This is a genomic window from Enterococcus sp. XAF26B05_ASV22 (assembly GCF_056727285.1).
Genome location: NZ_CM161538.1, coordinates 2,133,370 through 2,191,040, shown reverse-complemented (window position 1 = coordinate 2,191,040; position 57,671 = coordinate 2,133,370). Strand labels below are relative to the sequence as shown.

General features: G+C 36.3%; 47 protein-coding genes, 6 pseudogenes and 1 other annotated feature (2 of these 54 only partly in view). Of the genes and pseudogenes, 37 read left to right on the top strand and 16 right to left on the bottom strand.

Translation table 11 applies throughout. The features are described 5' to 3' along the window. The 5 genes and pseudogenes from mgtA to lpdA all read left to right on the top strand — a co-directional run. A pseudogene (gene mgtA, locus AC1PU0_RS10845) lies at positions 1-1,151 on the top strand (magnesium-translocating P-type ATPase) (its annotated part extends 1,474 nt beyond the left edge of the window); the annotation flags it as partial. A 570-nt stretch (positions 1,152-1,721) separates the two neighbouring features. Next, positions 1,722-2,837: a pyruvate dehydrogenase (acetyl-transferring) E1 component subunit alpha gene (gene pdhA, locus AC1PU0_RS10840; protein WP_010764467.1), complete on the top strand. Its 1,116-nt coding sequence runs from the start codon at positions 1,722-1,724 to the stop codon at positions 2,835-2,837. Positions 2,838-2,839: 2 nt separating this feature from the next. Further along, positions 2,840-3,817 carry an alpha-ketoacid dehydrogenase subunit beta gene (locus AC1PU0_RS10835; RefSeq protein WP_025869282.1) on the top strand — a complete coding sequence of 326 codons (978 nt, stop codon included), beginning with the start codon at positions 2,840-2,842 and terminating at the stop codon, positions 3,815-3,817. Between the two features lie 137 nt (positions 3,818-3,954). Further along, positions 3,955-5,595, top strand: a complete 1,641-nt coding sequence (locus AC1PU0_RS10830; RefSeq protein ID WP_206848175.1) for a dihydrolipoyllysine-residue acetyltransferase — start codon at positions 3,955-3,957, stop codon at positions 5,593-5,595. Between the two features lie 7 nt (positions 5,596-5,602). Then, on the top strand, positions 5,603-7,009 hold the full coding sequence (lpdA, locus tag AC1PU0_RS10825; protein ID WP_010760823.1) for a dihydrolipoyl dehydrogenase: 1,407 nt from the start codon (positions 5,603-5,605) through the stop codon (positions 7,007-7,009). A 58-nt stretch (positions 7,010-7,067) separates the two neighbouring features. On the opposite strand, the gene AC1PU0_RS10820 is transcribed toward lpdA, so the two are convergent. From AC1PU0_RS10820 to tyrS, 3 genes are all read right to left on the bottom strand, one after another. Continuing rightward, on the bottom strand, positions 7,068-8,129 hold the full coding sequence (locus AC1PU0_RS10820; protein ID WP_479998319.1) for a glycosyltransferase family 39 protein: 1,062 nt from the start codon (positions 8,127-8,129) through the stop codon (positions 7,068-7,070). A gap of 604 nt (positions 8,130-8,733) precedes the next feature. Beyond that, the gene (locus AC1PU0_RS10815; protein WP_206848177.1) at positions 8,734-9,048 is read right to left on the bottom strand and encodes a YerC/YecD family TrpR-related protein; all 315 of its coding nucleotides are present in this window, start codon (positions 9,046-9,048) and stop codon (positions 8,734-8,736) included. 259 nt (positions 9,049-9,307) lie between these two features. Then, the gene (gene tyrS / locus AC1PU0_RS10810) at positions 9,308-10,576 is read right to left on the bottom strand and encodes a tyrosine--tRNA ligase (protein WP_111248309.1); all 1,269 of its coding nucleotides are present in this window, start codon (positions 10,574-10,576) and stop codon (positions 9,308-9,310) included. A 51-nt stretch (positions 10,577-10,627) separates the two neighbouring features. Further along, positions 10,628-10,830, bottom strand: a binding site (T-box leader). A 383-nt stretch (positions 10,831-11,213) separates the two neighbouring features. Between tyrS and tyrP the strand changes: the two genes are divergently transcribed. From tyrP to nhaC, 3 genes are all read left to right on the top strand, one after another. Further along, entirely contained in the window at positions 11,214-12,620 is a 1,407-nt protein-coding gene (gene tyrP, locus AC1PU0_RS10805; protein ID WP_206848179.1) for a tyrosine-tyramine antiporter, read from the top strand. Between the two features lie 64 nt (positions 12,621-12,684). Beyond that, positions 12,685-14,538, top strand: a complete 1,854-nt coding sequence (tdc, locus tag AC1PU0_RS10800) for a tyrosine decarboxylase (RefSeq protein ID WP_206834028.1) — start codon at positions 12,685-12,687, stop codon at positions 14,536-14,538. Between the two features lie 141 nt (positions 14,539-14,679). Next, positions 14,680-16,053, top strand: coding sequence for a Na+/H+ antiporter NhaC (nhaC, locus tag AC1PU0_RS10795; RefSeq protein ID WP_206848180.1), 1,374 nt, complete (start codon positions 14,680-14,682; stop codon positions 16,051-16,053). 67 nt (positions 16,054-16,120) lie between these two features. Here the strand turns inward: nhaC and AC1PU0_RS10790 are convergent, their stop codons facing one another. Then, positions 16,121-16,549, bottom strand: coding sequence for a helix-turn-helix domain-containing protein (locus AC1PU0_RS10790; RefSeq protein WP_111248305.1), 429 nt, complete (start codon positions 16,547-16,549; stop codon positions 16,121-16,123). Positions 16,550-16,670: 121 nt separating this feature from the next. Here AC1PU0_RS10790 and AC1PU0_RS10785 point away from each other — a divergent pair, with 121 nt between their 5' ends. After that, a complete protein-coding gene (locus AC1PU0_RS10785) occupies positions 16,671-17,897 on the top strand; it encodes a serine/threonine protein kinase (RefSeq protein ID WP_206848181.1) in 1,227 nt (408 codons plus the stop codon). 152 nt (positions 17,898-18,049) lie between these two features. Continuing rightward, complete coding sequence (locus AC1PU0_RS10780) at positions 18,050-18,568, top strand: DUF5067 domain-containing protein (RefSeq protein ID WP_206848182.1); 519 nt, start codon at positions 18,050-18,052, stop codon at positions 18,566-18,568. A gap of 281 nt (positions 18,569-18,849) precedes the next feature. Here AC1PU0_RS10780 and AC1PU0_RS10775 read toward each other — a convergent pair whose 3' ends face one another. After that, positions 18,850-19,896 carry an AI-2E family transporter gene (locus tag AC1PU0_RS10775; protein WP_111248301.1) on the bottom strand — a complete coding sequence of 349 codons (1,047 nt, stop codon included), beginning with the start codon at positions 19,894-19,896 and terminating at the stop codon, positions 18,850-18,852. A gap of 199 nt (positions 19,897-20,095) precedes the next feature. On the opposite strand from AC1PU0_RS10775, the gene AC1PU0_RS10770 reads away from it, so the two are divergent. The 3 genes from AC1PU0_RS10770 to AC1PU0_RS10760 are packed head-to-tail and all read left to right on the top strand — an operon-like array spanning position 20,096 to position 21,733. Beyond that, a complete protein-coding gene (locus AC1PU0_RS10770; protein WP_206848183.1) occupies positions 20,096-21,394 on the top strand; it encodes a Y-family DNA polymerase in 1,299 nt (432 codons plus the stop codon). Beyond that, positions 21,391-21,549, top strand: a complete 159-nt coding sequence (locus tag AC1PU0_RS10765) for a hypothetical protein (protein WP_479998316.1) — start codon at positions 21,391-21,393, stop codon at positions 21,547-21,549. The genes AC1PU0_RS10770 and AC1PU0_RS10765 overlap by 4 nt, the downstream gene beginning before the upstream one ends. Beyond that, a complete protein-coding gene (locus tag AC1PU0_RS10760) occupies positions 21,530-21,733 on the top strand; it encodes a hypothetical protein (RefSeq protein WP_479998314.1) in 204 nt (67 codons plus the stop codon). The genes AC1PU0_RS10765 and AC1PU0_RS10760 overlap by 20 nt, the downstream gene beginning before the upstream one ends. Before the next feature lie 133 nt (positions 21,734-21,866). On the opposite strand, the gene AC1PU0_RS10755 is transcribed toward AC1PU0_RS10760, so the two are convergent. Both AC1PU0_RS10755 and AC1PU0_RS10750 read right to left on the bottom strand, forming a co-directional pair. Then, a complete protein-coding gene (locus tag AC1PU0_RS10755; protein WP_206848184.1) occupies positions 21,867-23,081 on the bottom strand; it encodes a YdcF family protein in 1,215 nt (404 codons plus the stop codon). 206 nt (positions 23,082-23,287) lie between these two features. Continuing rightward, complete coding sequence (locus AC1PU0_RS10750; RefSeq protein ID WP_206848185.1) at positions 23,288-25,138, bottom strand: ATP-binding protein; 1,851 nt, start codon at positions 25,136-25,138, stop codon at positions 23,288-23,290. Positions 25,139-25,248: 110 nt separating this feature from the next. On the opposite strand from AC1PU0_RS10750, the gene AC1PU0_RS10745 reads away from it, so the two are divergent. Further along, a complete protein-coding gene (locus tag AC1PU0_RS10745; protein ID WP_206834022.1) occupies positions 25,249-25,977 on the top strand; it encodes a response regulator transcription factor in 729 nt (242 codons plus the stop codon). 165 nt (positions 25,978-26,142) lie between these two features. On the opposite strand, the gene citG is transcribed toward AC1PU0_RS10745, so the two are convergent. The 3 genes from citG to AC1PU0_RS10730 form a co-directional block, all read right to left on the bottom strand. Further along, positions 26,143-27,030 carry a triphosphoribosyl-dephospho-CoA synthase CitG gene (gene citG, locus AC1PU0_RS10740; RefSeq protein ID WP_206848186.1) on the bottom strand — a complete coding sequence of 296 codons (888 nt, stop codon included), beginning with the start codon at positions 27,028-27,030 and terminating at the stop codon, positions 26,143-26,145. Further along, positions 27,014-27,718 (bottom strand): GntR family transcriptional regulator, encoded by a 705-nt coding sequence (locus AC1PU0_RS10735; RefSeq protein WP_206848187.1) that lies wholly within the window; start codon positions 27,716-27,718, stop codon positions 27,014-27,016. The genes citG and AC1PU0_RS10735 overlap by 17 nt, the downstream gene beginning before the upstream one ends. Before the next feature lie 130 nt (positions 27,719-27,848). Next, entirely contained in the window at positions 27,849-29,192 is a 1,344-nt protein-coding gene (locus AC1PU0_RS10730) for a CitMHS family transporter (RefSeq protein ID WP_069655637.1), read from the bottom strand. Positions 29,193-29,591: 399 nt separating this feature from the next. On the opposite strand from AC1PU0_RS10730, the gene AC1PU0_RS10725 reads away from it, so the two are divergent. The 15 genes and pseudogenes from AC1PU0_RS10725 to AC1PU0_RS10655 all read left to right on the top strand — a co-directional run bounded on the left by AC1PU0_RS10725 (position 29,592) and on the right by AC1PU0_RS10655 (position 44,864). After that, the gene (locus AC1PU0_RS10725; protein ID WP_069655638.1) at positions 29,592-29,936 is read left to right on the top strand and encodes a hypothetical protein; all 345 of its coding nucleotides are present in this window, start codon (positions 29,592-29,594) and stop codon (positions 29,934-29,936) included. Between the two features lie 162 nt (positions 29,937-30,098). Continuing rightward, a pseudogene (locus tag AC1PU0_RS10720) lies at positions 30,099-30,478 on the top strand (acetyl-CoA carboxylase biotin carboxyl carrier protein subunit). A gap of 44 nt (positions 30,479-30,522) precedes the next feature. Further along, positions 30,523-31,638, top strand: a complete 1,116-nt coding sequence (locus AC1PU0_RS10715; protein WP_206848189.1) for a sodium ion-translocating decarboxylase subunit beta — start codon at positions 30,523-30,525, stop codon at positions 31,636-31,638. Between the two features lie 36 nt (positions 31,639-31,674). Beyond that, positions 31,675-31,800 carry an OadG-related small transporter subunit gene (locus AC1PU0_RS10710; protein ID WP_010760868.1) on the top strand — a complete coding sequence of 42 codons (126 nt, stop codon included), beginning with the start codon at positions 31,675-31,677 and terminating at the stop codon, positions 31,798-31,800. Between the two features lie 13 nt (positions 31,801-31,813). After that, positions 31,814-32,809, top strand: coding sequence for a [citrate (pro-3S)-lyase] ligase (gene citC / locus AC1PU0_RS10705; protein ID WP_206848191.1), 996 nt, complete (start codon positions 31,814-31,816; stop codon positions 32,807-32,809). A 13-nt stretch (positions 32,810-32,822) separates the two neighbouring features. Next, positions 32,823-33,131 carry a citrate lyase acyl carrier protein gene (gene citD, locus AC1PU0_RS10700; protein ID WP_206848193.1) on the top strand — a complete coding sequence of 103 codons (309 nt, stop codon included), beginning with the start codon at positions 32,823-32,825 and terminating at the stop codon, positions 33,129-33,131. After that, on the top strand, positions 33,119-34,006 hold the full coding sequence (gene citE / locus AC1PU0_RS10695; protein ID WP_206848195.1) for a citrate (pro-3S)-lyase subunit beta: 888 nt from the start codon (positions 33,119-33,121) through the stop codon (positions 34,004-34,006). Before citD ends, citE begins: the two co-directional genes overlap by 13 nt. A gap of 1 nt (position 34,007) precedes the next feature. Continuing rightward, positions 34,008-35,537: a citrate lyase subunit alpha gene (gene citF / locus AC1PU0_RS10690; RefSeq protein WP_206848197.1), complete on the top strand. Its 1,530-nt coding sequence runs from the start codon at positions 34,008-34,010 to the stop codon at positions 35,535-35,537. Then, on the top strand, positions 35,530-36,072 hold the full coding sequence (gene citX / locus AC1PU0_RS10685; protein ID WP_479998311.1) for a citrate lyase holo-[acyl-carrier protein] synthase: 543 nt from the start codon (positions 35,530-35,532) through the stop codon (positions 36,070-36,072). Before citF ends, citX begins: the two co-directional genes overlap by 8 nt. Continuing rightward, positions 36,069-37,460: an oxaloacetate decarboxylase subunit alpha gene (locus AC1PU0_RS10680; RefSeq protein WP_206834016.1), complete on the top strand. Its 1,392-nt coding sequence runs from the start codon at positions 36,069-36,071 to the stop codon at positions 37,458-37,460. Before citX ends, AC1PU0_RS10680 begins: the two co-directional genes overlap by 4 nt. A 498-nt stretch (positions 37,461-37,958) precedes the next feature. Continuing rightward, positions 37,959-40,667 (top strand): aconitate hydratase AcnA, encoded by a 2,709-nt coding sequence (acnA, locus tag AC1PU0_RS10675; RefSeq protein ID WP_206848198.1) that lies wholly within the window; start codon positions 37,959-37,961, stop codon positions 40,665-40,667. A 153-nt stretch (positions 40,668-40,820) separates the two neighbouring features. Beyond that, a complete protein-coding gene (locus AC1PU0_RS10670) occupies positions 40,821-41,966 on the top strand; it encodes a citrate synthase (protein WP_206848199.1) in 1,146 nt (381 codons plus the stop codon). Beyond that, a complete protein-coding gene (gene icd / locus AC1PU0_RS10665; RefSeq protein WP_206848200.1) occupies positions 41,963-43,240 on the top strand; it encodes an NADP-dependent isocitrate dehydrogenase in 1,278 nt (425 codons plus the stop codon). Before AC1PU0_RS10670 ends, icd begins: the two co-directional genes overlap by 4 nt. Positions 43,241-43,242: 2 nt before the next feature. Next, positions 43,243-43,437 (top strand): annotated as a pseudogene (locus AC1PU0_RS10660) (hypothetical protein). Positions 43,438-43,586: 149 nt separating this feature from the next. Further along, positions 43,587-44,864 (top strand): annotated as a pseudogene (locus AC1PU0_RS10655) (ISL3 family transposase). A 182-nt stretch (positions 44,865-45,046) separates the two neighbouring features. On the opposite strand, the gene AC1PU0_RS10650 reads toward AC1PU0_RS10655, so the two are convergent. The 4 genes from AC1PU0_RS10650 to AC1PU0_RS10635 form a co-directional block, all read right to left on the bottom strand. Continuing rightward, entirely contained in the window at positions 45,047-45,247 is a 201-nt protein-coding gene (locus AC1PU0_RS10650; protein WP_010760878.1) for a cold-shock protein, read from the bottom strand. Positions 45,248-45,725: 478 nt separating this feature from the next. Next, positions 45,726-46,856 carry a baeRF6 domain-containing protein gene (locus AC1PU0_RS10645; RefSeq protein WP_206850298.1) on the bottom strand — a complete coding sequence of 377 codons (1,131 nt, stop codon included), beginning with the start codon at positions 46,854-46,856 and terminating at the stop codon, positions 45,726-45,728. Positions 46,857-47,273: 417 nt separating this feature from the next. Continuing rightward, a complete protein-coding gene (locus AC1PU0_RS10640) occupies positions 47,274-47,951 on the bottom strand; it encodes an ImmA/IrrE family metallo-endopeptidase (protein ID WP_069654261.1) in 678 nt (225 codons plus the stop codon). Positions 47,952-47,955: 4 nt separating this feature from the next. Next, positions 47,956-48,333: a helix-turn-helix domain-containing protein gene (locus AC1PU0_RS10635; protein ID WP_069654260.1), complete on the bottom strand. Its 378-nt coding sequence runs from the start codon at positions 48,331-48,333 to the stop codon at positions 47,956-47,958. A gap of 443 nt (positions 48,334-48,776) precedes the next feature. Between AC1PU0_RS10635 and AC1PU0_RS10630 the strand changes: the two genes are divergently transcribed. Together AC1PU0_RS10630 and AC1PU0_RS10625 are read left to right on the top strand one after the other, a co-directional pair. Further along, a complete protein-coding gene (locus AC1PU0_RS10630) occupies positions 48,777-49,196 on the top strand; it encodes an ArpU family phage packaging/lysis transcriptional regulator (protein WP_206850297.1) in 420 nt (139 codons plus the stop codon). Between the two features lie 178 nt (positions 49,197-49,374). Continuing rightward, positions 49,375-49,757, top strand: a pseudogene (locus tag AC1PU0_RS10625) (phage holin family protein). A gap of 68 nt (positions 49,758-49,825) precedes the next feature. Here the strand turns inward: AC1PU0_RS10625 and AC1PU0_RS10620 are convergent. Beyond that, positions 49,826-50,329, bottom strand: a pseudogene (locus AC1PU0_RS10620) (MFS transporter); the annotation flags it as partial. A gap of 536 nt (positions 50,330-50,865) precedes the next feature. Here AC1PU0_RS10620 and AC1PU0_RS10615 point away from each other — a divergent pair. The 4 genes from AC1PU0_RS10615 to AC1PU0_RS10600 all read left to right on the top strand — a co-directional run bounded on the left by AC1PU0_RS10615 (position 50,866) and on the right by AC1PU0_RS10600 (position 54,657). Beyond that, positions 50,866-52,188: a DRTGG domain-containing protein gene (locus tag AC1PU0_RS10615; RefSeq protein ID WP_206850296.1), complete on the top strand. Its 1,323-nt coding sequence runs from the start codon at positions 50,866-50,868 to the stop codon at positions 52,186-52,188. 13 nt (positions 52,189-52,201) lie between these two features. Continuing rightward, positions 52,202-53,158: a DHH family phosphoesterase gene (locus tag AC1PU0_RS10610; protein ID WP_206850295.1), complete on the top strand. Its 957-nt coding sequence runs from the start codon at positions 52,202-52,204 to the stop codon at positions 53,156-53,158. A 199-nt stretch (positions 53,159-53,357) separates the two neighbouring features. Continuing rightward, positions 53,358-54,200 carry a histidine phosphatase family protein gene (locus tag AC1PU0_RS10605; RefSeq protein ID WP_206850294.1) on the top strand — a complete coding sequence of 281 codons (843 nt, stop codon included), beginning with the start codon at positions 53,358-53,360 and terminating at the stop codon, positions 54,198-54,200. A 112-nt stretch (positions 54,201-54,312) separates the two neighbouring features. Beyond that, positions 54,313-54,657: a zinc ribbon domain-containing protein YjdM gene (locus AC1PU0_RS10600; RefSeq protein ID WP_069654253.1), complete on the top strand. Its 345-nt coding sequence runs from the start codon at positions 54,313-54,315 to the stop codon at positions 54,655-54,657. A gap of 137 nt (positions 54,658-54,794) precedes the next feature. Here AC1PU0_RS10600 and AC1PU0_RS10595 read toward each other — a convergent pair whose 3' ends face one another. After that, entirely contained in the window at positions 54,795-55,118 is a 324-nt protein-coding gene (locus AC1PU0_RS10595) for a hypothetical protein (protein ID WP_069654252.1), read from the bottom strand. 188 nt (positions 55,119-55,306) lie between these two features. On the opposite strand from AC1PU0_RS10595, the gene AC1PU0_RS10590 reads away from it, so the two are divergent. After that, entirely contained in the window at positions 55,307-56,482 is a 1,176-nt protein-coding gene (locus AC1PU0_RS10590; RefSeq protein ID WP_206850293.1) for a VanZ family protein, read from the top strand. Between the two features lie 66 nt (positions 56,483-56,548). Next, positions 56,549-57,671: the 5' portion of a DEAD/DEAH box helicase gene (locus AC1PU0_RS10585; protein ID WP_206850292.1), read on the top strand. 230 nt of this gene lie beyond the right edge of the window; the window shows 1,123 of its 1,353 coding nt (coding positions 1-1,123); the start codon lies at positions 56,549-56,551; its stop codon lies beyond the right edge, outside the window.

Here is a 57,671-nt window from a genome sequence, read left to right as displayed (position 1 = left end):
TTAAAAAAGATGTGCATAGTGAAGCCATTTATAGTGTTGAAGATGAGCAAGGAATGACGCTGATCGGTTTTATGGGATTTTTAGATCCAGCCAAAAAATCAGCGATCACTGCAATCAAATCCTTACACGAACATGGCGTCAATGTAAAAGTTTTAACCGGTGATAATGATATTGTTGCTAAAAAGGTTTGTAGGGATGTAGGAATTGAAGTGTCTCATGTTGTACTTGGCTCTGATATCGATAATATGTCGGATGAACAAATGAAAGACGAAGTCGAAAAAACCAATTTATTTGCCAAATTAAATCCGATGCAAAAGTCTCGAATTATTGAAACACTGCAAGGGAATGGTCATACAGTCGGTTTCATGGGAGATGGAATCAATGATGCACCAGCACTTCGTAAAGCAGATGTAGGAATTTCAGTTGATACAGCAGCTGATATTACGAAAGATGCTAGTTCAATCATTCTGTTGGAAAAAAGTTTGAACGTTTTAGAAGATGGCGTGATAGAAGGGCGAAAAGTCTTTAGTAATATGATGAAATATATTAAAATCACGATCAGTTCTAACTTTGGAAATGTTTTTTCAATTTTGATTGCAAGTGCCTTTTTACCATTTCTACCAATGCTTTCGATTCAATTACTGATTCAAAATCTAATCTATGATATCGCGCAATTAGCTATTCCTTGGGATAATGTAGATGAAGAAGATTTACTGAAACCTGTACGTTGGGAAACGAATGGCTTGATGAAGTTTACCTTATGTATTGGTCCAGTAAGTAGTATCTTTGATATCATGACCTACCTCGTAATGTGGTTTGTCTTTAGTGCCAATACAATCGGAAGCCAACATTTGTTCCAAACAGGTTGGTTCGTGGTTGGCTTGGTTAGTCAAACGTTAGTTGTTCAAATGGTCCGGACAAGAAAGTTACCATTTATCCAAAGTATCGCATCACCTGCAGTGATTCTTTCCAGCTTAGGAGCAGTGGTTTTAGGATTATTGATTGTCTTAACACCAATTCGGGAGTTTTTCGACTTTGTGAAACTTCCAGCTAATTATTGGGGCTGGTTCATTTTGATCATTGTACTATATTTAATTACAGTGGAAGTTGCTAAACGACTTTATATTCATATGACCAAAGAGTGGATTTAATTCAAAAAAAGACGAAGTTCATTTTTTTAAAGAGCAGTTTTTATCGAAATTAAGATTTTGATTCATTCATTTACAACAAACTATTTAAGTGCAAATGCCGAAAAATTTTTTTGTGATTGAAGTTGTTATTCGTAAAGAATGAAGAAAAACTATTTTTAAATTATGAATATTCGTTTTTTAAAGAACAAAGACAAAATACACCAATTTTTGTCTTTGTTCTTTTTCTTATGTTTTGGAAAAGTATGTTCATTTTTCAGTAAATAATGTCTAACTTGTGAATTTTCTGTAGCATAACAATGAACTGGATGACTATAACAGCCTGTTGTCAAAAGATATGATTAGGAAAGCCATTTGTAAAACGGTTTCCTATTTGTGATTTTAATCACTAACCTTTGATACGAAAGGTTTCAAGTATTTTAATGAAATTTAAAGAAATGCTCACTTTTTACTTGCTCTTTTATCTGATTAGTGATAATTTGTAAGTGTAGTCGATAAAAAGTAATACAGTTTTTAACGCTGTTTTATTTTTTACGAAAAAAAGAAACGTAACAGAGAGGATTGTGTGACAAAATGGCAAAGGCAAAGAAACAAAAACCTATTGACTTTAAAGCACTTATGGAAAAAGTCGACGCTGATTTCCCAACATTTCAAATTTTAGATAAAGATGGGAAAATCGTAAACAAAGATGCTGTACCAGATTTATCAGATGACGAATTAGTAGAATTAATGACTCGTATGGTTTGGTCACGTGTATTAGACCAACGCTCAACTGCTTTGAACCGTCAAGGTCGTCTAGGCTTCTTCGCACCAACTGCTGGACAAGAAGCAAGTCAGTTAGCAAGTCAATTTGCGATGGAAAAAGAAGATTATCTATTACCAGGTTACCGTGATGTACCTCAATTGGTTCAACACGGCTTACCATTAACAGAAGCATTTTTATGGTCTCGTGGCCACGTAGCTGGTAACCACTATGCGCCAGAATTAAATGCTCTACCACCACAAATCATCATTGGTGCACAATACATCCAAGCAGCTGGTGTTGCTTTAGGAATGAAAAAACGCGGCAAGAAAAACGTTGTCTTCACTTATACAGGTGATGGCGGTTCTTCACAAGGTGATTTCTATGAAGCAATCAACTTTGCAGGAGCATATCATGCAAACGGCGTGTTCATCATCCAAAACAATGGTTTTGCGATTTCAACACCTCGTGAAAAACAAACAGCAGCTAAAACATTAGCACAAAAAGCTGTAGCCGCAGGAATTCCAGGAATCGTCGTTGACGGAATGGATCCACTAGCAGTTTATGCAATCGCAAAAGAAGCACGTGAATGGTCTGCAAATGGCAATGGTCCTGTTTTAATCGAAACACTAACTTACCGTTATGGTCCACATACATTATCAGGTGATGATCCAACTCGTTACCGTTCGAAAGATATGGATGACGAATGGGTACAAAAAGATCCACTAGTTCGTTTCCGTAAATATCTAGAAGACAAAGGCTTATGGTCTGAAGAAAAAGAAAACGAAGTAATTGAAAAAACTAAAGAAGAAATCAAAGTAGCAATTGCAGAAGCAGATAAAGTTCCAAAACAAAAAGTATCTGATTTCTTGAAAAATATGTTTGAAGTTCAACCACAAAACATTAAAGAACAAATTGCATTCTACGAAGCGAAGGAGTCGAAATAATCATGGCACAAAAAACAATGATCCAAGCAATTACAGATGCCTTAGCTCTTGAAATAGAGAAAGACGAAAACGTCTTGGTCTTCGGTGAAGACGTTGGTAAAAATGGCGGAGTTTTCCGTGCAACTGAAGGCTTACAAGAAAAATTTGGCGAAGACCGTGTCTTCGATACTCCTTTAGCAGAATCTGGAATTGGTGGTTTGGCTTTTGGTTTAGCATTAGAAGGTTACCGTCCAGTTCCTGAAATCCAATTCTTTGGATTCGTATTTGAAGTCTTTGACGAAATCGTAGGTCAAATGGCTCGTACTCGTTACCGTATGGGTGGCACTCGCAACATGCCTATAACTGTTCGTGCGCCATTTGGTGGTGGTGTGCATACACCAGAACTTCACTCAGATAACTTAGAAGGATTGATTGCTCAATCTCCTGGTATCCGTGTGGTTATCCCATCAAATCCATATGATGCAAAAGGACTATTGATTTCTGCAATCAGAAGTAATGACCCTGTTGTTTATTTAGAACACATGAAACTATACCGTTCATTCCGTGAGGAAGTGCCAGATGAAGCATACGAAGTGCCTTTAGATAAAGCAGCTGTAACCCGTGAAGGTACAGACGTTTCTATTATCACTTACGGTGCAATGGTTCGTGAAGCAATCAAAGCCGCTGACAACTTAGCGAAAGACAATATTTCTGTTGAAATCATTGACTTACGTACTGTCGCTCCTTTAGATGTTGAAACAATCATCAAATCAGTTGAAAAAACTGGTCGCGTAGTAGTCGTTCAAGAAGCACAAAAACAAGCTGGCGTTGGTGCTATGGTTGTTTCTGAAATTTCTGAACGTGCAGTTTTATCATTAGAAGCGCCAATTGGCCGTGTATCTGCACCAGATACAATCTTCCCATTTGGACAAGCAGAAAACATTTGGTTGCCAAATGCTAAAGATATCGAAGCGAAAGCTAGAGAAATCGCAGAATTTTAATTAGAAACTCAATAAAATTTACTTTAAAAATATGCCTTGATTTTCACGTGATAACTTATCACGTGGAAATTTAGCGCTGTTATTTTCAGTAAATGACTAGTTAGACAGATACGATAAAGGAAGGGAAGGCTTAAAAAATGGCTTATCAATTTAAATTACCAGATATTGGTGAAGGTATTGCAGAAGGCGAAATCGTAAAATGGTTCGTTAAAGCAGGAGATACCATCAATGAAGATGATACATTATTAGAAGTTCAAAACGATAAATCTGTAGAAGAGATTCCATCTCCAGTTACAGGAACAGTTAAATCGATCGTAGTACCAGAAGGCACTGTAGCAAATGTTGGAGATGTATTGATTGAAATCGATGCACCTGGACATCCTGAAAATGACGCTGCACCAGCAGCTCCAGCTCAAGAACAAACACCTGCACAACCAGCAGCTGTTCCAGAAGCACCTGCAACAGACAGTAATGGCGGTGTGTTCCAATTTAAATTACCAGATATCGGTGAGGGTATTGCAGAAGGCGAAATCGTAAAATGGTTCGTTAAATCTGGCGATACAATCAACGAAGATGATACTTTATTGGAAGTTCAAAATGACAAATCTGTTGAAGAAATTCCTTCACCAGTTACAGGAACAGTTAAAAACATCGTTGTTCCAGAAGGTACGGTAGCAAATGTTGGGGATGTATTGATCGAAATCGATGCACCAGGACATAATTCTGCATCAAGTTCAGCAGCGCCAGCAGCAAGTGCACCTGCTCAAACAGAACAAGCAGCACCAGCTCCAGCAGCGTCAACAGGTGTCGTAGCAGCGGCTGATCCAAACAAACGTGTGTTGGCGATGCCATCAGTACGTCAATTTGCTCGTGAAAAAGATGTAGATATCACACAAGTTGCACCAACTGGAAAAGGTGGACGTGTTACAAAAGCGGATATCGAAAGCTTTATTTCAGGTGGCGGACAAGCAGCAGCGCCAGCACAAGCTGAACAAACTGCAGCAGCTCCACAAGCTACAACTGAAACAGCGACACCAAAAGCACCAGCTAAACCATTTGTTTCTGACTTAGGTGAAGCTGAAACACGCGAAAAAATGACACCAACTCGTAAAGCAATTGCTAAAGCAATGGTGAACAGTAAACATACAGCTCCACATGTTACGTTACATGATGAAGTTGAAGTGTCTAAATTATGGGATCACCGTAAGAAATTTAAAGATGTTGCAGCAGCAAACGGTACGAAATTAACATTCTTACCTTACGTTGTGAAAGCATTGACAGCAACTGTTCAAAAATTCCCAATCTTGAATGCATCAATTGATGACGCAGCACAAGAAATTGTTTATAAAAACTACTATAACATTGGTATTGCAACAGATACTGATCATGGTTTATATGTACCAAACGTTAAAAATGCGAATACTAAGAGCATGTTTGCGATCGCTGATGAAATCAACGAAAAAGCAGCTCTAGCAATCGAAGGCAAATTAACTGCTGCGGATATGCGTGACGGTTCTATCACAATCAGTAATATCGGTTCAGTTGGCGGCGGCTGGTTCACACCAGTTATCAACTACCCTGAAGTTGCAATTTTAGGTGTTGGTACAATCGCTACTCAACCAGTTGTAAATGCAGACGGTGAAATCGTTGTTGGACGTGTTATGAAACTTTCAATGAGTTTTGACCACCGTATCGTTGATGGCGCAACTGCTCAAAAAGCAATGAACAACATCAAGCGTTTATTAGCTGATCCAGAATTATTATTAATGGAAGGATGATTATCACATGGTAGTAGGAGATTTCGCCATTGAATTAGATACAGTCGTAATTGGTTCAGGCCCTGGAGGATACGTTGCAGCGATTCGTGCTGCTGAAATGGGTCAAAAAGTTGCGATCATTGAACGTGAGTTTATCGGCGGTGTATGTTTAAACGTTGGATGTATTCCTTCTAAAGCATTGATCGCAGCTGGACATCACTATCAAGAATCACTAGATTCAACTATGTTTGGTGTAACAGCTAAAGATGTTGAGTTAGACTTTACAAAAACACAAGAATGGAAAGACAACAAAGTTGTTAATACGTTGACAAGCGGTGTTGGTTTCCTTCTTAAAAAACATAAAATCGAAATTATTGAAGGAGAAGCGTTTTTCGTTGATGAAAACACATTACGTGTGATTCATCCAGATTCAGCGCAAACATACTCATTCAATAATGCAATCGTAGCGACAGGTTCTCGCCCAATCGAAATTCCAGGATTTAAATTTGGCGGCCGTGTCTTAGATTCTACAGGTGGTTTGAACTTGAAAGAAGTGCCTAAGAAATTTGTGATCATCGGTGGCGGTGTTATCGGTGCAGAATTAGGTGGCGCATATGCGAACCTTGGTTCTGAAGTAACGATTTTAGAAGGTAGTCCTTCAATTTTACCAACATATGAAAAAGATATGGTTAAATTAGTTACAGATGATTTCAAGAAGAAAAATGTAACAGTTGTAACCAAAGCGATGGCTAAAGAAGCAATCGACAACGGCGACAGCGTAACGGTTAAATATGAAGTAGACGGCAAAGAAGAATCAGTAACTGCTGACTACGTAATGGTAACAGTTGGACGTCGTCCAAACACAGATGATCTTGGTTTAGAACAAGCTGGTGTTGAAGTTGGCGAACGTGGTTTAGTTAAAGTGGACAAACAAGGTAGAACAAACGTATCAAACATCTTCGCTATTGGGGATATCGTACCAGGCGCTGCTCTTGCTCATAAAGCAAGCTACGAAGCAAAAATTGCTGCTGAAGCAATTTCTGGTAAAAAAGTAGAAGTAGACTACAAAGCAATGCCTGCTGTAGCCTTCACTGATCCTGAATTAGCAAGTGTTGGTATGACAATTGCTGAAGCTAAAGAAGCGGGATTAGAAGCAACAGCTTACAAATTCCCATTCGCTGGTAACGGCCGTGCTATTTCTTTAGGTAAAACTGAAGGATTCGTACGTTTGGTAACAACAAACGAAGACAATGTCATTATCGGAGCACAAATCGGTGGAGTTGGCGCAAGTGATATGATTTCTGAATTATCATTAGCGGTTGAATCTGGCATGAATGCTGAAGATATTGCATTAACAATCCATCCACACCCATCTTTAGGGGAAATTACTATGGATGCTTCTGAATTGGCTTTAGGTTTGCCAATTCATATTTAAATAGCATATTTGTCACACAAAGAAAGACCGAGCTGGCCAGGCTCGGTCTTTTGTTTTTTTACATATTTAATGTTGTTGTTTTCGTCTGTTGAAAATGCAGAAAGAAACCATTGGCGGATAATATATAAATGGTGGGGAGGTACTGAATTAAATACCTCGACCTACCACCTTCAAATAAGAGTAAATATAAAAAAGCGCCCAAAATAGTTAATTTAAAGATGGCTAACAAAGTATCGTACTCATCATCGTTATATTGTTTTTTTGTAACCAATAACAGTCCAATCAAGGTAATGATCCACATAAAATGCATGAAAAAACGGACAGTTTTAACTTTTTCACCTTGCTGATAATAAGTATCTCTTAAAAAGGTTTGTATAGGATTAGTTGATTTTAGATAAATCTGAGGACCACCATCTATGCCCCAGCCAAAATCACCTCTGCTAGTATTGTTGAAATGTTTTTTCATTAGAAATTTAGTATAACCTGCAAAACCATAATTTTTAAGTCGTTCTACGATTTTGGTATTGGCGTAGTTTATTTTTTCCTTTTTTGTAGGGATGGAAATAATTGCTTGCGTGTCTTCTTCACTGAATCCTCCTGAACCAGTTAGTCCCATCATTACAAAATGTTGCCAAGGTTTAGCTTGGTCTTTATTAATAATAATAAGTTTTTGATGGTCTTCATACATATGAAAAAGTTTTATTGTTCCAGTAAAAGGTAGACAAAAGAGTAAAATAACCAGACCACATTTTTTTATCTTTATTTTTCCAGGAGTAGTCAATAAAACCAAGAGTTTAATCATAATAAAGGCAATTAGAAAAACTATCGAAGAAGGTTTTAAAAGGTAACAGATGGCAATTAAAATACCTAAAATAGCAATTAAGGTTTTAGTTTGATTTTTTTCAACGAGTGAATATACCCAAAAAATAAGGCTAACAACTAGCAACATAATAGTATCTGTGTAAACTACCAAGAGCCATGGTGATAAAGCAAGTGGAATAAAAGCTAAGTAAAAGGAGAGGTAGGCAATGTTTTTATTGAATAGATTTTTCGCTCTAAAAAAATAAAAATAAAGCCTATATCCATAAAAATTGTATTTATTAGTTGCCAATACAGCCAAGAATACCCTAGAGATTGATGAAAAACAGTGCCTATTTGACTTATAAAATACATTAAAAAGAAAAATAAAGTATTATTTGGGTTTTTTGATAAATAAATACTTGCGATAGAATCAGGTGAATTTTTGACCAACTCTGTTACACTAGCGTGAATAGCATCTACATCCCAACCAATTGGCACGTGAATGTAGTATAGAATAATAACCTGCAAAACAAGAGTTAAACAAAACAGTAATCGAGTAATTATAGTTCTATTCTTTTTAAAAATATCTATACATCTCGCTATTTTTTTTAGTATATGCGAACGGATAGTTTTTGAACACAGCGTGATGCTGCAAATAAAGACCAGGATTAGCATCACGTTCCAAATTTTATCACCAATGTTTGAACTATCTAACAGACAACTTCTAAGAGCACCGTAAAAAGTATATAGAATCGATAACAGAAATAGATAGTTTAAGAGTGAAAACATCGTTTTTTTCATTTAAATCTCCTCATAATTAGCATTAGTTACGTTCTTTTATAGATTAGTATAGATTCTTTTGTTATACACCCCTTTTTAGTGAATAATACAGTTTAATAAGTGGGGGGGGAATACTATATTTTCTAGCGATGGCGTTCTCTGTAATCTTGTTCATCGATTCTATGGACCATTTCAAGCAATCCACCATTTCCTTCATCTATAATTCGTTTCACTCTAGAAATCGTTGTAGTGCTGCTACCAGTGGCTTCTGCGATATCACTGTACGTTTTATTCAGTAAGAGTAACTTTGCGACTTCAAACCGCTGAATCATAGAATCTAGTTCCTTTAAAGTCATCAAGTCATCAAAATAATGGTAGCAATCTTGCAATGTTTCTAAAGCTAATAGAGAGCGGAAAAACTCATCACCGTGGCCGTCTTGTATCTTGTCGATTTTCATAAGTTCCTCCTAATTTAAAAGCTGAGTAGGGATGTAAAGCTGGATAACAACATACTGTAAAGATGTCTCACCTATACTATTTGATTTCCAACAAGCATTGTTTATTATAAAACTTTTTTTTATTTTGTCCAGTGAATTGAGTGAATGAATCAAAAAAAGAGCTAGGATATCACTCTAAGAGTCATATCCCAGCCCAAGAAATAAAATTAAGGGTTTAGCTTTTCTGCCCTAATCTCATTTAAACGAACGTCATTATTCTTTAGTTAGAAATTAATTTAACTAAAGTGTATTGTTTTTTACCTTTTCTCACAATAATGAATTTTCCATCAAAGCTATTTTCAGCAGTAACCACAAAATCCAATTCTTTAATTCGATCACCATTAATTGAAATAGCCCCATTTGAAATGTCTTCTCTAGCTTGTCTCTTAGAAGGTTCAATACCCAATTCAATCAGCCAATCTACAAGATTTTGACCAAGAGACGCTGTTTCAACAGTCGGCATATTTTTAAAGCCTTCTTCAATCTGTTTTGAAGTCAGATTTTTCACATTTCCTGAGAACAATGCCTCTGAAATTGCTAAAGCATCATCTAAATCTTTTTCACTATGCACAAATTTTGTCATTTCTGCAGCTAATACGCGTTGTGCTTGGCGTAAATGTGGTTCTGTTTGGACTTTAACTTCCAAGGCATCGATTTCTTCTTTTGTTAAGAAGGTAAAGAATTTCAAGTATTTGATTACGTCACGGTCGTCTTGGTTTACCCAGAATTGGTAGAACTCGTAAGGCGTTGTTTTTTCTGGATCCAACCAAACAGCACCACCAGCTGTTTTACCAAATTTTGTTCCATCTGCTTTTAACATCAATGGAATGGTTAAACCAAAGGCTTTTGCATCAGCGCCTTCTTTTTTACGAATCAAATCTAGGCCTGCGGTAATGTTGCCCCATTGATCTGCACCACCGATTTGCATGCGAACATTATTATTTTGGAATAAATGTAAAAAGTCCATTGATTGTAGAATTTGGTACGTAAACTCTGTAAATGAAATCCCTGTTTCTAAACGGCTAGCAACAATATCTTTCGCTAGCATTGTGTTGATATTGAAGAATTTACCGTAATCTCTCAAGAAATCCAGCAAAGTAAGGTTGTGCGTCCAATCGTAGTTGTTGACTAACGTTAATGTGTTATCTGTATCCACTGCAAATAATTTTTCCATCTGTCTTGTTAAAGAATCAACATTGTGTTGAACAGTTTCCATTGTTTGTAATTGGCGTTCTGTCGTACGTCCACTTGGATCTCCGATCGTGCCTGTTGCGCCACCGATCAAAATAAATGGATGGTGTCCAAATGCTTGGAATCTTTTTAGCATCATAAAAGGAATCAAATGCCCAATATGCATACTATCTCCTGTAGGGTCCACACCGCAATATAGTGAAATGCTTTCGGTTTCAACGTATTCACGTAAACCTTCGCTATCTGTTTGTTGGTTGATGGCGCCACGCCATTCTAATTCATCAATAATGTTTTTCATGTCTTTTCTTCCTCTCTTAAATAAAATAAAAACGTCCCATAGGCTATTAGCCTATGGGACGAACTTCGCCGTGTTACCACCCAAATTGTATATGAGTCATCATATACCTCTCAAATCTGTATCGTAGATAGACGCCTACTTACGGTAGGAAACTAAAAGTGTAATTCACAAAAAATGTATATGTCAACTCTCACTAAATGTTGACTCTCTGAAATAGGGACATTATTGCTACTTCGCTTTATTAACGTTTGATATGTTATTTTGTAGCAATTCTACGACAAATAAGCCAACTTGTCAAATCCTTCTTTTTTTCTATTATTATTTTTGAATGAGTTATTTCTCATATAAGTCGATGTTGATTTAATCTAGGTTTTTTGAATGAGTAGAGATGAAAGTGCTATTTCTAACAATTACGAACGAGCTTTTTACAATTAGCTATTTTATGTTATTTTTTTCACACAATCGCTTTAGTGCGGTAAAGTGTTGACGCGCTGTATAGAGTATATAAATGTTAAATAACAGGCTATTTTTTTAATTCTGCTCTTTTTGACTTGGAGTCTAAAGCTACCTATACTTTGGGAGTGATTTCACATGTGGGAAACAAAAAATAAATTTAATCAGGAGGTCAAATTGAAACATGAATAAGAAATTATCATTATTTGGATTAATTGGAATTACCATGGCCTTTTTTGGAACGGTTCGTAGTGTTCCAACATTAGCATCAACCGGCTGGGCACAAATATTTTATATGTTGATCGCAGCTTGCTGTTTTGCTTTACCAATTGCGCTGATTTCAGCTGAGCTATCAACTGGCTGGCCGGAAGAGGGTGGGCCGCAAGTCTGGGTACGTAATGCGTTTGGTGAAAAATGGGGGTTTGTTACTTCGTGGTTATTATGGGTACAAATGTTTTTCGGAATGGTGATGGTCGCTTCAACTGTAGGTGTATTACTAGGTTACGTGATCGACCGTCCAGATTTAGGGCATAATAATTTATTTATTTTTATTATGATATTGATTTCTTATTGGGGCATTACGTTACTTAATTTGAAATTTGACATGGTAAAAATTGCTGGTGACTGGGGCGCTGTGATCGGTGTTTATATTCCATTCGTTGCGTTAGTTGTTTTAGGCATGATGTACATGGCAAAACACGGAATCAACCAAGATAGCTACTTAGGTCATTTTGAAGCAAGCAAATTATTACCAGATTTTAGTGATTTAGGTAGCTTACCAACATTAACAGGGATCATCTTTATCTTTGCGGGAGTAGAAATTTCATCTGTTCATGCAAACAATATCGATAATCCCAAACGTAATTATCCAATTGCAGTTATTGCATCTGTTTTACTATTAGTTGTGTTTAACTTAGCTGCTGGTTTAAGTGTAGCAGATAGTGTACCAGCTGGAAAAATGGAACTTGCTAACATCACACAACCATTTGTGATTATGACTCAAGACCTGGGGATTCCTGCGATTTTCAACAATATTATTTCCTTGATGATTTTAATCGGTGTTTTAGTTCAATTGAGCGCTTGGGTCTTAGGTCCAAGTAAATCAATGATCAAAGTTGCAGAAGAGGGAAACTTACCACCATTCTTCCAAAAACGGAATGCAAAAGGGATTCCAATTGTTTTTGTTATGATCCAAGCGATTGTTATTTCACTTGTGTCCTTTTTATACGTAGTAGTTCCGGATATTAGTGCCGCTTTCTTGATCATCACGATTACAACAACGATCCTTTATTGTGTGGTGTATCTATTGATTTCACTTTCAGCTATCAAATTACGCTATAGCATGCCAACAGTTGAACGTCCATTTAGATTAGGCAGTAAAGGAAACGGTTTGATGTGGGTTGTTTCAGCTCTAGCAATTGTGAGTGTTATTATCACGATTCTAGTCAGTTTGATTCCGCCAACCTCCGTTCCTCAAAGTGGACACGTAGCCTATGTTATTTATCAAGTAGCAGCAACAGTCATCATGATCGGTATTGCCTTGATCATTTATAAGAGAAAGAAACCAGAATGGAAAAAAACGGATAAATAAGAGACGACAATTAAAAATAAATATTTTAGCATGATCAATTATGAAACTATTGGAGGAAAATATCATGAAAGATTTCAACACTGATGATACAAATTTAAAAGCTTTATTTATCGGGGATAAAGGTGAAAATGTTGATTTATTCAAAGAACTGCTAAATAAAATGATCGATGAACATGTGGGCTGGAGACAAAACTATATGCCACAAGATTTACCTGTTATCTCACCCCAAGATAGAAGTTCTAAAAGTTTCCAAGAAACAGCAGATAATATGAGAAGTGTCTTCAATGTGTTGTCTTCTCGTTTACGTACAGAATCACTTCCATGGCACTCAGCAGGTCGTTTTTGGGGACATATGAACGCTGAAACGTTAATGCCATCCATTATTGCCTATACAACTGCAATGCTTTGGAACGGCAATAACGTGGCGTATGAATCATCACCAGCAACGTCACAAATGGAAGAAGAAGTTGGGTTGGAATTTGCTACATTGATGGGGTACAAAAATGGTTGGGGTCATATCGCAGCAGATGGTTCTATCGCAAACTTAGAAGGTCTATGGTATGCCCGCAATATGAAATCTTTACCATTTGCCATCAAAGCCGTTGTGCCAGAAATGGTTGCAGGCAAAACAGATTGGGAATTATTGAATATGTCAACAACAGAAGTCTTAGATATGTTAGATCAAGTCCAAGATAATGTTGACGAAATCAAAGCGCAATCAGCTCGTAGCGGTAAAAACTTGGATAAATTAGGTAAATGGATCGTACCACAAACGAAACACTATTCATGGTTAAAAGCCGCTGACATTATTGGGATTGGGTTAGATCAAGTGATTGCGGGTGAAGTCAATAGCGAATACCGTATGGATATTGACAAATTAGAAGTACAAATTCGTAATTTAGCAGCTCAAGGTATTCCAACACTTGGTGTCGTTGGCGTTGTTGGTTCAACTGAAGAAGGGCAAGTTGACCGTATTGATCAAATCATTGCTTTACGTGATAAATTAGCCAAAGAAGGCATCTACTTCTATGTACATGTTGATGCAGCATATGGCGGTTATGGACGCTCTATTTTCTTAGATGAAAATAATCAATTTATCGAATGGGATAAAATTGAAGAAACATATGCTAAACATAACATCTTTCAAGAAAAAAATGATTGGTTAACAAGAGAAGTTTATGACTCTTTCAAAGCAATCGAACAAGCTGAATCTGTAACGATTGATCCACATAAAATGGGCTATATTCCGTATTCAGCTGGTGGTGTCGTAATCAAAGATATCCGTATGCGTGACGTGATCTCTTACTTTGCGACTTATGTATTTGAAAAAGGAGCAGATATTCCAGCGTTATTAGGTGCGTATATTCTTGAAGGCTCTAAAGCGGGCGCAACAGCTGCAGCCGTTTGGACTGCTCATAAAGTATTACCATTGAACGTAACAGGTTATGGTAAATTAATGGGAGCAAGTATTGAAGGAGCTTATCATTTCTATCACTTTATCGATGGCTTAGAATTTAAAGTTGGCGACAAAACAATCGAGATCCATGCGTTAACAAAACCTGATTTTAACATGGTGGATTATGTATTCAATGAAAAAGGCAATACAGACCTTGTGAAAATGAACAAATTAAATCATGATTTCTATGATTATGCATCTTATGCAAAAGGTGGATTATATAACAATGAATTCATCACTTCACATACAGATTTTGCTATCGAAGAATACGGTCACAGCCCGTTTGAATTTGTTAATAGCTTAGGATTTTCACGAGCAGAATGGGAACGTGCAGATAAAGTAACGATTTTACGTGCCGCTGGAATGTCTCCATATATGAATGACAAAGATGTTTTCGATGAGTATGGTGAAAAAATTAAACAAGCCATACAAGAAAAATTAGAGGCAATCTACGCTGAATAAATAAACAAGAAAAGCAGTTGATCACTGTGGGTGTGGCAAAGCGATTAATTCGCTTTGCCATAGCTGAGCTTTTCTATAAAAAAATAGAATAGAGAGAAGTGTTGTTTTTAAACTCTCTATTAAAAATGTGAGGAACACTGTATGAAAAAATATCAAGTAAATTTTAATGAAGCTGTTTTTTTATTGATTACATTATTATTGATGATCGGAACTAGTATTATTGGGTTTGGTATTCCTGCTCATGTAGCTATTTTGAGTGGGATTGGTTACTTGCTCTTATTTGCGGTGTATAAAAAGTATTCTTGGGATTTCATTCATGGTGCATTAGTCGATGGGGTATCTTCAGGTATCATCCCCATGTTGATTTTTATTCTAATCGGCGCGTTGATTAGCGTTTGGATTGCGGCAGGAACGATTCCAACCATCATGGTTTTAGGCTTTTCTTTTTTGTCGGTGAACTATTTTGTCCCAACTATTTTTATTATTTGCGGTATCGTAGGTGGTGCAGTCGGAAGCTCTTTCACTACGATTTCAACGATTGGGATTGCATTTTTAGGAATGGGTGGCTTGATTGGAGTCGATCCTGCATTGACAACAGGTGCCATTGTTTCAGGTGCATTTTTAGGAAATTCGATTTCGCCACTTTCAGACACAGTGAACTTAGCAGCGGCGATTTCAGAAGTCGATTTATTTGACCATTTGAAAAATACATATAAAACAGCAATTCCAGCAGCTGTGCTTTCGTTCGGTTATTTTTTAGTCATGGGATTACACTATGATGGGGCTTTGGATAATACAAGCGTTCACGATATTGTAAATACACTAGATAATCATTTTACGATTTCTTTTGTTGAGTTAATTCCATTGGCAATTTTATTTGTTTGTGCGTGGAAGAAAATTCCGGCAATTCCTACATTACTGTTGAGTATTTTTACATCATTGAGTTTGATGTTCTTTACGAATGCTCATTTTTCATTTATCGATACAGCAGAGATAATCCAAAATGGTTTTGTGTCTCATACTGGCAATACACAAGTTGATGAATTACTTTCTAGAGGTGGTATCCAAAGTATGATGTGGTCAGTATCTTTGATTATTTTAGCCTTAGCTTTGGGTGGACTATTAGTAAAAATGGAAATTATTGATTGTTTGCTTTATCAGTTTGAAACAGCGATTAATAACAGTCAAAAGCTGATTTTTGTTACAATGATGAGTTCAATCGGAATCAATGTGCTGATCGGTGAACAATATCTGTCAATCATTTTACCAGGAAAATCATTTATTGCTAAATTTAAAGAGAAGAAAATTCCGTTGTCTATGCTGTCTAGAAGTTTGAATGATGCAGGATCAGTAGTTAACCCACTGATTCCATGGGGCGTAAGTGGTGTCTTTATTTCAGCAACATTAGGGATTGGCACAATAGACTATTTGTCATATGCGGTATTCTGTTATATATTACCGGTAGTGTCATTTTTAGTCACGATTATTGATAAAAAGAAAACTAAAGCAGAATAAAAAAAACATGAGGTTGGGATTCACGGCATTACATCCCATTCTCATGTTTGTATGCGGATAAACGCAATTATTCACCAAATGTTTTAAGACCTTCATTATACAGATAATCATCGATTTCTGGAATAGCTAGTCCATGTGAAATACCGTAAATAACGACAGCGTCCCAAGGATGTTTCGGATAAAGTTGAGCATAGCCAGTTTTTTTCATCAGTTCATTGGTTTCTTCCAAAGTTAATTCCAAGCCGATCGTCAAGGCAATGACTTTTTCTCTGGAGGGATTCCGTTTACCATCAAAGTATTGGTAGCCAGTTGCCTCAGTAATCCCAGCTTTTTTTAGTACAGCACTTTTTGAGCGTTTTTTCTCATGTAACCAATAAGCTAAATAGTTTTTTAGGTTTTGATCAATGACATATTGGCGTGTTTCGGATAAAACCGTTTGAAAATCTTCGGCTTGTTTGAGTGAGTGCAGCAATTTGTCTGTATCTTTTTCATGCATATTTGTTCTCCCCTATAGTTGAACTAAATTATACTATACATCGATTTTAACAAAGATAAATCCTATTACAACTATTTATTTGCTATAATTAAAAAGTAAATCAAATCAATAGAGTGTAATCATGGAAAACATCAAAAGTGAGCCAGCTCTTTGCTATAAAGAAATAGAACCTTTAACAGATAAAACCAATGGACCCATTCTTGTTCGGAAGAAGGACACTAAAGAATTTTTTGTGAAAAAGTGCTATCCATTATATTTAGAAGAGCATCTACTCACACTTCAAAAAATCAAACATGCTCATTTACCTAAAATTCAAGAGCTGATTGTTCAAGAAGGAAAGCTGTGGTTGTATGAAGAATTTGTTCAAGGGAAAACGTTGACTGAAGTGATTCAAACATCTGAAAGGTTAGAAACAAATCAAATTATAACGATTGCAATGTCTATCTTAGAGGCATTAGGTGCCTTGCATAAGAAAGGGTTAGTCCATCGAGATGTAAAACCTGGGAATATTATGATGACAAATGAGGGAAATGTAAAATTGATTGATTTTGATGCAGTTCGGGCTGTTGACGGAGGGAAAGAAAATGATACGGTCCAGTTAGGCACAATGGGTTTTGCTTCACCAGAACAGTTTGGTTTTGCAGAATCTGATGAACGGAGTGATCTATATTCATTAGGAGTTGTGATGAATATTTGCTCAGTACAAGAGTACCCCAAAAAGTATTTGACAGAAGATCATGCACTTAGAGGAATCATTCGTAAAGCTACAAAACTGGAACCAGCAGAACGTTATCAGTCTGCTTTAGAAATGCATCTGGCTCTTAGACAGCAACTGTCACGGCGGATAGTTGCAGCCAAACGAAGCAAACCCAAAGCGGTTACTTATGAAAACAGACCAACAAAAATGTCTACCACTATTAGATTAATTACCGCTAGATGGTCCACAAACAAACACGTGAGGCAGTTTGTTCGCATAAAAAATCCTCTGACAGAAGCCGTTGCTCGTTTTTTTAGGAAGTATATCCCAGGTTTTCGAACGGAAACGATCTGGAAAAGAGCAATTGCCATCGTCTGGTATAGTATTTTGTTTATTGGGATAGCAGGAAATGTAATGGATCAACCTACAGGTAGTTTGAAGATGAGAGAATTGTTTGATTATCTTCTGATTTTTGGATTTCCGGCGGTTTTATTCACTAATTTTTTAGATTATCAAAGAAAGTTACCGTTGTTTTCTTCTGAAAATAAGTTGTATCATTATTTAGGATATGGGGGATTATTATTATTTTGGCTTGTGTTTACAAAAGCGGGGTTAGAGCTTAATTCGTTTATATACAAGTATTTTAATTAATAAAACAGGCTTATTCTGTCATACGAATCATGACTATTCGTAGTAGAATAAGTTTTTTTGTATTAGATTATGCAAAATGCATAAGATTATTTTTGGTTTATTGGGTAATATCAAGGTGTATTAACGGACTAAATAACAAAGGAGACAGCAAAATGAATGTGAAGAAAATTGTTTTGATCGGGGTCGGCGTTTTAGTAGTAGGCGGTATTTTAGCCAATATGGGGTCAGATTTTAAAGAAGAAGTAAAAGCAAAAAAAGAAACAACAACAAGTACCGTTGCTAAAAGCCAAGAATCAGAAGTAGAATCAGCTGCAACAGATGCTGGTGATCTAGGTGATTATCATGTCGTGATCAAAGACTTGACCTTTGCCAAAGACTACATTGGAGAAGATGTCGCTGTAATCGATTATGAATTTACGAACAATAGCGATAAAAATGCGATGTTTTTAACCTCAATCTCAACAAAAGCTTTTCAAAATGGTATTGCATTAGACTCAGCAATTATGGGAGAAGAAGGGTACGTAGATTCAATGACTGAAATTCAACCAAGAGCCACATTGAATTTGAAAGTGCCATATAAATTAGCAGACATGTCAACGCCAGTATCTGTTGAGGCAACGAAATTATTCAGTGATAAAGTGAAATTGACAAAAGAGTTTGTTTTACAGTAAAACGAGATTTACTATAAAATAGTTGTAAAAGGTGGTACAGCTAGTTTTTTTCTTGGAGTAAAGAAGAACTAGTTTTTAGCTTCAAAGGGAGCAAAGGAAAATTGATTTTCCTTATATATGGCCGTGTATTGGGGTATTGATCAGGTAGCTGTAAAGATATAGTTATTTGGTCCGAAATCAATTAGTCTTTGCTGCCTGACTGATTTTCCAAATACGAAAACAGCCAAAACCACAAGAACGTGAATGTCTGGAGAAAATTCCAACATTCACGTTCTTTTTTATCAATTATTTTCTGGATCGTGTGGTATTTTTTCAGTAACAGAATGAATTGGTTTAACCTTTAAAATATCTAAAAAGAAAGTGAAAATCGGGATACCAACGATGAGTCCCCAAACGCCAAATAGCCGTTCACTGATCAGTAAAATAACGAATGTATAAAAAATTGGTAAATCTGTTTTACTAGACATAAATTTAGGATTCAACACATAAGACTCAAATAAATGGACGACGATAATCACAATTAAAATATAAATGACATCATTGATTCCACCTTCTGAATAAGCGATAAAACTCAATGGAATACAGGAGATGATGACTCCTGCGACGGGGATCAAACTCAAGATAAAAATCATGATTGCTAAACTTGGTAGTTGATGAAACCCGATCAAAGCCAAGCAAATCGTTGTAATACTGGTATTCACAACAGCAATAAAAAATTGAGCTTCCATTACCACGCCAAAGGTATTTACAAATTTATCAGCAAAGAAATAAATATCTTGAAAGAACCAGTCAAAATCACTTTTCAAAAACAACTTAGAAAATTCTGTCATCTGTTTTTTCTCGATCATGAAAAAGAAACTTAGGATGAATGAAAGAACAAAGGACAATCCAAGCGAACCGATGTCTTGAATATAACGTAAAATCACACTTGCGCCATTTTGGATTTGAGACATTAAATTCGATTTTTCTAGATAATCATCAATGATCATCAACAACTGATTGTGATCATCTCCCGGATTTTGATAAAAATGAACAACTGAATTATACATTTGAGCAGTTTGATGAATAAGAACAGGTACATATTTTGTAATGGCCAGATAAATTAAGAAAACAATCAAAGAATAGGTGGCTAAAACGAGTATCAATGATGGAATCTTAAAAAAATGCTGAACAAATTTCACGAAATGAAGTACTAAAAACGTAAAAATGAATGTTAATAAAATCATTGTGATCATACTTCTAGCTAAAAATAGGACAAAAATAACAACAGCTAAAACAAAAAAACGTCTTAACCGCTCGTTTTGAATAAATTTTTCATAAATCGACACAGACTTCACTCCTTTTAATCAGTAACTTAATTCTATATAAGATAACTATAATGCTTTTTCTCATTTTAAGATAGCAGTTTTATCTATAATTCTAAAAAAAATTTATTTCTCATATACAAATTTAAAAAAATGTTCCCCTTTACAAAAAGAACGCATGTTCGTATAATTAGGTATGGAATAAAACAAGGAGAGGAATGCTATGTTTTTTGATTATGAAAAAGAGCCTAGAAGAGTGATTTTTTGTATAGATGTAAAATCTTTTTACGCTTCAGTTGAATGCGTTGCGAGAGGATTTGATCCGCTTGAAAAAATGCTGGTCGTGATGAGTCATGCTGAAAATAGCGGGGGGATCGTTCTAGCTTCTTCTCCAAAGGCGAAGAAAGTTCTTGGTATCACCAATGTAACACGTAAATATGATGTACCAGATCACCCAGAATTAGTGATTGTTCCGCCACGAATGAATGAGTATATCAAGGAAAACATGAAAATCAATGATATCTACAAAGAATATGTAGCAGAGGAAGATTTACATATTTATTCAATCGATGAATCCTTTTTAGATGTAACGGCAAGCTGGAAATTATTTGGTCAAACACCGATAGAACTAGCTAAGATTATTCAGCAAAGAATCAAGAAAGAGACAGGACTAGCAATCACGGTCGGTATTGGAGACAATCCATTATTAGCTAAATTAGCGATGGATATTGATGCCAAGCATAATAAGGAGCGCTTAGCTAAATGGCATTATGAAGATGTAGCTGAAAAAATTTGGACAATTGAACCGATGTCTGAGATGTGGGGAATCGGTCAACGATTAGTGAAACGATTAAATAATTTGGGTATCCGTTCTATTTATGATCTGGCCCATGCAGATTTGACGAGTTTAAAACGAAATTTAGGGATTATTGGGGAACAGCTGTATGCCCATGCTCATGGTATCGATCGCAGCCGTTTATCTGAAAAATATATACCAGAAGAACGATCGTATAATAATTCTCAGATCTTGATGCGGGATTATTTAAGACAAGACGAAATCGAAGTCGTGATTCGAGAAATGGCAGAACAAGTAGCGACAAGACTTAGAAAAGCTCAGTGTCAGACGGAGTGTGTCCATCTATCTGTCGGCTTTTCACGAGCCTCTAAGTCTGGTGGGGCAAGTTTTTCAAGGCAAATGAAAGTGCCTCTAACGAATAGTAGTAAGGTGTTGATTGACTATTGTTTGATGATTTTCAGACAGAATTGGCATGGAGAGGAAGTACGACATATTGGAATTACCTATTCCAAACTGAATTATAATACTTATGTACAATTAGATTTATTTCATGAACCAGATGAGCAGATGAAAGAACAAAAACTAGATCAATTGATTGATGAAATCCGTCAACGTTTTGGCTACGTTTCTTTAGTCCATGCAAGTTCAGTATCGTCTGGTGGTACAGCAATTTCAAGAGCATCATTAGTCGGTGGACATGCTGGAGGAATGGAGGGCTTGCAATGAGCAAGGAACGGGATTATTATTTTGAGCAATATCAAGATCGTAAAATGAAAAAATGGGCCGGTTTTTACTTGTCTGAACATACTGCGATGATTGAAAAAGAGAAAAAGAGACAGCCAACAAAAAAAGAAAACTCAAATGAGTTGGATAGAAATTGATGCGGTATTAGCTCAGGCTTTTCAAAATCAAGTTGAAGTGATGATTCAAAAAGAAGAATTAGATTGTGAAGGGAATTATGGAGCGGATATTGTCGGGATGATTCAAGGACATGATGAGTTAGGTATTTATGTGGATGGTCACAAGATTGGCTATGACGAGATCCGTCATGTTCAGTTTCGTTAAAAAAAACGGATGTGATACAAAAGAAAAAATCGCTTTTGTATCACACCCTAAATGCGAATAACTAGTTGGAGCAGAAGCAATCCCTTCTTATTTCTCGGAATTAAACGCATCTATCTCAGCCTCAGTTTAATTTTTAGTAATGAGAGACCAGAAAAAATTGAGCTAATGCTGAAAGGATCATCATTAAAGCAATCAAACCACATATAATTAAGTGGCGCCGTTTATGCATCATTACGATTGCAATGAATTCTCTTAAAAACGCATTTGGCAAAAAGTAAAAGGCTGTTTTCACACCAATCCCATCTGCTTTTAGATTGGCCATTTTCGCAAAAAGACCTGCACGAAACAGATGGAAATTATTAGTAGTGAAGAGGGCATGGAAGTCTGTTCCCCCAAAATCTGTTTCGATGATTTCTTTAGAAAATTTCATATTTTCTAAAGTATTTTTTGAATTTGTTTCAACTAAAATATCTTCTTCTGGAATTCCTTTTTCAAGAGCATAATGTTTCATTGCAAGACTTTCAGCGATATGTTCATCGTCCCCTTTGCCCCCGGACATAACAAGTTTAGGTGGATTTAAAGTAGCGCTGGATTGAGCTTTATAAAATTGAATGGCTTTTTCGATTCGTTTCCCTAATAGGGGCGGTACCGTTTTCCCGTCAATCAAACCTGAACCTAAAACAATGATGTAATCTTGAGTATATTTAGGCTGATTGAATTGATAAATGACGGAAATCGTTAGAAAATTATAAAAAACGATAGAAAAATAAAACATAGTTAGTGGTAAAATCCCAAAGAGTAATGAGGCCCACTGTGGTAAAATTCGTGTTGAATAATGATTGAAAATCAGGAAGGCTGTTAAGCCAATGGCTAAAAGCAATGTCAACAAATTGGCTAAAGAATGACCTTCTTTCCGCATAACAACAATTGCATTCCAATACAAGAAAACAAGCAACGCATAAAGGCCAATCAAGAGAAGCACTAATAAGGCAATACCTGTGATTCCCGCCAAAATAATCAATAATGGATTGTATGTTCTAACAAGTAAGACACCCAAATAAGTCATGCCAATGAGTAGAAATAAATTGAACAATAATCCGTTTATCAATCTACGTTTTTCTTTAAAATAACTGAAAAGAAAAAGAAGTAAAAAGCTTGAGGGAATCAAAAAATAATAAGTGTGAAGCTGTGCTTCCAAATAAATGACATAGACGATAAAACAAATCGAAAACCAAAGCAATTCATAAAATTTCCAATCCTTGTTCAGCTTTTGCTGACGCCACTTTGGAATCGTGAACATGCCAATAAGATAAATAATACCAATGATAATACTAAAATAATTCCCCATAGTAGAACTCCTTCAATGAATGATTTCCTTATTAGTATAACGAAAAATGAGTGAAAAAAATACTATAACGTTTATTTTATACTACTCAGAAATGAGGACATCTAAATGAATAACGTTCAATATACTATAGCAAGTGAGTGTTAACACGCTTACTGAGGCTAAAAACCGCAGAATACATGTTCAGTATTGTGCGGTTTTTAGTCCAATTATTTGCAAGAGCAGACGGGAAACGTGATAAAAAAACTAGTTCCAGCGCCTTCTGTTGACTCTAATGAGAGATGCCATTCATATTTTGCAACGATTGAAGTCACTGCAAACAAACCAAGACCAGTACCTTCATCAGCAGATTTCGTTGTGAAGAAGGGTTCAAATATTTTTTCTCTTAACGTTGCTGGGATTCCAGAACCATTATCTGAGATTTCTAATGTAACAAATGTGTCAACATGATTCATTCGGTGATTATCAGCTTTTAAGAAATCCGTTAATTCTTTTGAAGCTGGGGCAACAACGATTTGAATCTTTTGCGGTTTGTTTAGGTTTTCTTTTGTTGCTTGATAGGCATTTGTGATCAAATTATAGATCAAATTCTGCAAATCGATTTCTTCTAATTTCGTGGTTCCCAAATTTTCTTGAATAGATAGGGTCAGTTGAACTTTTTTTGGAATAATTTCTCCAATCAAATGAGTAGCTACACCAATAGTCGCTGAGATATCGATCCATTCTTGAACACTTTTTTGAGTTTTAGAAAAGCGTAGGACATTTGACGAAAGTTGTTTTCCTTTTTGAGCAGAATGTAAAATTTCTTCTAAATCAGCCTCTAATACTGGATCATCGCTATGTTCTTCTAGTAACAATTGGGTGTTGCCGATGATTGGTGTTAAAAAATTATTCATATCATGGACGATCGAGGTCGTTAGTAAACCAACTGTTTCCATTTTATTTCGTTGATATAATTCTAATTCAAGTTGATGTTGAATTTTTTGTTGTTTTTGTTTTTCGATCAGTTGCCGATTTTCTGCTTCAATCGTTTCTTTTTTTCTGAAATTATGAATAAAAAGCGAGCAAATAATGATCAATAGTAATAATAGGACTAAAAGAAAAGATAAAGCGATCACAAAATTAAGGATAGCGTCATTTCGTTCATTATAATCCGCGTTGATTGCAACGACCCAATGTGCAAGGCCAACATCGATCCATTGAAATGCGCTGATTTTCAAGACTTCTCTTGGTATGTCTTCATCCCACCAATAAGAGTTGTAAGTCAATTTTCCGGAAGGATGATTGAGCTGATATTTTTCCAAGCGTTTTAAATCAGAATAATCAAAGTCAGGGTAAATTTTTTCTCGGTCTTTGATAATATCTAAACCGACTTGCTCCTTTACTGGATGCATGACAACGGTCATTGATTGATCTTTGATCATCGGGTAGCCTTTATACCCAACTTCAAAATCTTGTAAAAAATTCTTATAGAAAGCCTCTAATTTTAGCGGTAAAATCAAATAACCATCGATATTGCCAGAAGAAGTTTTAATTTCCTGATAAAAATTAACATACGCTTTTTTATTGATAAAATAAGAGTCCCCATTTTGTGCGGTTGGTTTGGCCAAAAGCTGTTTTAAAGATAGATCATGGCTAATAAATGGGCTAATGGTTTGAAGGTCAGCAATTGATACTTGTTTGTTTTTAGAATCCCAGTGAAATGCGTATAGAGGTGTTCCATCTGGTTTCATGTAAAAAAGTGCATCTGCTTCATCATTTAATGATTCAAAAAATGTATTCAAAGAAGAAGAGCTATTTTCGAGATAAGTTGCAGGGGTATCACTGTTCTTTAAGTTCCCATCAATAGCCAGATAATTGAGTGCTTGGTGTCGATTTTTCATAGAAAGTTGTATCACTTTTCCAACATATTCTGTCGATTGCAATAAAAAATCTTGTCCACTGGCGGTAGTTGTTTTGCGAATGACGGAAAACCCGCGAATTGCAAAGAAAACTGACACAACAATAAAGACGATCATTGCGGCTATCATGATGTTCACAATTCTATTCGTTCGTTTCATTGGTCTAGCTCCTTTTAACATTTGTTCGCAACTTAACAAGTTCATGTTGAAATGTAAAGATAATTCCGCTATTGTATAGATAATGTAAAAACAATAATGAGGTGTGTACGTTGCGTAACGAAAAAATTTTAGTGGTAGATGATGATCCTGCAATTCGCCGGTTGATTTGGAAGTCGCTTCAGTCGACGGGATTGTTGGTCTATCAAAGTGATACGATTGAGAAAACATTAGATATCATGAACCGAGTGACGTTTCAATTATTTCTCTTAGATGTAAGTTTAGAACATGAAAATGATGGGTATCATTTGGCTCAGCTGATTCGAGAACGTCAACCTTTGACACCGATTATATTTGTTAGTGGGAAAAAAAGCGAGCAAGATATTATCAGTGGTCTAGAATCTGGAGGGGATGTGTATCTTTCTAAACCATTTGCACCGAATGTTTTACGAGCCCAAGTCGTTAATATATTAAACCGAACAGAACAGTTATTGACATTAAGTCAGCAACGTGAAGAAACGATGCTGCGAGATGGAATTTTTTCATTTGATAAAAATCAATATCAATTTAGTAAAAATGGTGAAATTGTAAATATGACTTCTAAAGAAATCATGATGATTTTATTTTTCATGGAAAATCCTTATCAAGTGTTTAGTAAAGAACAGATATATGCTAGTGTTTGGAGCGATGGAGAGTTGGATAAAAATTTGATCACCGTATATATTAATTACTTAAGAAATAAAATCGAAGATGACCCCAAAAAACCGAGATACTTACAAACTGTTTGGGGCATCGGCTATCTTTTTAATCCAGAAGGGAAAGAGTCTGGTGCAAATGCGTAGCTTTAGGACACTCTATTTGCAAAATGACGTTGGGAAAGAAGTGTTTCACTCCTAGAAATAAGAGGACGTACTTCTGCTCCCAACGTCTATTCGGATTTCTTGAGACAGAGGTATGACTCGTAGAGTTATATCTCTGTTTCGTTTGTGATTGCTACTATGTAACCCTTAAAATAACCCTTCTAACCGACCAAAAAAGAAACTTAGTGCTAATAAATCAGCTGATCCACCAGGGCTAAGATTTTCACTGATCAGCTGTTGATCAAACAGAATCATCGCCTCTTCGAGATCTTTCACTGAGCAATTTAAGGAAAACATCTCTAACAATTCAGTCGCTTTCTTTTTGACCTTTTGCCATGCTATGATCCCACCGCGATTAATGACATTAGAATCTTCAGTCGTGCTCATTAAATGAAGTAACAGCAGTAGGAATAGGAGGCGTAGATCACTAGTTTGATGCTGTCTTAAAAAAGGTAAGGTTTTATTTTTAAGTGTAGGATATCCTAATTCCGCTTCGCCCCTAATCCCAACGATTCCGTGTTCTAAATACAATTTTTCACCATAACTTAATTGTTGTTTTTTAGCTAAACCACTAAAATCTTTTGAAAGTAATCCTTGTGTCATTTGCTTTACATAATTGAAAACGGTTGACGTATCTTCTTTTGAAAAAGGGATTTTAAGTTGTTGATCATGTATTATTTTTCCCGTTGCACTCAAAAGTAAAGCGAAAGAAAAATTAGCTCCTTTATGGGTATTGACACCATTGGTTTGACTCAGCATAGCCAATTCAGCTTGTGACCCGAGTGTCCGAACTTTTTCAAATAATTGTAAAGGCGTACCGTCATGAGTAGTTCCTAAATGGACATACTCACTAAGAAAGGGATCAAGGGCAGTGCTACTATCAATAAAAGTAAAATAATTCATATCTACATGTGCACCACAGCTTGTAGGATCGACCAGGCCTGGTTTAGGATATAAGGTAGCTTCATATAATAAAGCTTGTAAAGCAAATTCGCCAATTACTTTTGGGGTAGTCTTTTTATATTGTTCTTTCATTTAAATGTTTTTCCATTTCTTTGAGAATAAAAGTTTGAGAATAATCTAAATGCTCTGTAATTAATAATTTCAATTGCTCTTCTTCGTGGTTTATCATACAGTTATAAATCAACCAATGCTCTTTCAAAGCCTTGTCTCGTCGATCTTTAGAACGGATCGAGATATCTCGAAAATAAACGAGGTATTCACGTAATTTCATAACGATTGATTTTAACCGTAGCATTTTACTTTTTTCATAAATCAATTCATTGAAATCAGAAAATTTTTGTAATACCTGATCAATTTCATCGGTTTCATTAAATCGTTCTGTGTCTTCGAGCAACTCTTTCAATTCATCAAAATCCTCAGCTGACATTTCTTTCATCGCCGTGATTGTTGCTAAGACATCCAACGATTTTCTTATAGCATAAATTTCGTTGGCATCATTGAGTGAAATTCCTCGAACGATAATACCCACACCACGAACATAATCAACAAGTCCTTCTTCCACAAGCTTTTGTAAAGCATAGCGAATAGGGGTCCGACTAATATTCATCACTTCAGAAAATTCTTTTTCATTGATTCGTTGCCCGGCTGGAATTTCGCCAAGAATAATTGTTTTTCTAAATGCTTTGTAAACAAGTTCTTTTAAAGGTTCGTTTATGCTTAAATCTAAATTTTTTCCGACTGCTTCTGATAGTGAACTCATCTGATTACTCCTCTTCTGAATTAATAGTAGAAAAATAATTAACTATTTTTATTCTATAGTGCTAAGAAAAAGATCAGAAAATCGCACAATTCTTTTTATAAAATATGCGATTTTCAGTAAATAAGAATGGCTATTGTGGAATATAAAGAGGCATATGGCCAGTCAAAACAATCGTTACTACAAAGATAACGAAGATTCCTAATGCCCATTTAGCTGCTTCTTTTTGCCATTGTCCCATATCTAAACCAGTTAAACGAAGTAACAAGTAAATGAAAGCGACCAATGGACTTAACAAGTGGAATGCTTGTCCCATCAATGAAGCCAACGCCATTTGCATATCAGTAAAGCCATATGCGCGTCCTGCTTCTGCTAAGACAGGTAAGACACCGAAATAAAACCCATCATTCGAGATAAAGAAGGTACCAGGAGCTGAAATTACTGCGATTACTAAGCCCCAGAAACCAGCTAATTGATTTGGAATGATTTTTGTAAAACTTTGAGCTAATGCATCTGCCATGCCAGTCCCTTGGAAAAGACCCATGAAGACGCCCGCGGCAAAAACCAAGATAACGACTTGAACAGCATCGCCACCGTTTGCACCGATCCGTTTAGATTGATCTTTTAAAACTGGATAGTTGACCATCAACGCTACTACAGTACCAGTCAAGAATAATAATAATGGTGGTAAACCAAGACCAACAAATGAATCTGTAACAAGCAACGCAATCAATGCAATCGTTAAAATAGCATTGAATAACCAAATCTTAGGACGACGAATTGCTAATGTTTCTTCGTCTGTCACAGTGGTCATTGCATCGATTTCTTCATCTGTTAACTGTTTGATTCCAAGACGAGCACGTTCTTTTCGGCCCATAGAAGGTGCCACGATGAAGATTACATAAAGCAATGCAATGATCATTCCAGGAATGAGATAAGCCAAAATTTCAGCACCTACATTCAATACGCTCATCGCACGAGCTGTTGGCCCGCCCCAAGGAAGTAAATTCATGATCGTGTTTTGCAAAATAACCAAAACACCTAAGTTCATCAATTTCATATCTAATTTTTTATAGATAGGAATAAAAGCAGAACAGCAAATCAAGGTAGTCGTGGTTCCATCTCCGTTAAGTGAAACAGCTGCCGCAACAACGGCCGTTGCGATCAACACTTTCATTGGATCGCCTTTAGCAATATGAATCATTTTTTTCGTGATTGGGTCAAATAACCCAGCATCCAACATAATTGAAAAATAAAGAATGGCAAACAATAACATAATACCCGTAGTGGATGTTGTTTTGATTCCTTCCATAACAAAGTCTCCAATAGAGCCCTTCTTAGAAACTCCTGCAAACATTGCAATCAAAGCAAAAATCAGTGGAATCAAAACCAAAGCTGTAAACGGTGACATTTTCTTTTTCATGATGACAAACATGAAGACGATGATCATCACATAAGACAAAACAGTTAATAACATTTTTTTCTCTCCTTTAACACTAAATTCGTTTTCCAAAACAATCGGGCGTCTCTTTGTGATGTTGGGTCTACAGAAAAATAACAGTAAGGAAAAATTAGAAAGCCCTTTCTTGTTTCGTTAACAATGCTAAGTTTAATCTAAGCAAGTGGAGATAAACAGAAGCCAAGCAGAAAAAGAACACCAAAAAAACACAAATGATAGCGGTTTCTTAAAGAGATGTTAACAAGATGTTAATAAAATATTAAATGCTTGTAAACGTTGATATATCAATGTTTTTATGAGTTTTAGTCATTTTTTACTAAAGAGGAACAGTGAAAGAACAATTTTAGCTCAATGATTTCATTTTATTGTAATCGTTTTTACCTATAATGAATCCATAAACAGAAAGGATGTGAGTTCATGGGGCTATTTGAACGACTGTTTAATAAAGAGATAACAGAAACAAAAATAGAGGAAACGCCACTTTCACCTATTAGAGAAGAAAAAAATGAGTGGCAAGAAATTGCAGGATATATTCCAGTAGAAAGTGAAGAACATCAAGTTGTTTCATTGATTGCGACAGCAATAGCTGCAGGAGATCGTCCAGAAAGTACGTTCATCGTTAAACGAATTTCAAAAAGAAATCCAGAAGCACAGCTAGTTTCTGTGATCGCTACTAGCATTGCATCGGCTGATCACGCAGAGAGTCAGTTTGTTATTCAGTCTATTAAAGAAAAAAAGGCTGTTTCGTTTTTCATTATTTAGCAAAAGAAACCTTGTTGCAGATGTGTTATCTAGTTCCACGGGCTAGCTCTTCGGAAAAAAGATAAAAATTGAATGTGACAAAAAGCATCGCAGTCAATTTTTCCTATTTTTCAGTCGAGACGAAACGAGCCTATTACACTTTTAATTTTAGGAGGAAAAAAAATGTTACGTAAGTTCAAAATTTCAATCGATGGGAAAGAGTATTTAGTAGAAATGGAAGAAGTTGGCGGTGTGCCACAAGCACCGATCGCCGCACCAGTTACACCAGCAGCGCTCCAACACCTGAACCGGTCGAGCAAGCAACACCCCCAGCAAGTACACCAGCTGGAAATGATGCGATGCCATCCCCTATGCCTGGAACAATCTTGAACATTTTAGTATCTGTTGGGGACACCGTACAAGAAAATCAACCGCTAATGATTCTGGAAGCAATGAAAATGGAAAATGAAATCGTAGCTGGAAAAACTGGAACAGTCACAGGGATTCATGTCCAACAAGGTGATATGGTCAATCCTGGCGAACCATTAATTACAATCGGTTAAATAAGAAAAAAGAAGTCTAATTTTAAAAAGAGGAAGTGACGTTTGTGGAGACATTAATTGAAGGCGTAGTAGGAATGGGGCAGGAACCTGGTCGTATTGTAATGATGGTGATCGGTGGTATCTTGATGTACTTAGGTATCAAAAAGGAGTACGAACCTACTTTACTTGTGCCAATGGGATTAGGTACGATTTTAGTCAATTTTCCCAATTCGGGTGTATTAAGTGCTGGTGGAGAAGCAGGTCCGTTTCAAGTGTTGTTTGATATGGGAATTTCGACGGAGTTATTTCCGTTGTTATTATTTATCGGTATTGGGGCTATGATTGATTTTGGTCCTTTGTTACAAAATCCATTCTTATTATTGTTTGGTGCAGCCGCTCAATTTGGGATTTTCTTTACGATTATTGCGGCAGTTTTATTAGGATTTGATTTAAATGATGCTGCTTCTATCGGAATTATCGGAGCAGCAGATGGTCCAACATCTATTTTCGTTGCGAACACCTTGAATTCGAAATATATGGGCGCAATTATGGTGGCAGCTTATTCTTATATGGCCTTGGTTCCTATTATTCAGCCAGTGGCGATTAAAGCTGTTACTACGAAAAAAGAACGCAAAATCCGCATGACCTATCGTGCTGGCGAAGTATCACAAACAGCGAAGATTTTATTTCCTATCGTGATTACGATTGTCGCTGGATTGGTAGCACCAGTTTCTCTTCCATTAGTTGGGTTCTTGATGTTTGGGAATTTACTACGTGAATGTGGTGTCTTGGATCGTTTATCCGTGACAGCGCAAAATGAGCTTGTAAACATCATCAGTATTGTGCTAGGGTTAGCGATTTCAGTAAAAATGCAGTACGAAGAATTTTTACAAATTGATACATTAATGGTTATTGGTCTGGGGTTAGTTGCCTTTGTAATGGACTCAGTTGGTGGGGTATTGTTTGCTAAATTATTGAATTTGTTTAGAAAAGAAAAAATTAATCCTATGATTGGTGCTGCAGGAATTTCAGCATTTCCGATGTCTAGTCGAGTGATTCAAAAAATGGCAACAGACGAAGATCCACAAAACTTCATTTTAATGCATGCCGCTGGTGCAAATGTGTCTGGACAGATCGCGTCTGTTATTGCGGGCGGCTTGTTATTAGCGTTGCTTGCGTAGCGTTTTGAATAGAAGAAAAGGAAAGGAGCTTGGCTCATGTCAGCTGATTTATTAAAATCATTAGAACTATTAGTTTTTGGTTGGGGTGGCGTGTTTGTGGTCATTTTTGTGATTTACTTTGCGTCGTTTATGCTAAATAAATTATTTCCACCGAAAAGCTAGGAAGTGTTAAACCATGGATATCAGAAGAATTTGGCTTGATCGAGATGGGGTAGGAAAACAGCAGTGGTCAGATTTTCTGATGAAAGCTGATCTGATACCTGATGATCAGCTAGACTTTACAATCGGCATTTACGATCAGGAGAAGCTTATTGGAACAGGATCGCTTTTTCAAAATATTTTAAAATGTATTGCAATCGATTCTTCTTATCAAAATGAAAATCTGCTCTCTCGAATTGTTCAAGCATTAAGAGAACAATTGCAGGAAATAGGCTATCACCATTACTTTTTATATACAAAGCCAAAAACCAGTAAGCTGTTTCGTTCTTTAGGTTTTACTGAAATTACAGCAACAACTGAACTGGTTTTTATGGAGCAGGGATTTCCTGATTTTGAAGACTATTTAACGGAACTCAAAAAGTATCGGACAAATACGAAGGACAATGCAGCCATTGTAATGAATGCTAATCCATTTACAAAGGGTCATTTATATTTAGTGACAGAAGCAACTAAAACTGCCGAGACGGTTTATCTCTTTGTTTTGTCTGAGGAACGTTCGCTATTTAATGCAAAGACACGTTTTAACTTGGTAAAAGAAGGCGTTAGCCATTTATCAAATGTGGTCGTTTTACCAACAAGAGAATACATGGTATCCAGTGCGACCTTCCCATCTTATTTTTTGAAAGATCAGGCGAAGGCAAGTATTGCGCAAGTTCAGGCTGTTTTGGATGCCACTTTATTTAAAGAAAAGATTGCTTCTATTTTATCGATAACAACTAGATTTGTTGGAGAAGAGCCATTTTCAGAAGTAACGAAAATTTACAATCAGGCAATAAAAAAGACCTTTGGTTCCCAGCTAAATCTAGTTATTTTACCAAGAAAACAAATTGGTGAGGAGGTTGTCAGTGCGACCAAAGTACGAGCTTTAATGGAACAAGGAAATTACGCAGCAATCAAACCTCTTGTTCCACCCAAAACGTTTGAAGAAATAATCAAACAAAAAAATAAGTAACGGGGTGTATATTTTGGAAATCAAACAAAACGCATCTGCTGGTACAACTGAATCAAGCGATATTATGATTACAATTGGAAAAAACAGTGGACAAGGAATTAAAATTGAAATAGACAGCAGTGTTGAAAAGCAATTTGGACGTCAAATTCGTGAAAAAATACAAGAGACCTTGAATCATTTGTCTGTTACGAATGCGAAGGTTCAGGCAATTGATAAGGGCGCATTGGATTGTACTATTCAAGCTCGAACGGTGGCAGCTGTTTATCGCGCTGCTAATGAAGAAAATGTAGACTGGCAGGTGTTAAATACATGGAACGTTTAAGAAGAACCATGATGTTTGTACCTGGAGCAAATGCTTCAATGCTAAGAGATGCGACGTTATACGGTGCTGATTCGTTGATGTTTGACCTTGAGGATGCGGTTTCATTAAAAGAAAAAGATAGTGCACGTTTACTTGTCTATCATGCCTTGAGAACATTTGATTATTCTTCTGTAGAAACGGTTGTCCGAATCAACGGATTAGATACAGTGGGGCGTCAAGATGTTGAAGCAATGGTTTTAGCAGGTGTAGATGTGATTCGTTTGCCAAAAACTGAAACGGCACAAGATATTGTTGATGTAGAGGCAGTAATCACAGAAATGGAAACAAAATATGGCATCGCTGTTGGGACAACTAAAATGATGGCGGCAATTGAATCGGCTGAAGGTGTTTTAAATGCTCGTGAAATTGCGCTTGCAAGTGATCGATTGATCGGTATTGCGCTGGGTGCAGAAGATTATGTAACCAATATGAAAACACACCGCTATCCAAATGGGCAAGAATTATTTTTTGCCCGAAGCTTTATCCTCCATTCAGCAAGAGCGGCAGGCATCGCGGCAATAGATACAGTGTACTCAGATGTAGAGAATACAGAAGGATTTCTTGCAGAAGTTGAGTTGATTAAGCAGTTAGGCTTTGACGGTAAATCTGTCATCAATCCACGTCAAATTCCGTTAGTAAATAGTGTATATGAACCAAGTGAAAAAGAAATTCAAAATGCGAAAGAAGTGATCTGGGGGATTAGAGAAGCAGAAGCGAAAGGTTCAGGCGTCATTTCAGTTAATGGAAAAATGGTCGATAAACCAATTGTTGAACGGGCAGAGCGAGTAATTGCTTTAGCTATTGCAGCAAAATTAATTTCTGAGGAGGAAGTCTAAAATGAAAAATAACGTAGGCAAAGAAATTCCAGATAATTATGCTGAACAATATGGTTTATTCAAAGGGGAACTAGCCAATATTCGTGAATACAAAGAAGCTAGCCGTAAGATTAAACCTGTTAGACCAAGAGATACGAAGCTACTAGGTAGTTTAAGAGAAGCTATTGAAAAAACAGGATTAAAAGATGATATGACAATTTCTTTCCATCATCATTTTAGAGAAGGCGATTTTGTTATGAATATGGTTCTAAAAGAAATCGCGGCTTTAGGAATCAAAAATCTATCGATTGCACCTAGCTCCATCGCAAATGTTCATGAACCGTTGATTGAGCATATCAAAAATGGTGTAGTAACGAATATTACCTCTAGTGGATTACGAGATAAAGTTGGTGCTGCGATTTCTGAAGGAATCATGGGAAATCCAGTTGTGATCCGTTCTCATGGTGGTCGTGCGAGAGCAATTGCTACTGGCGATATCCATATTGATGTGGCCTTTCTAGGTGCACCAAGCTCAGATGCATACGGCAATGTAAATGGAACCAAAGGCAAAGCCACATGTGGCTCATTAGGCTATGCGATGATCGATGCGAAGTATGCCGATCAAGTAGTCGTAATTACAGATAGCTTGATGCCGTATCCAAATACACCAATCAGTATCCCGCAAACCGATGTAGATTTTGTCGTAGAAGTTGAGACAATCGGTGATCCAAATGGCATTGCTAAAGGAGCAACTCGTTTTACTAAGAATCCTAAAGAACTATTGATTGCAGAATATGCAGCAAAAGTGATTACGCATTCGCCTTATTATAAAAATGGTTTTTCTTTTCAAACAGGAACTGGCGGAGCAGCGTTAGCCGTTTCTAGATTTTTGAAAGACGCCATGGTCAAAGATGGTATCACAGCAAGCTTTGCTTTAGGTGGTATTACAAATGCAATGGTTGAGTTATTAGAAGAAGGGTTAGTTGAAAAAATTATAGATGTTCAAGATTTTGATCATCCATCTGCCGTTTCTTTAGGTAATTATGAAAATCATTACGAAATAGATGCAACTATGTATGCTTCGCCATTAAGTAAAGGTTCTGTGATCAATCAACTAGATACAGCAATCCTTTCAGCACTGGAAATCGATACGAATTTCAATGTAAACGTCATTACGGGATCGGATGGTGTCATTCGTGGCGCATCTGGCGGACATTCAGATACTAGTGCTGCTTGTAAGATGAGCTTAGTGATTGCACCGTTGATTAGAGGACGAATTCCGACGATCGTTGAAGAAGTGAATACAGTGGTAACACCAGGTAGCAGCATTGATGTGGTGGTGACAGAAGTTGGGATTGCGATTAATCCAGAACGTCAGGACCTAGTAGAACATTTTAAAACATTAGACGTTCCACAATTAACAATGAAAGAACTACAAGAAAAAGCCTATAGCATTGTGGATAGACCAGATGCTATCGAGTATGGGGATAAAGTAGTTGCATTGATCGAATACCGTGATGGGTCAATTATCGATGTGGTCAGAAATGTCTAAATGCTATCTACAGGGAGAAGCGATTACGTTGTTAGAAATGCTGGATGCAAGAGAAAAACGAGTAACAATTCAGCAAGAATTTTTACAAAAGTACCCTACAAGTGCTTTATTAAGCGCTACGATGAATATTCCAGGACCTGTAAAAAACAATGAGCAGCTAAGACTGGCCTTTTTAACTGTCATTAAAGAGCTAGAGTCTCTTTTTCCTCCTGAAAAAATAGCTGCTGGTAAACAACGAGATTTAAAAACAGGTTCTGAATATTATTTGGCTCTTAATGAAGCACCAGAAGAACTGAAAAGAAAAGTCATTGAAATCGAAGAAACACATCCTTTAGGGCGTTTGATGGATTTGGACGTGATTTATTTAAAGAATCATACCTGCCATTCCATCAGTCGTACGGAACTAAATTACAAACCAAGAACTTGTTTTATCTGCGAAGAAGAAGCCAAAGTTTGTGGAAGACAGAGAAAGCATAGCGTAGCAGAAATGCAAGAAACAATCAGTCAACTTATTGAGAAAGGAAAGATGAAATGACAAAAAAAATCCTTTTTACAGAAACTGTTTTGCGGGATGGTCAACAAAGCCAGATTGCCACAAGAATGCCGACAAGTGATATGTTGCCAATCATTCAAACTCTAGATGAAGCAGGCTATCATGCTCTAGAAGTGTGGGGCGGTGCAACGTTTGATGCCTGTATTCGCTTTTTGAATGAAGATCCTTGGGAACGATTAAGAGCAATTCGAAAAGCTGTTAAAAATACAAAGCTACAAATGCTTTTACGAGGACAAAATTTACTTGGTTATAAAAATTATGCCGATGATGTTGTAGAAGCTTTTGTTCAAAAATCAATCGAGAACGGTATCGATATTATCCGTGTCTTTGATGCGCTAAATGATACTAGAAATCTACAAACGTCAATTGAAGCAACCAAAAAATTCGGCGGTCATTGTCAACCAGCTATTTCCTATACGACGAGTGATTTTCATACAATCGACTATTTTGTAGGATTGACCACAGAATTGGAAAAAATGGGCGCTGACTCGATCTGTATTAAAGATATGGCGGGAATCTTGACACCAGATGATGCGTATCGTTTAGTTACGGAAATCAAAAATAAAATTCAAGTACCGCTAGAAGTTCATACACATGCAACAAGTGGAATTTCAGAAATGACCTATCTAAAAGCCGTTGAAGCAGGAGCAGATATTATTGACACCGCTATTTCGTCATTTTCCGGTGGAACAAGTCAACCAGCTACAGAATCAATGGCACTTGCATTGGAGAATTTAGGATACGATACACACTTAGACATGAAGAAAGTGGCTGAAGTGGCCGATTATTTTAATCCGATTCGTGATAAATTCAGAGAAGAAGGCTTGCTGAACCCTAAAGTGAAAGATACGGAGCCAAAAACATTGATTTACAAAGTACCTGGTGGCATGCTGTCTAATTTATTGAGCCAACTGACAGAACAAGGACTAGCGGATAAATACGAAGAAGTGTTAAAAGAAGTACCAAAAGTTCGTGCCGATTTAGGTTATCCACCGCTTGTAACACCGTTATCACAAATGGTTGGAACACAAGCCGTTATGAATGTAATCAGTGGAGAACGTTATAAAATGATCCCAAAAGAAATTAAAGAGTATGTCAAAGGACTTTATGGAAAACCCCCTGTGGCAATTTCAGAGACAATGACAAACTTAATCATTGGTGAAGAAGAAGTAATGACAGTTAGACCTGCTGACCTATTGGCGCCAGAACTTCCAACCTATGAAAAAGAAATTGAACTGTATGCAAAATCAACAGAAGATGTTTTGATATATGCGTTATTCCCACAACAGGGAAAAGATTTCTTAGGCAGAAGAGACGATCGATTTTATGATGTTCCTTTGCAAGAAGTGAGTGTTACATTGGATATTTAATGAAAAGGAGTTGTAAAATCAGACGATTTTGCAACTTTTTTTTTCGACTGTTTAAAGGATTTTTTGAAAGAAATAAATTTTTTTCATATTACATGAAAACGATAAAAGTTACTTGAAATCGGTCAAATAGTACTTAGTAAATGTTATCCGTGTTAAGGTGTTTTTTTGTTTTTTTATGATGGGTTTTAGATTAAAAAAAAATGTGAGAAATATGTTATATAGCTAATTATTATTGTGTAAATACGTTTGGAAATTGATTATACCTTTATATATGAGGATTTTTATTATATGACATAATTATGCCGTAGATATGTTAATTAATATAACTTTTCTCATCGTTAGAAAGGTTTACTTTTAAGGATTATGCCGTTATAATGGCTAAAATCAAGTCATATGTAAGATGGCCGTATAGGTTTTATTTTTGGTACAGTACATAAATATGAATTAGATTATTTAGTAAAACAAGTTCGTTTTTCTCAATCGTTAAATTTAGGAGGGATGTTTTTGATTACCAACAAAAAATCATCAAATGCTTTTTTTGAGTTGAATCATCAGATGTATCATTACTATACGCTTGCGTCATTAGAAACGGAGGGTCATTCTTTTGTTGCTAAGTTACCGTTTAGTATTCGTGTGTTACTAGAATCATTATTAAGGCAGTTAAATCACAATGGAATCACAGAAGAACATATTGAACAATTAGCCAATTGGTCCGCGAATCAGCCGAATAAAGGTGAAGTCCCATTCAAACCAGCTCGAGTGATTCTTCAAGATTTTACAGGCGTTCCAGCTATAGTCGATTTAGCCTCTTTACGAAAAATAATTGCTGATTTTGGCGGTGATCCAACCAAAATCAATCCCGAAGTTCCTGTTGATTTAGTTGTTGACCATTCAGTGCAAGTAGATGTAGCTGGAGTAAAACAAGCACTACAGTTAAATATGAAAATGGAGTTTCAACGCAATCAAGAGCGTTATCGCTTTTTAAGCTGGGCGCAAAAAGTATTTGATAATTATCGTGTTGTTCCACCTGCAACTGGAATCGTCCACCAAGTCAACATTGAATATCTGGCAACGGTTGTGACGCAAAAAAAACAAGCAGATGATACGATTTTACTTTATCCTGACACGCTAGTTGGGACGGATTCCCATACGACAATGGTCAATGCATTAGGTGTTTTAGGCTGGGGTGTTGGTGGAATTGAAGCAGAAGCAAGTATGCTTGGCGAGCCGTCTTATTTTCCTATCCCAGATGTTGTTGGTGTCCGTTTTGTGAATGAACTATCACAAGGTGCTACAGCGACAGATCTAGCCTTAAAGGTAACGCAAGTGTTAAGAAAACAAAAGGTTGTCGGTAAATTTGTAGAATTCTTTGGTTCAGGGTTAATTAGTTTAAGCTTGGCCGATCGAGCAACTGTCGCAAATATGGCACCCGAATATGGCGCGACCTGCGGTTTTTTCCCTGTAGATGATGAAACAATTCGTTATCTGCGACTAACAGGAAGAGAAGAACAGAACGTAGCGGTAGCTGAACGTTATCTAAAAGAAAACCAATTATTTTATGATCCAAAAAACGATCAAGAACCTAATTATACAAAGGTGATCGAAATCGATCTAAGCGAGATAGAAGCCAACCTTGCTGGCCCAAAACGACCACAAGATTTGGTCCCGCTATCTGAAATGAAAACAGCATTTGAACATGCGGTGAAAGCGTCAACTGGATTGCAAGGCTTTGGTCTCACAGAAAAACAGTTGACAGAAAATGTGACGTTAGAGTTAGAAGGAGAACGGCATCAATTAAAGCCTGGAGCAATTGCAATTGCAGCGATTACTTCATGTACGAATACCTCGAATCCATTCGTTATGTTGAGTGCAGGCTTAGTAGCTAAAAAGGCTGCATTGCTTGGTTTAAACGTACCAAATTATGTAAAAACGTCTTTAGCTCCAGGTTCAAAAGTTGTGACAGCCTATCTAAAAAAAGCAGGTTTACTGCCTTATTTAGAACAGTTAGGTTTTCATCTTGTTGGGTATGGTTGTACGACTTGCATTGGTAATTCGGGAGCATTGAAGCCGGAAGTCGAAGATGTAATCAAAGAAAATGATTTATTAACTGCGGGTGTTTTAAGTGGAAACCGTAATTTTGAAGGACGTATTCATTCTTTAGTGAAAGCTAATTATCTGGCATCTCCGCCACTGGTTGTTTTATATGCACTTGCTGGAACAGTCGATATTGATGTATTCAACGAACCAATTGGAATTGGAGAAAACGGTATACCAATTTATTTCAATGATATTTGGCCGTCCAGAGATGAAATTCAAGCATTGATCGACGAATGTGTTACGCCCGAACTTTACCAAGCAGAATATGCACGGGTTTTTAGTGACAATGAAGAATGGAATCAGATTGAAACGAACGATGAACCTTTGTATGGCTGGGAAGAGGAATCAACCTATATTGCAAATCCGCCCTATTTTACGAAAATGACAAAAGAAAGAGAACCGAGAAGACCTTTGAAACGATTAGCTGTCTTAGCGAAGTTTGGCGATTCAGTTACAACTGATCATATTTCGCCAGCTGGAAGTATTCAAAAAAATAGCCCTGCAGGTCAATATTTGATTGATAGAGGCGTTGAGGTCCGCGAATTTAATTCTTATGGCGCCAGACGTGGCCACCATGAGGTGATGATGAGAGGAACGTTAGCTAACATTCGTATTCGTAATCAATTGGTTCCAGAGGTAGAAGGTGGCTATACGATCTTTATGCCAACGAACGAAAGAATGGCGATCTATGATGCTGCGATGAACTATCAAAAACAAGGAACAAAACTTGTGATTTTAGCAGGTGACGATTATGGTATGGGTTCTTCAAGAGACTGGGCGGCTAAAGGAGTGCAGTTACTTGGTGTCGAAGTTGTGATTGCCAAAAGTTATGAACGGATTCATCGTTCGAATTTAGTAATGATGGGTGTATTACCATTACAATTCAAACCAGGTGAAGATGCGGATAATTTAGGTTTAACAGGAACTGAGTTATTTGATATTGACATTGATGAAACAAAAGGGATTTTGGATACGGTAAAAGTAACTGCGAGTAAGTCAAATGGAGAAGTAATTGAATTTGAGACAGTTCTTCGTTTTGATTCAGCAGTTGATATCACCTATTATCAACATGGTGGGATTTTACCGATGGTCATCCGTAAAAAACTTTAAAATGATCGTTAAAACAATTAAAACATAATAAAAAGCCTGTTTTGCCATCTAGTGTCTAGCGATACAGGCTAAAATTTCGGGAAGTAGAAAAATATGAATGAGGCAAAAAAGTACCTCAGTCATATTTTTCTATTACATTAAGGAGGAGCTTGGATGGAGATTCACAAAGGCTTAGAAGGTGTCGTAGTTTCTGAAACAAAAATCAGCTCGATCGTAGAAAATCAGCTATTGTTTGTAGGAGTTAATATTGATGATTTAGTAGCAGAGAATGCACAGTTTGAAGAAGTGATTTATCTATTATGGTTTTTGAAAATACCGACAAATCAAGAATTAAAGACATTTAAAAAAGAATTATCTGTTCAAATGCCAATATCTGATACGATTATTACATGTTTAAAAATTCAAACACGTCAGAATCTTCATCCTATGAGTGTTTTACGGTCAACGATTTCACTATTAGGGGTATTTGATCCAAATGCTGAAGCGACAGATGAACGATCAACGTATCAGCAAAGCCTTGCATTACAGGCAAAAATGCCAACGATTATTGCGGCTTATGCAAGGCTAAGAAAAGGTTTAGACCCAATTCCTCCAAAAAATAATTTATCGATTGCGGCAAATTTTCTTTATATGCTGACTGGAAAAGAAGCAGAAGAAGTACAGATTTCGGCCATGAATCAAGCATTAGTCTTGCATGCTGATCATGATTTAAATGCAAGTACGTTCACCGCAAGAGTCTGTGCTTCTACATTGTCAGATGCTTATTCATGCATTACAGCTGCAATCGGTTCTTTAAAAGGGCCACTGCATGGTGGCGCAAACGAAAAAGTGTTTGATATGTTGAAAGAAATTGATTCCAACAAGCTAAATGTTGAAGAATACTTAAATCGAAAACTAGATCGAAAAGAAAAAGTCATGGGTTTTGGGCACCGTGTATACAAAACAGAAGATCCAAGAAAGAAACATTTAAAAAAACTAGCAAAAGAGCTAACGTCAATCACCCAAAAAGAACAATGGTATTTTTTATCGTGTCAAGTGGAGCGCTATTTAAAAGAGACCAAAGGATTGATTCCAAATGTCGATTTTTATTCTGCTACGGTTTATCATTGTATGGATATCGATAGTGACTTATTTACGTTGATTTTTGCTATGAGTCGTGTTTCTGGCTGGTTAGGTCATATTGATGAACAGAAAAAAGACGATTGCTTGATTCGTCCGCGTTCACATTATATTGGTCCGAAACAGTTAGAGTATAATAGAATAAACACCGAATTACATCCAGGAGGAATGGAAGCATGATAAATGGAGAAAAAATTGGGTTTGAAAATAAAAAACTAGTTGTTCCAAACTATCCAATCATTCCTTTTATAGAAGGTGACGGAATTGGACCTGAAATTTGGCAGGCTGCTAAAAATGTATTTGACGCCGCGGTTTCTAAGGCGTATAAAGGAGAACGTAAAATTATTTGGCAAGAAGTTTTAGCAGGTGAAAAAGCGTTCAATGAAACTGGGAGTTGGTTGCCAGAAGAGACGTTGGAAACCATCAAAACGCATCTCGTTGCAATCAAAGGCCCACTAACAACACCAATTGGTGGCGGTTTTCGTTCGTTGAATGTAGCATTGCGGCAAGAGCTAGACTTATATATTTGCTACCGACCAGTACGTTACTTTGATGGAGTGCCTTCTCCGTTAAAGCATCCAGAAAAGACAGATATGATGATCTTTAGAGAAAATACAGAAGATATTTATGCAGGAATCGAATTTTTAGCTGAAAGTCCTGAAGCAAAAAAACTGATTACATATTTAAACAAAGAGTTTGGTGTCAATAAGATTCGCTTTCCTGAAACATCGGCGATCGGGATCAAACCTGTTTCTAAAGAAGGAACAGAACGTTTAGTTCGAGGTGCAATTGAACACGCATTAAAGAATAAGCGAAAATCAGTCACACTTGTTCATAAAGGTAATATTATGAAATTTACAGAAGGGGGCTTTAAAAACTGGGGCTATGCTTTAGCCGAAAATGAATTTGGAGACAAAGTATTTACATGGCAAACCTATTTGAAAATCAAAGAGGAGTCAGGTAACGTTATAGCAGATCAACAATTAGCAACTGCTGAAAAGGAAGGTAAATTGATTATTAAAGATCGCATTGCCGACATCTTCTTACAAGATATTTTGCTTCATCCTGAAAATTATGATGTAATTGCAACTTTGAATTTAAATGGAGACTACATTTCAGATGCATTAGCGGCTCAAGTTGGTGGAATTGGGATTGCACCAGGGGCTAATTTGAACTTGGTAACGGGACATGGAATCTTCGAAGCAACGCATGGAACAGCACCAGAATTTGCCGGATTAAATCAATTGAATCCATCATCTTTACTTTTATCTGGAGTATTAATGTTTGATTATTTAGGTTGGAGCGAGGTTAGTGAGTTCATTACAAGAAGTATTGAAGAGGCATTGGTGAACAAAACAGTAACGAAAGATTTTGCAGATCAAATGGAGGGGGCAACTGTATTGAGTTGTTCCGATTTTGGAGAAGTATTAGTCCAATTAATAAAAAGCAACTAGCAATAAAGAGGTCGGGACAGAAGTGTTTAACTCCGAGAAATAAGAAGGAATTTACGAAAATTGCTCTTCAAATTTTTGTGACCAAGTAGGTACTGTGCAACGTCAACTTGTTCCTTGTTGTGTTTTACAGCAATTTTGGCTTAATTCCGAAGGAGTTACTTCTGCGCCCACCGTTTATTCGGTTACTAAGAGCCTGAAACATAAGGCTCTATAATATATTGTGTTGGTGGAAATCAAAAAAGATTTTCTACCAGCACTTTTTTGAGCATTTAAATACAAAAAAGGAACAACTAACTGATAAAATGAAATCGACAAAAACCACAAATCATCAGAAAGGTTGTTCCCTATGGATAAGAATACCAGATTATTGCTCGGACTTACAGACAAAAACCTCCGGTTTGAAGAAAATTGGTTGGAACAAAGACCAGTAAAAGGAGTGCAAGCTCAAGTGATTAAAGCCAAGCTGACCTATTCACCTACTCATTGCGAGAAATGTGGGCGCCTCAATCATGGACAAATCATCAAAAATGGCAGTCATACAACAACAGCTCAATTGCCTGTTTTTAATGAGCGCTTCACTCTATTAGAACTAAAACGGACACGTTTTCTTTGTCATGAATGTGGTGCTACTTTCCACGCTCATACAGAGCTGATTGAAGAACATCATCACTTATCTAAACAGCTTCAATACCAAATTATGCTTGACTTGAAAAAGAATGTTTCAAGAAAAATGATTGCTCAAAAACACTTTGTTTCAGACATAACAGTCCTTAGAATGATGGAGAGACTATCAAAAAATTATCGAACAAACTGGAACTTCCTCCCTAAAATTCTATGTATCGATGAATTTAAATCCATGAAATCTTGCCAAGGAAGTATGAGCTTTATTTGTGTGGATGGAGAACGGAATCAGTTGTTAGAAGTGCTGGAAGATAGACGACTACACAAATTGACCGCTCATTTCATGCGCTTTACACGTGAAGCTCGGCTACATGTAGCGTATCTCGTAACAGACATGAACGCTAGTTACCATCAACTTCTTCGAACGGTCTTTCCGAATGCTCAATTAGTGACGGATCGCTTTCATATCGTCCAACAAATGAATCGTACGTTGAACCAACTGCGAATTCAAACGATGAACCGTTTGAAAAGTTCTGAACCAAAATAATACCGTCGTTTAAAACGTTATTGGAAGCTACTATTGAAAGATTCCGATAAGTTAGATATAAACTGTCGAGCTTATCAGCCCTTATTTAAACGACCATTAAGTCAACAAGATATCGTCGATGAACTGTTGCACTATGATGATGTCCTACGAACAGGCTATGATACGGTTCAATATTTAAAATATGCTTTTTCTCATCGAGAACATACGCTCTTTTTTGAGTATCTTCAACAGCTAGATAATCAGCTACCACACTGGTTCAAAAAGAAATTACTCTTCTTTAACAAATATAAAGAAGGCATTAAAAATTCTTTTCGCTTCCCTTATTCTAATGGTATTACTGAAGGCTTAAACAATAAACTTAAGGTAATCAAACGGGTAGCCTATGGCTATCGAAACTTTTATCATTTTCGTTCACGTATTTATATTATTCAAGGTCTTACTTTTTCACAACAATAAAAAAGCCTGATAAGAATGTTCTATCCTTACCAGACTTAGATTTCTATTCAGCTTTTTGTTCACCAACACAATTTGACGTAGAACCAAACATAACCTTTTTAGTTATGTTTCAGGCTCTTTATTTTTTGAGTTATAAAAAAACCTGACGACTAGTCGTCAGGTTTTGAATTTACTAAAGTTAATTAAGCTTTGTTAACGTTAGTAGCTTGAGGACCACGTTGGCCTTCTTCAACGTCGAAAGTCACTGCTTGACCTTCTTCTAAAGTTTTGAATCCGTCGCCTTGGATAGCTGAGAAATGTACGAATACATCGTTACCGTTTTCTGCAGTGATAAATCCAAAACCTTTGTCTGAGTTAAACCATTTTACTGTACCTGTTTCCATAATAAAAATCCTCCTTGTGATATACACATATTTTGCAATTACTTGAAAGGTGAAAATGTGGAAGATGTTTATTTGAAACAGCTACACATATATTACCGAACAAAAACTACACTCTTACTATAGCATATTTAGGCCCACTTGGCTAGTAATATCTCTCCTAAAAATAAAAATTTGTTAAGAAATGAGGATTAATTGTCAAAATAAGTGTATTTCTGTTATAGTATAGTAGTATTGAGCGTTAAATATGAAAGTAATGATAGAGTTATATCGTAGAAATCTATTCCGAAGGCGCAGCCTTGCGAGCTGCATAGATTTGAAAGTAGGAAGGGTTCAGATTGTTTAGATGAGAATAAGGTTATCCTTACTAATAGATAGTTTTTACATGGTTTTATAGCTAACAAAATATTTAATTAACTTAATTAAAGAGCCACTCAACGTATCTGTTGAGTGGCTCTTGTCCATTTCATAGGTGAAATTCTTAGTAGCGCAGAATCGCTAATAAAGTTTTTTCATCTGGAGCGGCTTTTTGATCTAGCACAAACACTTTTCCGCCTGTTCTAAGAACATTATCGGTTACTTTGTTCAAGACTTTTCGACGGTCAAATTCTTCTGTTGACATGTCAGTTGTTTCATTAACAAAATTAGCCGTGGAGATGAAGAAATGGGATACCTTCCCTTCATCAGAAGCAGGTACGATATCAACAAGTTGATCAACGAATTTTTTGTCTAATAATTGATTATAAGCTGCTGTTTCTATTGCTTCTAATTCTTGATTGATTTTATAAGCACCTTTTTCGATGTCCTGAAATGAAACTTGGGCAGGAGAAAGTGAAACAGAGGCATCTGTTACGAAATAAGGATTTTTTGCAATTTTTTTAAATAATGTTTGATTTTCAGGCAAAGCGTATAATCGAATAGGTAAATTATCAGGGTTTGAGAATGTGTCCTTTAAGTAACTATCGATGGCTTGATAATAGTTAGTCCAATCAATTTTTACTTCTTCATCTTTGGTGTTGACACCATGATAAGCAACGCCTTCTTTAGATGAACCATTGTACCCGTTTCCGCCTTGAATAGAGTAGTTCATACTGCCACCAGTCAACTCATCACCTAAAGTGCCCACAAGATCAGTTGGTGCATCAGCAGGTAATTCAATCGCTTTTACCCGATTGTTTTCAACTAAATACAGTTGCATAGCATCACGGTTTAAAGCCATTAAATAGTAACGATAGTTGAATTGGTTATTTTTGATGATGCCTAGGAGATAAGGTCGGTCGTCAACGTAATATTGATTGTCAACGGGAACATTTAATCGATGAATAAAGATGTCTTTTTCACTTATAATGATGGATACACTTTTTGTTGCATTACGCCAAAATGAAGCATCAGCAAGCAATGCATCGATTTTTTCTTGAAATGGCACCCAAGACAAGTCAGTATATTTTTTTTCGAAGCGGAATTTTGCAGCTTTAGCAAAATTTTTTAATACTAAAGAATCTTTTTCGACATCTTGGTGAGCGACATGAGTATTTAGAATAAATGTTACAAAGGGACCTTGAACTTCGTCAGAGAATAGAACAGATAAATTGTCTTTTTCTTGATCTAACATAATACATTCCTCCTAAATTTAAAGATGTAACAAGCTATTCGATGAAGCCTATAATGCTCAAGTAACCATTAGTAGCTACTATTAAAAGTGTAGCACAGGCATAAAAATGTTGGAACTAATAAGGGTTAGAAGAATAGAAACAAAAGCAAATCATAAAGAATCATTGTATGAGTAATTCCTCATAGTTTTTTTATGAAATACAAAATAGGGATTCATTTTTATTTTAAGGAGAGATGCTAATATGTCCTCATGCCAATTATCCCGAATTGGTTTTTCATACTTACTCCTACCAAGAGTAAATAACAACCTTCATTTCCACCACAGACGACGGTCGTGGTGGTTTTTTTGTTTTAGTAGACAGAAAGAGTGGAGCTAAAATCAAAAAAATGATTTTAGCTCCACTTTTTTCATTTGTAACTACAATGCTTCAATAAATCGATTTGTTCGAAACAATCGTGTTTCCAAATTTTTTCCTAATTCAATAGCCGCATGTTGCCCTTTACCACTAAATTTATACCGAATAGCATCTGCATTTGTTTTGGCAGCGATATAAGAAACACCAAAATTAGCCTGCATTGTATGAATCAAACGAATATAAAGGGCACTTTCTGATATCCCAAAACGACTCGACAGTTGTGATAAATTCCATCCTTCTTTTAAAAAGCGAAAGAATACCACATCAGGTACAAGGATTGCAGAAGCACCAATATTTGCTTGGAACTCATGAAGTACTTCATTATAAGAGTAGTGTAAACTACGTTCTGTATCAGTAAAAATCGTATCATTTTCAGTCATATGAAATAAATAATGCGTAATCTCATGACTGATTGTAAAGTTCTTTCTTTTTTCACTCATGTTTTGATTATAGCCAATCGTCGTCTCTAAAGAGTCTTTAACGATCATACCAGAAATACGATCTCTTGCGACACCATCAAATGGAAAACTGCGCATTGAAACTCCCTTAGATCTTACGAAATCCCAAAGATAGGAACAATCGTAATTTTCATAACCGATATTATTTGCGACCATCAAAGCCGAGATATAATCGTTTATTTTATCCGAAAAACTAAGATATTCATCAATTTGCTCTGTCATCCAATCACGCCTTGTCGTCTTGTTTTAATTCTCGTTCTCGTTCGATTTCTGACCGTCTGAAACGCAAAAAACGATTTACTTCATCTTTCAATTCATCTACTTCGTTTTCAGATAATCCTTCGGTATTCATCCGAAACATGATTTGGGAAGAAAGATGTTCTTCTTGATGTGCTTCTTTAATAGAAGGTATTTCCGATCTTCCTAATAAATAGTCCGTTGATACGTCAAAATAATCGGCCACTTTTTGGATATTTTCTATTTTAGGGGAAGAAGTATCCCAGCGACGAATTTGCCCGTTTGAAATACCTGTATTTCGTTCGATTTCAGCAAATGTAACTTTTTTCTTGTCTGCGAGCTCTTTGATTCTGTAAGTTAAACTCATGTTTTTCAACCTTTCATAAGCTTAAATGAAAAAAATATTAGCTTTTAAGCTATTTTTAGTTGACAATTAGCTTTTAAACTATTAGTATGTTCTTATAAGCTAATTTATCAGTAGATAGTTAGGCAAAGCCATTCTAGCAGTCAATTTCTAAAATCAGAAAGCGGCGGAAGTAGAATAGAGCTTATTTAACTATACTTACATGATAGCGTAAATGCTAATGTTAGTCAATGATTTTATCGTATAATAGCTAATTCACTAAAAATCAAGAGACAAAATGGAGGGCATAAAAGAACTGTTCGGTACTAACGTATTACTTTGATTTACTTCAGCAGTATCTGAGGACTACCTTAGGGTCTAAAGAGAAGAAATTCAAACCATCATACTATCAAAAAAGAGTTGCTATTGTGTTGAGTCAAACCATTAAGAAAAGGAGAGGATAAAAGATGCTATTATTTCCTGAAATCGATCGAAAGAAAACAAAAAAGAAAGTTCATGCTTTATTAAAGACTTACCGTTCCTTAGTAAGAATCGCTGGTGAAAAACATTCGCCTAGAGTAACAGCAGCCTATACATTTGAAATGAAAAATGCCAATGGAGAATTTTCCCGTAAAGTTGATAAAGTAGTGGACCGAAAATATCTTGCTGAAGTTGAGCTAGCCAAGATTATAGAGGCTATCAACCAGTTGGATACTTATGATAGACAACTATTGTACGATAAGTATATGGACCGCAACTTTACAACAAACATCGCGATTTATATGAAGCATCACATGAGTGAAAGTAAGTTTTACCGAGAACTAGATAAAGCGATGATCCGATTTGCAGAGTCATATGAAAGCGGGAAACTCTTGAGTGAAAAGTGACATTATTATGGGAGAGATATGCCAGTTTCACCATAGAAAAACCGAGTAAACTATTCTTATAGCGTTAGTTAAACAATGATCAAAAATAAACGAGAAAAGGCATTAGGTTTGAACTATCGTTTCTATTCAAAAGCAATAATAACTGTAGGAAAAAAAGTAAAAGGTGGTAATTATGAAGATGTTTGAGTATTTAGATCGTTTTTTAGTTGATACAGATCATAAAGCAATTTATGTTTTAACCTTGATTTGTATCGCGATGATTATCGATTTTTTAAGCGGCAGCTTAGCTCAAAAATCAATCCCAAGATCGATTTTTTAAGTAAAGTAGGAATCAATGGCATTTTAAGGAAAGTGGCTAGTATGGTTTTGCTGATGTTTTTTATTCCCTTAGCGCCATTGATTCCAGGTGGAGCAGGTGTAGGATTAATTTATGTGTTATATGTTGGTTATCTGTTAATGGAATTAAAGTCCATTCTTGAAAATTATAAAAAGATGGGGATCGGGACCGAATTATTTGAGGATTTTATCAAAAATATTAAAAGTGGCAATGAAGATAAATAGCTCTACATAATGTTGGGTCCATAAAAAATGAAACTGTAATCAGATGTATCTGCCAGTTTCATTTTTTTCTATTTCATTTTCTCAGCTTTGAATGAACGAAAGAACGTTAGTCCCAAAGCCGTTAAACATAATATAAAAGAACCAAAAAAAGTGATTCTCATTCCAAAAATAAAGACATCAGGTCGCTCACTTATAGACGTTGTGACACGTTGACCATAAACCGCGCTCATCGCGTTATAAAAAATGGTTGTAGCTCTAACCCAATAACTAGAACCATTCCTACCTTACGAGCAAAGGAGTCCATACTTCCAGCTACACCAAAATCTTCTTTTGAAATACTACTCATGACGGTCGTGTTATTGGGAGGTTGGAACAACACATTACCTAATCCCATAATGCTAGTCGCTAAAATATAATACCAAAGTGGAGATCCTTGATTTAAAAGCATATACATTAAAGTGGTGACCGACAACAAGACTAAGCCAGAAAACGCTAGAATTTTTGTTCCGATTTTTATCCGTTAAAAAACCACTGATTAGAGAGCCAATAACCATTAATAAAGGAAAGACCATCCTATTTTTTTGTACAAGGGGATTCTCTTGAAATTTATTCACTGATTCCATATAGTCATCTCCTTAAAAAAGTATAAACAGTCTGCTATTATCTTACTCCTTTTTAAAAAAGGAGTGAAAAAAGCTTAGTTTTGTTTTCAAAAGTCAGATCATAAATAAATTTAGGAACTTTGGAGCAAGGAAAGGCAAATTGAATAGAAATTAAGTTTGTTTATTTTTAACTTCTGTTACAATAAAAGAAGAATAACTGTACTAAAATATCTATTTTTTTGTTATACTTTTTAAATGAAGTCAATAACTGAGGAACTTGTATCTGTTTCAAAATCTCCTTAAGAGACATTAAAACAGATTGCGTATTCAAAAAAGAAAGCTCCTGATTTCTATAGAAACTAAAATCGATTAATGACGACTGAAAGTAGTTCCAATGACTAGACACTTAAGACTATGAATTTTGATTTATCTTCATGAACCTACTTTTTAGGGAAAGAAATAAAAATGGAATGCGCTCATTGTGCGTATAGAATAAGGAGGATATTATGGCGACGAAACATGATCAAATATTAAAATATATTGAAGGTTTACCGATTGGGGATCGTATTTCAGTTAGAAGTATTGCCAAAAATCTTGGTGTTAGTGAAGGAACAGCTTATCGTGCAATCAAAGATGCTGAAAATATCGGATTGGTTTCAACGATTCAGCGTGTCGGAACGATTCGGATCGAGCGCAAATTAAAAAAACATATTGAAAAATTAACATTCGGCGAAGTAGTTCGAATCATCGAAGGTGATGTTTTAGGGGGCTCAGCTGGTTTAGATAAGGTTTTAAATAAGTTTGTGATCGGTGCGATGACTGAAAAAGCAATGACTCGCTATATTACCCCAGGCTCATTGATGATTGTCGGAAATCGCCAAGGCGTTCAAAAATTAGCCTTAGAAAACGGGGCTGCTGTTTTAATTACTGGTGGATTTGATACAGAAAACGAAATTGCTGAACTGGCAGATGAATTAGAAATGCCTGTATTAAGAACAACGTACGATACGTTTACCGTAGCGACAATGATCAATCGAGCGTTAAGCGATCAATTAATCAAAAAAGATATCATGTTGGTCAGTGATATTTATACAACCTTAGAAAAAACAAACTACTTATTTTCAACCAATACCATTGCGGATTACCAAAAACTTTCTGAAAAGACGCATCATTCTCGTTTCCCTGTAGTCAACAAGAGTCTAAGATTGGTCGGAATCGTTACAGCAAAAGATGTTTTAGGCAAATCAGAAACTTTAACGATGGACAAAGTTATGACAAAGGATCCAATCGTTGTGAAAAAAAAGATGAGTGTAGCAAGTGTCAGCCATCAAATGATTTGGGATGGATTGGAAGTCATGCCGGTTGTTGAAGATGATTTATCTTTAGTGGGCTTTGTTTCTCGGCAAGATGTGATGAAAGCGATGCAATTGGTTCAACGGCAACCGCAGATTGCAGATACGATTTCGGATCAAATTTCTGGTGAAGTCATGCCAATTGAAGAAGTAAGTAAATCAGATGAGCCACAATTTAAATTCTCAGTCACGCCTCAGATGGTCAATAGTGTAGGGACAATTTCTTTCGGTGTATTAAGTGAAATCATCTCAAATGTGACTCAGCGCACGATGATCACCAATCAACGAAGAAATGTCTTGATCGAACAAATGAGTTTGCATTATCTACGTTTGATTCAATTAGAAAGTGAACTGGATATTCGTCCAAGAGTCTTAGAAATCGGTCGTCGTTCGGCCAAATTAGATATTGAAGTTTATTTAGAGAACGCTCTTGTAGCCAAAGCAATCGTGGTGTGTCAAGTGATGGAACGGACATAGGAGGAAATAGAATATGGATATTGTAAAAGAAATTTTAACAAAAATAAAAGCGTATCAAACCATTATTATTCATCGTCATCAACGACCTGATCCAGATGCAATTGGTTCACAAGTTGGCTTAGCTGAAATCTTGAGAGCAAGCTTTCCGGATAAGAAGATTTATCAAGCGGGTGGTTCGGTTGAAGGGTTAGAATTCTTAGCTGAAATGGATGAAGTGTCTGACGAAACCTATCAAGGGGCATTAGTTATTGTTACTGATACAGCTAATTCTCCTAGAATCAGTGATGAGCGCTATCATTTAGGGGCAGAATTGATTAAAATCGATCATCATCCTAATGACGATCCATATGGTGACATCGTTTGGGTCAATACGAAAGCAAGCAGTTGTAGTGAGATTATTGCTGATTTTTATCATCTAAATGAAGATGAGCTGATTATGAGTAGTAATGCTGCTCGTTTGCTTTATGCTGGCATTATTGGTGATACAGGGCGATTTTTTTACCCTGCAACAACACCGCATACTTTAGAAGTAGCTGCCGAATTGAGGACATATGAGTTTAATGCCGCTGAGCTGACTCGTGAATTAGAACAAATTCCGATGAACGTGGCGAAACTAGCGGGATATGTGTATCAAAATATTGAAGTAGATGACTATGGTGCAGCGAAAGTTATGCTACCTCAGGCATTACTGAAGGAGTATGGGATAGTGGATTCAGAGACGGCTGCGATTGTATCTTTACCAGGCGTGATCGACGAAGTTTTAGCATGGGGGATTTTCGTAGAGCAGCCAGAAGGCTATTATCGAGTACGTTTACGTTCAAAAGGACCTGTGATCAATGAGTTGGCCAAGGAGCATCATGGTGGTGGGCATCCTTTAGCTAGTGGAGCTAATGCCAAAAATCAAGAAGAAATCGATGCTATTTACAATGAAATCAAACAATTATGCAAAGAATTTAAAAATAACAGATGAAAGCATTTACATATACAGCGATATCCGTTATACTAAAGCTAGTTAAATAGCGGATAGTGATTGTTTATGACAAGCTAAACCTGATTATGCCAAATAACGTTATTTGGTGTAGTTGGGTTTTTTCTTTTTTTCTAAAGGACAAAAAGTATCCAAAAATTATTTAACTAAAAATAAGGAATAGCATGGAGGAGAAAGAGTGATGAAATTTAAAAAGATGGTTGTTGGTGCAGCATTATTGTCGATGGTTTTAGTTGGATGTAGTAATGGCACTGCAAAAGAAGAAAAGAAAACCAATACAAAAGAGAAAGAACATTCGGAAGTGGTGGTTTATCTTGCTCGTCATGGTAAAACAATGTTGAATACCGTAGATCGCTCTCAAGGATGGATCGATGCACCATTAACACCGGCTGGCGTTGAAGTGGCGGAGCAGTTAGGAAAAGGGTTGTCTGATATTACCTTTGATAAAGTCGTGACAAGCGATAGCGGACGAGCAATCGAAACGGCTGAATTAGTCTTAAAAAATAATGGTCAAGAAAAAATGATGAAAGAAATGACGAAAGACAAACGTTTAAGGGAATATAATTTTGGTACGTATGAAGGCTTGATGAACGAAGAGATGCAGACAGCTGTAGCGAAGGAACAAGGAAAAACGTTTGAAGAATACAATGAATGGATGAAAGAAGTCGGTTTTTATAAAGGTATTATCGAATTTGCCGATGTATTGTCTGGATTAGATAAGAAAAATGTGGAAGAAGGCGTGAACTGGCCAGCAGAAGATAGTAAAACAATCGTTGCTCGTTTAACAGCTGGATTAGATGATATCGTGAAGGACGCTGAGAAGGAAGGCGCAAACAACGTATTGGTTGTGTCCCATGGAATGAGTATTATTACGTTATTAGGTGAATTAGATGCAAATGCAGACCTACCAGACGACGGATTAAAAAATGCGAGTATCTCAAAAGTAACGTACAAAGACGGTAAATACACAATCGATAGTGTCAATGACCTTTCTTACGTTGAAAATGGCAAAGAAAGTAAATAAATCCAATTAACGTTACTATTTGTAAATAGAATAGTTCTTTTCTTTCGTTTAGAAGTACGCTAAAATGAAGTGATAACACTTTAAAAGAGAACGATAATGAAGGAGAATTTAAATGGAAAATTTACCAAGTTGCCCTGAATGCGGCTCAACATACACTTATGAGGATCGTGGCATGATGATTTGTCCAGAATGCGCACATGAATGGTCAGAAGCAGATGCTACAGAAGATAAAGCGACGGTGATTAAGGATTCAAATGGCAATGAGTTAGCTGATGGCGATAACGTGACAGTTATTAAAGATCTAAAAGTCAAAGGGGCAAGTGGTGCAATCAAACAAGGAACGAAGGTTAAAGGCATTCGTTTAGTGGTTGATGCGGCAGATGGTCATAATATTGATTGTAAAGTTGAAGGTTTTGGTCCGATGAAATTGAAATCTGAGTTTGTGAAGAAGAATTAATAATTACTGATTTTTAGAGGAGGCTGGGACAGAAGCTTATTTCCGAAAGGATTGCTTCTGCTCCCACCGTTTATTCGCATTTAGGGTGTGAAACAAAAGTGATTTCTACTTTTGTCTCACACCCCTCTTGTGTACTCTTAAGTTGAACCCTCTCGAAATGACTTCACTCTTTTCACTCCGCGCCAAAGATTCACAATAGCTAATAGACCACCCAAAACAAGTGGAATCCATAATAGTTCAGACGAGTAATTCAACTTATCTAGTTGCTCAATAGCATGACTCTCTTCCAAAGTCCATAAACCTTGTAATACTTGGAAACTAAATGCCATCATAAATGTAGCAATCAGTAAAAGAACAAACCCAATATAATGAAGAGTGCTTTTTTTTCTAATGATAGCAAAAACAACATATAAAAAAAGTAGAAAAACAGGAACACCAAAAGCAAAATATGGATTTAACATAAAACAAGCCTCCGTAAGTAAAAATTGAATAGTTTAATCCGGTGGAGCATTCTTATCTAGTACTCTACAACTCAATCATACTGCAATTTTTTCAATTTGCAAAATATATTTTTTGTTAGAGCTATAGTTGTTAGAAATGACAAAGCGTTTAATTTCTACTAAACTAAAGAAGAAGGAGTGATTTCTAGATGTCAGCATATGCCGTACCAATCAAAACAGCGATAATCGTTTTTCCTTTTTTAGCCTTTGCGATTTCATTTGTGCTTGTGATTCGTGAATACCGGAAATACGGAACATTTTTATTCAGAAGAGCACTAATACTTTATTCATTTGTTTTCTATTTATTATGCGCTTATTTTTTAATTATTTTACCTTTGCCGCCTCGATCTGAAGTGGCACAATACACAAGTCAAATGTTAGAATTACGGCCATTTTATTTTGTCAGTCGCTTTTTACAGGATACAGTATTGAATATCCATGATCCAAGTACGTTTATCCCAGCTTTAAGACAAGGCGTCGTGTTGGAGCCGGTCTTCAATGTTCTATTGCTGGTTCCTTTTGGGGTGTATTTACGCTATTATTACAAACTTTCATTCAAAAAAGTCGTTCTCGCTAGTTTTCTCTTATCTTTATTTTTTGAGTTGACGCAGCTGAGTGGGTTGTATTTTATTTATCCTAGACCATATCGATTAGCGGATGTAAATGATTTGATCAACAATACTTTTGGTGGAATTGTCGGATACGTGATCACACCGATGTTGACCTTTTTATTTCCAACAAGAGATGAATTGGATGAAGCGGCGTACGAAAAAGGGCAATCAGTCAGCTTGTTTAGACGTTTTGTGGCGTTTCTAATTGATTGGTCTGTGATCTCGATTGTCCAAACAATACTGATGCTTCTTTTTAATTTAATTCCAGAGTATCATCAATGGTTTTCAGGTTATTTTGCATTTGAAAATCAAGTCTGGTTTTTCCTTATGGTATTTATCGTATTTATGTTGATACCTAAACTTACAAATGGCGAAACAATCGGTAAGAAAATCGTTCGTATTCAGATAGTAGAAGAAGGGTATGAAAAAATTCGTTTTAGAGCGTTATTTATCCGTTATGGCTACTTATATTTTGTTTATGGGTTGATTAGTTCATACTTGACAAGTTCTGCTGGCTTGTTGAATTCAAACAATCGTATGTTGCAGCTAGTGAGTTTTATGCTATTTCTATTTTGTTCATTTTTACTGCTTCTGTTTTTCATCAATGTATTGTATGTATTGGTCAGAAAGAAACGGCGCCTGTTTTATGAAAAAGCAAGTCATACCTATACGATCAGTACGATAAAAAGAGAGAAAAATACAGAAAATCAATAAGGATTTGCGGTTTTTGTGGTATAATGCATGAGGACTTACACAACAAGTTTGAAAGAGGTGAGGTAAATGAGTTCATTTAAACAATTTCAGTTCAACGATTTTATCATGAAAGCATTAGCAGATAAAGGGTTTGAACAACCAACAGAAGTACAAGAAAAATTGATTCCAGTGATTACAAAAGGCAAAAGTGTCATCGGTCAATCCCAAACAGGAAGCGGTAAGACCCATACATTTTTATTACCTTTGATGAATAAAGTAAATCCTCAATTGGATGAGGTACAGATTTTGATCACGGCACCTAGTCGTGAGTTAGCGAACCAAATTTATCAAGAAGCGATCCAAATCGCAAAATTCAGTCAGCCTGAAATTCGTGTGACAAATTTCGTGGGTGGAACGGATAAACAACGACAAATTGCTAAATTAAAACATCAGCAACCACATGTGGTTATTGGGACACCAGGTCGTATTTTAGACTTGATGAACGAGCAAGCGCTAAAAGCACATACCGCATTTGCTTTTGTTGTCGATGAAGCTGATATGACGTTGGATATGGGCTTTTTAGAAGAAGTGGATCAAATTGCAGGACGTTTGCCTAATAAACTACAAATGTTAGTTTTCTCTGCGACGATTCCAGAAAAATTGAAACCTTTCTTGAAGAAATACATGGAAAACCCAGTTATAGAGCATATTCAACCGAAAAACATCATCTCGGAGACAATCGATAATTGGCTGATTTCTACAAAAGGAAAAGATAAAAATCGTTTGATTTACCAATTATTAACGATTGGTCATCCGTATTTAGTGATTATATTTGCTAATACGAAACAACGTGTGGATGAAATCACTGATTATTTAAAAGATCAGGGCTTAAAAGTAGCGAAAATCCATGGCGATATTTCTCCGAGAGAACGCAAGCGTGTCATGCGCCAAGTGCAAGATCTTGAGTTTCAATATGTGGTAGCAACTGATTTAGCTGCACGTGGAATCGATATTGAAGGCGTTTCTCATGTGATCAATGCGGAAGTCCCAAGTGATTTAGACTTCTTTATTCATCGTGTCGGTAGAACGGGACGAAACGGATTGGATGGAACAGCGATTACACTTTATTCGCCGGCAGACGAAGAGGCGATTTCTGAAGTGGAACAATTAGGAATTGAGTTTCATCCAAAGGAAATCAAAAATGGTGAAA

Bases quoted from the DNA above. Each gene is read 5' to 3' on its own strand.
- AC1PU0_RS10785 (WP_206848181.1), top strand. From the start codon at position 16,671: ATGGAAAACATCAAAAGTGAGCCAGCTCTTTGCTATAAAGAAATAGAA.
- AC1PU0_RS10640 (WP_069654261.1), bottom strand. From the start codon at position 47,951: ATGACAGAGCAAATTGATGAATATCTTAGTTTTTCGGATAAAATAAAC.
- AC1PU0_RS10830 (WP_206848175.1), top strand. From the start codon at position 3,955: ATGGCTTATCAATTTAAATTACCAGATATTGGTGAAGGTATTGCAGAA.
- AC1PU0_RS10790 (WP_111248305.1), bottom strand. From the start codon at position 16,549: ATGCATGAAAAAGATACAGACAAATTGCTGCACTCACTCAAACAAGCC.
- nhaC (WP_206848180.1), top strand. From the start codon at position 14,680: ATGAAAAAATATCAAGTAAATTTTAATGAAGCTGTTTTTTTATTGATT.
- lpdA (WP_010760823.1), top strand. From the start codon at position 5,603: ATGGTAGTAGGAGATTTCGCCATTGAATTAGATACAGTCGTAATTGGT.
- AC1PU0_RS10605 (WP_206850294.1), top strand. From the start codon at position 53,358: ATGAAATTTAAAAAGATGGTTGTTGGTGCAGCATTATTGTCGATGGTT.
- AC1PU0_RS10680 (WP_206834016.1), top strand. From the start codon at position 36,069: ATGACAAAAAAAATCCTTTTTACAGAAACTGTTTTGCGGGATGGTCAA.
- icd (WP_206848200.1), top strand. From the start codon at position 41,963: ATGATAAATGGAGAAAAAATTGGGTTTGAAAATAAAAAACTAGTTGTT.
- AC1PU0_RS10725 (WP_069655638.1), top strand. From the start codon at position 29,592: ATGGGGCTATTTGAACGACTGTTTAATAAAGAGATAACAGAAACAAAA.
- citE (WP_206848195.1), top strand. From the start codon at position 33,119: ATGGAACGTTTAAGAAGAACCATGATGTTTGTACCTGGAGCAAATGCT.
- AC1PU0_RS10730 (WP_069655637.1), bottom strand. From the start codon at position 29,192: ATGTTATTAACTGTTTTGTCTTATGTGATGATCATCGTCTTCATGTTT.
- citG (WP_206848186.1), bottom strand. From the start codon at position 27,030: ATGAAAGAACAATATAAAAAGACTACCCCAAAAGTAATTGGCGAATTT.
- acnA (WP_206848198.1), top strand. From the start codon at position 37,959: ATGTTTTTGATTACCAACAAAAAATCATCAAATGCTTTTTTTGAGTTG.
- AC1PU0_RS10610 (WP_206850295.1), top strand. From the start codon at position 52,202: ATGGATATTGTAAAAGAAATTTTAACAAAAATAAAAGCGTATCAAACC.
- AC1PU0_RS10645 (WP_206850298.1), bottom strand. From the start codon at position 46,856: ATGTTAGATCAAGAAAAAGACAATTTATCTGTTCTATTCTCTGACGAA.
- AC1PU0_RS10650 (WP_010760878.1), bottom strand. From the start codon at position 45,247: ATGGAAACAGGTACAGTAAAATGGTTTAACTCAGACAAAGGTTTTGGA.
- pdhA (WP_010764467.1), top strand. From the start codon at position 1,722: ATGGCAAAGGCAAAGAAACAAAAACCTATTGACTTTAAAGCACTTATG.
- AC1PU0_RS10595 (WP_069654252.1), bottom strand. From the start codon at position 55,118: ATGTTAAATCCATATTTTGCTTTTGGTGTTCCTGTTTTTCTACTTTTT.
- AC1PU0_RS10750 (WP_206848185.1), bottom strand. From the start codon at position 25,138: ATGAAACGAACGAATAGAATTGTGAACATCATGATAGCCGCAATGATC.
- citC (WP_206848191.1), top strand. From the start codon at position 31,814: ATGGATATCAGAAGAATTTGGCTTGATCGAGATGGGGTAGGAAAACAG.
- tyrS (WP_111248309.1), bottom strand. From the start codon at position 10,576: ATGAAAAACATTATTGATGAATTAGAATGGCGTGGCGCCATCAACCAA.
- AC1PU0_RS10760 (WP_479998314.1), top strand. From the start codon at position 21,530: ATGAGTTGGATAGAAATTGATGCGGTATTAGCTCAGGCTTTTCAAAAT.
- AC1PU0_RS10755 (WP_206848184.1), bottom strand. From the start codon at position 23,081: ATGGGGAATTATTTTAGTATTATCATTGGTATTATTTATCTTATTGGC.
- citF (WP_206848197.1), top strand. From the start codon at position 34,008: ATGAAAAATAACGTAGGCAAAGAAATTCCAGATAATTATGCTGAACAA.
- citX (WP_479998311.1), top strand. From the start codon at position 35,530: ATGTCTAAATGCTATCTACAGGGAGAAGCGATTACGTTGTTAGAAATG.
- AC1PU0_RS10710 (WP_010760868.1), top strand. From the start codon at position 31,675: ATGTCAGCTGATTTATTAAAATCATTAGAACTATTAGTTTTTGGTTGG.
- AC1PU0_RS10735 (WP_206848187.1), bottom strand. From the start codon at position 27,718: ATGAGTTCACTATCAGAAGCAGTCGGAAAAAATTTAGATTTAAGCATA.
- AC1PU0_RS10765 (WP_479998316.1), top strand. From the start codon at position 21,391: ATGAGCAAGGAACGGGATTATTATTTTGAGCAATATCAAGATCGTAAA.
- AC1PU0_RS10770 (WP_206848183.1), top strand. From the start codon at position 20,096: ATGTTTTTTGATTATGAAAAAGAGCCTAGAAGAGTGATTTTTTGTATA.
- AC1PU0_RS10780 (WP_206848182.1), top strand. From the start codon at position 18,050: ATGAATGTGAAGAAAATTGTTTTGATCGGGGTCGGCGTTTTAGTAGTA.
- AC1PU0_RS10590 (WP_206850293.1), top strand. From the start codon at position 55,307: ATGTCAGCATATGCCGTACCAATCAAAACAGCGATAATCGTTTTTCCT.
- AC1PU0_RS10835 (WP_025869282.1), top strand. From the start codon at position 2,840: ATGGCACAAAAAACAATGATCCAAGCAATTACAGATGCCTTAGCTCTT.
- AC1PU0_RS10635 (WP_069654260.1), bottom strand. From the start codon at position 48,333: ATGAGTTTAACTTACAGAATCAAAGAGCTCGCAGACAAGAAAAAAGTT.
- tyrP (WP_206848179.1), top strand. From the start codon at position 11,214: ATGAATAAGAAATTATCATTATTTGGATTAATTGGAATTACCATGGCC.
- AC1PU0_RS10600 (WP_069654253.1), top strand. From the start codon at position 54,313: ATGGAAAATTTACCAAGTTGCCCTGAATGCGGCTCAACATACACTTAT.
- tdc (WP_206834028.1), top strand. From the start codon at position 12,685: ATGAAAGATTTCAACACTGATGATACAAATTTAAAAGCTTTATTTATC.
- AC1PU0_RS10615 (WP_206850296.1), top strand. From the start codon at position 50,866: ATGGCGACGAAACATGATCAAATATTAAAATATATTGAAGGTTTACCG.
- AC1PU0_RS10670 (WP_206848199.1), top strand. From the start codon at position 40,821: ATGGAGATTCACAAAGGCTTAGAAGGTGTCGTAGTTTCTGAAACAAAA.
- AC1PU0_RS10815 (WP_206848177.1), bottom strand. From the start codon at position 9,048: ATGAAAATCGACAAGATACAAGACGGCCACGGTGATGAGTTTTTCCGC.
- AC1PU0_RS10630 (WP_206850297.1), top strand. From the start codon at position 48,777: ATGCTATTATTTCCTGAAATCGATCGAAAGAAAACAAAAAAGAAAGTT.